This window comes from Rhodopseudomonas infernalis (genome assembly GCF_022271405.1).
Lineage (GTDB): Bacteria > Pseudomonadota > Alphaproteobacteria > Rhizobiales > Xanthobacteraceae > Rhodopseudomonas > Rhodopseudomonas infernalis.
On the sequence record NZ_JAJNAL010000012.1, the window covers coordinates 1 to 57155 of the forward strand.

The 57155-nt window shown below is 64.6% G+C and carries 52 protein-coding genes (1 of these 52 running past the window's edge); 22 read left to right on the plus strand and 30 right to left on the minus strand.

Annotation, left to right across the window (positions count from 1 at the left end; genetic code table 11):
• Positions 1-93: 93 nt before the first annotated feature.
• The 3 genes from cysT to LPW26_RS10455 all read left to right on the plus strand — a co-directional run bounded on the left by cysT (position 94) and on the right by LPW26_RS10455 (position 4123).
• A complete protein-coding gene (gene cysT, locus LPW26_RS10445) occupies positions 94-921 on the plus strand; it encodes a sulfate ABC transporter permease subunit CysT (protein ID WP_238734951.1) in 828 nt (275 codons plus the stop codon).
• On the plus strand, positions 921-1802 hold the full coding sequence (gene cysW / locus LPW26_RS10450) for a sulfate ABC transporter permease subunit CysW (protein ID WP_238734953.1): 882 nt from the start codon (positions 921-923) through the stop codon (positions 1800-1802). Before cysT ends, cysW begins: the two co-directional genes overlap by 1 nt.
• A 146-nt stretch (positions 1803-1948) precedes the next feature.
• Positions 1949-4123 (plus strand): malate synthase G, encoded by a 2175-nt coding sequence (locus tag LPW26_RS10455; RefSeq protein ID WP_238734955.1) that lies wholly within the window; start codon positions 1949-1951, stop codon positions 4121-4123.
• A gap of 158 nt (positions 4124-4281) precedes the next feature.
• On the opposite strand, the gene LPW26_RS10460 is transcribed toward LPW26_RS10455, so the two are convergent.
• From LPW26_RS10460 to LPW26_RS10470, 3 genes are all read right to left on the minus strand, one after another.
• Positions 4282-4437 carry a Thivi_2564 family membrane protein gene (locus LPW26_RS10460; protein WP_238734957.1) on the minus strand — a complete coding sequence of 52 codons (156 nt, stop codon included), beginning with the start codon at positions 4435-4437 and terminating at the stop codon, positions 4282-4284.
• A gap of 182 nt (positions 4438-4619) precedes the next feature.
• Positions 4620-5273, minus strand: coding sequence for a DUF2865 domain-containing protein (locus tag LPW26_RS10465; protein ID WP_238734959.1), 654 nt, complete (start codon positions 5271-5273; stop codon positions 4620-4622).
• Between the two features lie 21 nt (positions 5274-5294).
• Positions 5295-6047: a L,D-transpeptidase gene (locus LPW26_RS10470; RefSeq protein ID WP_238735163.1), complete on the minus strand. Its 753-nt coding sequence runs from the start codon at positions 6045-6047 to the stop codon at positions 5295-5297.
• A 246-nt stretch (positions 6048-6293) separates the two neighbouring features.
• Between LPW26_RS10470 and LPW26_RS10475 the strand changes: the two genes are divergently transcribed.
• A complete protein-coding gene (locus LPW26_RS10475; RefSeq protein WP_238734962.1) occupies positions 6294-7406 on the plus strand; it encodes an AI-2E family transporter in 1113 nt (370 codons plus the stop codon).
• A 195-nt stretch (positions 7407-7601) separates the two neighbouring features.
• On the opposite strand, the gene LPW26_RS10480 is transcribed toward LPW26_RS10475, so the two are convergent.
• Together LPW26_RS10480 and LPW26_RS10485 are read right to left on the minus strand one after the other, a co-directional pair.
• Positions 7602-7985, minus strand: coding sequence for a hypothetical protein (locus LPW26_RS10480; protein WP_238734963.1), 384 nt, complete (start codon positions 7983-7985; stop codon positions 7602-7604).
• Between the two features lie 354 nt (positions 7986-8339).
• The gene (locus LPW26_RS10485; protein WP_238734964.1) at positions 8340-9146 is read right to left on the minus strand and encodes a response regulator; all 807 of its coding nucleotides are present in this window, start codon (positions 9144-9146) and stop codon (positions 8340-8342) included.
• Positions 9147-9369: 223 nt separating this feature from the next.
• Between LPW26_RS10485 and LPW26_RS10490 the strand changes: the two genes are divergently transcribed.
• Positions 9370-9588 carry a NepR family anti-sigma factor gene (locus LPW26_RS10490; protein ID WP_238734965.1) on the plus strand — a complete coding sequence of 73 codons (219 nt, stop codon included), beginning with the start codon at positions 9370-9372 and terminating at the stop codon, positions 9586-9588.
• A complete protein-coding gene (locus LPW26_RS10495; RefSeq protein WP_054164151.1) occupies positions 9588-10133 on the plus strand; it encodes a sigma-70 family RNA polymerase sigma factor in 546 nt (181 codons plus the stop codon). Before LPW26_RS10490 ends, LPW26_RS10495 begins: the two co-directional genes overlap by 1 nt.
• A gap of 215 nt (positions 10134-10348) precedes the next feature.
• On the opposite strand, the gene LPW26_RS10500 is transcribed toward LPW26_RS10495, so the two are convergent.
• Both LPW26_RS10500 and ureG read right to left on the minus strand, forming a co-directional pair.
• Positions 10349-12004 (minus strand): HWE histidine kinase domain-containing protein, encoded by a 1656-nt coding sequence (locus LPW26_RS10500; protein ID WP_238735164.1) that lies wholly within the window; start codon positions 12002-12004, stop codon positions 10349-10351.
• 215 nt (positions 12005-12219) lie between these two features.
• Positions 12220-12858, minus strand: a complete 639-nt coding sequence (ureG, locus tag LPW26_RS10505) for an urease accessory protein UreG (protein WP_238735165.1) — start codon at positions 12856-12858, stop codon at positions 12220-12222.
• 474 nt (positions 12859-13332) lie between these two features.
• On the opposite strand from ureG, the gene LPW26_RS10510 reads away from it, so the two are divergent.
• Together LPW26_RS10510 and LPW26_RS10515 are read left to right on the plus strand one after the other, a co-directional pair.
• On the plus strand, positions 13333-13719 hold the full coding sequence (locus tag LPW26_RS10510; protein ID WP_238734966.1) for a hypothetical protein: 387 nt from the start codon (positions 13333-13335) through the stop codon (positions 13717-13719).
• 352 nt (positions 13720-14071) lie between these two features.
• Positions 14072-14353 carry a hypothetical protein gene (locus tag LPW26_RS10515; RefSeq protein WP_238734967.1) on the plus strand — a complete coding sequence of 94 codons (282 nt, stop codon included), beginning with the start codon at positions 14072-14074 and terminating at the stop codon, positions 14351-14353.
• A gap of 69 nt (positions 14354-14422) precedes the next feature.
• Here the strand turns inward: LPW26_RS10515 and LPW26_RS10520 are convergent, their stop codons facing one another.
• Positions 14423-16534 carry a molybdopterin oxidoreductase family protein gene (locus tag LPW26_RS10520; protein WP_238734968.1) on the minus strand — a complete coding sequence of 704 codons (2112 nt, stop codon included), beginning with the start codon at positions 16532-16534 and terminating at the stop codon, positions 14423-14425.
• A 147-nt stretch (positions 16535-16681) separates the two neighbouring features.
• Between LPW26_RS10520 and LPW26_RS10525 the strand changes: the two genes are divergently transcribed.
• Entirely contained in the window at positions 16682-17017 is a 336-nt protein-coding gene (locus tag LPW26_RS10525; RefSeq protein WP_238734969.1) for a hypothetical protein, read from the plus strand.
• A gap of 42 nt (positions 17018-17059) precedes the next feature.
• On the opposite strand, the gene LPW26_RS10530 is transcribed toward LPW26_RS10525, so the two are convergent.
• Positions 17060-18295, minus strand: coding sequence for a cyclic nucleotide-gated ion channel (locus tag LPW26_RS10530; RefSeq protein ID WP_238734971.1), 1236 nt, complete (start codon positions 18293-18295; stop codon positions 17060-17062).
• A gap of 50 nt (positions 18296-18345) precedes the next feature.
• Positions 18346-19065, minus strand: coding sequence for a transcriptional activatory protein AadR (gene aadR, locus LPW26_RS10535; RefSeq protein ID WP_238734973.1), 720 nt, complete (start codon positions 19063-19065; stop codon positions 18346-18348).
• A 183-nt stretch (positions 19066-19248) separates the two neighbouring features.
• Between aadR and LPW26_RS10540 the strand changes: the two genes are divergently transcribed.
• On the plus strand, positions 19249-19563 hold the full coding sequence (locus tag LPW26_RS10540) for a c-type cytochrome (RefSeq protein ID WP_238734974.1): 315 nt from the start codon (positions 19249-19251) through the stop codon (positions 19561-19563).
• Here LPW26_RS10540 and LPW26_RS10545 read toward each other — a convergent pair.
• Genes LPW26_RS10545 through LPW26_RS10555 form a run of 3 tightly spaced genes read right to left on the minus strand, consistent with a single transcriptional unit; the run spans position 19526 to position 22624 of the window.
• On the minus strand, positions 19526-20695 hold the full coding sequence (locus tag LPW26_RS10545; protein ID WP_238734975.1) for an ABC-type transport auxiliary lipoprotein family protein: 1170 nt from the start codon (positions 20693-20695) through the stop codon (positions 19526-19528). The genes LPW26_RS10540 and LPW26_RS10545 overlap by 38 nt on opposite strands.
• A gap of 7 nt (positions 20696-20702) precedes the next feature.
• Positions 20703-21479, minus strand: a complete 777-nt coding sequence (locus LPW26_RS10550; RefSeq protein ID WP_238734976.1) for an ABC transporter ATP-binding protein — start codon at positions 21477-21479, stop codon at positions 20703-20705.
• Between the two features lie 2 nt (positions 21480-21481).
• Positions 21482-22624 (minus strand): ABC transporter permease, encoded by a 1143-nt coding sequence (locus LPW26_RS10555; RefSeq protein WP_238734977.1) that lies wholly within the window; start codon positions 22622-22624, stop codon positions 21482-21484.
• Between the two features lie 169 nt (positions 22625-22793).
• Between LPW26_RS10555 and LPW26_RS10560 the strand changes: the two genes are divergently transcribed.
• Positions 22794-23204 (plus strand): hypothetical protein, encoded by a 411-nt coding sequence (locus LPW26_RS10560; RefSeq protein WP_238734978.1) that lies wholly within the window; start codon positions 22794-22796, stop codon positions 23202-23204.
• Between the two features lie 44 nt (positions 23205-23248).
• Here the strand turns inward: LPW26_RS10560 and LPW26_RS10565 are convergent, their stop codons facing one another.
• Together LPW26_RS10565 and LPW26_RS10570 are read right to left on the minus strand one after the other, a co-directional pair.
• On the minus strand, positions 23249-25972 hold the full coding sequence (locus LPW26_RS10565; protein WP_238734979.1) for a bifunctional acetate--CoA ligase family protein/GNAT family N-acetyltransferase: 2724 nt from the start codon (positions 25970-25972) through the stop codon (positions 23249-23251).
• 123 nt (positions 25973-26095) lie between these two features.
• A complete protein-coding gene (locus LPW26_RS10570) occupies positions 26096-26527 on the minus strand; it encodes a CBS domain-containing protein (protein ID WP_238734980.1) in 432 nt (143 codons plus the stop codon).
• A 228-nt stretch (positions 26528-26755) separates the two neighbouring features.
• On the opposite strand from LPW26_RS10570, the gene LPW26_RS10575 reads away from it, so the two are divergent.
• On the plus strand, positions 26756-28312 hold the full coding sequence (locus LPW26_RS10575; RefSeq protein WP_238734982.1) for a bifunctional aminoglycoside phosphotransferase/ATP-binding protein: 1557 nt from the start codon (positions 26756-26758) through the stop codon (positions 28310-28312).
• Here the strand turns inward: LPW26_RS10575 and LPW26_RS10580 are convergent.
• Both LPW26_RS10580 and LPW26_RS10585 read right to left on the minus strand, forming a co-directional pair.
• Complete coding sequence (locus tag LPW26_RS10580) at positions 28303-30384, minus strand: PHA/PHB synthase family protein (RefSeq protein WP_238734984.1); 2082 nt, start codon at positions 30382-30384, stop codon at positions 28303-28305. The genes LPW26_RS10575 and LPW26_RS10580 overlap by 10 nt on opposite strands.
• Complete coding sequence (locus LPW26_RS10585; RefSeq protein WP_238734985.1) at positions 30315-31145, minus strand: universal stress protein; 831 nt, start codon at positions 31143-31145, stop codon at positions 30315-30317. The genes LPW26_RS10580 and LPW26_RS10585 overlap by 70 nt, the downstream gene beginning before the upstream one ends.
• Before the next feature lie 177 nt (positions 31146-31322).
• On the opposite strand from LPW26_RS10585, the gene LPW26_RS10590 reads away from it, so the two are divergent.
• The 8 genes from LPW26_RS10590 to LPW26_RS10625 all read left to right on the plus strand — a co-directional run bounded on the left by LPW26_RS10590 (position 31323) and on the right by LPW26_RS10625 (position 38647).
• The gene (locus LPW26_RS10590) at positions 31323-32156 is read left to right on the plus strand and encodes a universal stress protein (RefSeq protein ID WP_238734986.1); all 834 of its coding nucleotides are present in this window, start codon (positions 31323-31325) and stop codon (positions 32154-32156) included.
• Between the two features lie 66 nt (positions 32157-32222).
• Positions 32223-32954 (plus strand): CBS domain-containing protein, encoded by a 732-nt coding sequence (locus tag LPW26_RS10595; protein ID WP_238734988.1) that lies wholly within the window; start codon positions 32223-32225, stop codon positions 32952-32954.
• A 154-nt stretch (positions 32955-33108) separates the two neighbouring features.
• Positions 33109-34635 carry a sensor protein FixL gene (fixL, locus tag LPW26_RS10600; protein WP_238734990.1) on the plus strand — a complete coding sequence of 509 codons (1527 nt, stop codon included), beginning with the start codon at positions 33109-33111 and terminating at the stop codon, positions 34633-34635.
• Positions 34625-35242, plus strand: coding sequence for a response regulator FixJ (fixJ, locus tag LPW26_RS10605; RefSeq protein WP_238734992.1), 618 nt, complete (start codon positions 34625-34627; stop codon positions 35240-35242). The genes fixL and fixJ overlap by 11 nt, the downstream gene beginning before the upstream one ends.
• 84 nt (positions 35243-35326) lie before the next feature.
• Entirely contained in the window at positions 35327-35734 is a 408-nt protein-coding gene (locus LPW26_RS10610) for a response regulator (protein ID WP_238734994.1), read from the plus strand.
• Positions 35735-35910: 176 nt separating this feature from the next.
• Positions 35911-36600 carry a helix-turn-helix domain-containing protein gene (locus LPW26_RS10615; RefSeq protein WP_238734996.1) on the plus strand — a complete coding sequence of 230 codons (690 nt, stop codon included), beginning with the start codon at positions 35911-35913 and terminating at the stop codon, positions 36598-36600.
• Positions 36601-36981: 381 nt separating this feature from the next.
• The gene (locus tag LPW26_RS10620; protein ID WP_238734998.1) at positions 36982-38289 is read left to right on the plus strand and encodes an O-acetylhomoserine aminocarboxypropyltransferase/cysteine synthase family protein; all 1308 of its coding nucleotides are present in this window, start codon (positions 36982-36984) and stop codon (positions 38287-38289) included.
• Positions 38290-38353: 64 nt separating this feature from the next.
• Positions 38354-38647, plus strand: a complete 294-nt coding sequence (locus LPW26_RS10625; RefSeq protein WP_238734999.1) for a hypothetical protein — start codon at positions 38354-38356, stop codon at positions 38645-38647.
• A gap of 517 nt (positions 38648-39164) precedes the next feature.
• Here LPW26_RS10625 and LPW26_RS10630 read toward each other — a convergent pair.
• The 13 genes from LPW26_RS10630 to LPW26_RS10690 are packed head-to-tail and all read right to left on the minus strand — an operon-like array spanning position 39165 to position 53449.
• Positions 39165-40526 carry an NADH-quinone oxidoreductase subunit N gene (locus LPW26_RS10630; RefSeq protein WP_238735001.1) on the minus strand — a complete coding sequence of 454 codons (1362 nt, stop codon included), beginning with the start codon at positions 40524-40526 and terminating at the stop codon, positions 39165-39167.
• A gap of 10 nt (positions 40527-40536) precedes the next feature.
• On the minus strand, positions 40537-41979 hold the full coding sequence (locus LPW26_RS10635) for a complex I subunit 4 family protein (RefSeq protein WP_238735003.1): 1443 nt from the start codon (positions 41977-41979) through the stop codon (positions 40537-40539).
• Positions 41970-44033, minus strand: coding sequence for an NADH-quinone oxidoreductase subunit 5 family protein (locus tag LPW26_RS10640; protein ID WP_238735005.1), 2064 nt, complete (start codon positions 44031-44033; stop codon positions 41970-41972). The genes LPW26_RS10635 and LPW26_RS10640 overlap by 10 nt, the downstream gene beginning before the upstream one ends.
• 2 nt (positions 44034-44035) lie before the next feature.
• Positions 44036-44344 carry an NADH-quinone oxidoreductase subunit NuoK gene (gene nuoK, locus LPW26_RS10645; protein WP_238735006.1) on the minus strand — a complete coding sequence of 103 codons (309 nt, stop codon included), beginning with the start codon at positions 44342-44344 and terminating at the stop codon, positions 44036-44038.
• Positions 44341-44847: an NADH-quinone oxidoreductase subunit J family protein gene (locus tag LPW26_RS10650; RefSeq protein ID WP_238735007.1), complete on the minus strand. Its 507-nt coding sequence runs from the start codon at positions 44845-44847 to the stop codon at positions 44341-44343. Before LPW26_RS10650 ends, nuoK begins: the two co-directional genes overlap by 4 nt.
• A complete protein-coding gene (gene nuoI, locus LPW26_RS10655; protein ID WP_238735008.1) occupies positions 44844-45359 on the minus strand; it encodes an NADH-quinone oxidoreductase subunit NuoI in 516 nt (171 codons plus the stop codon). The genes LPW26_RS10650 and nuoI overlap by 4 nt, the downstream gene beginning before the upstream one ends.
• Entirely contained in the window at positions 45356-46315 is a 960-nt protein-coding gene (gene nuoH / locus LPW26_RS10660; protein WP_238735009.1) for an NADH-quinone oxidoreductase subunit NuoH, read from the minus strand. The genes nuoI and nuoH overlap by 4 nt, the downstream gene beginning before the upstream one ends.
• Positions 46312-48930 (minus strand): NADH-quinone oxidoreductase subunit NuoG, encoded by a 2619-nt coding sequence (nuoG, locus tag LPW26_RS10665; protein WP_238735010.1) that lies wholly within the window; start codon positions 48928-48930, stop codon positions 46312-46314. The genes nuoH and nuoG overlap by 4 nt, the downstream gene beginning before the upstream one ends.
• The gene (locus LPW26_RS10670) at positions 48927-50213 is read right to left on the minus strand and encodes a complex I 51 kDa subunit family protein (RefSeq protein WP_238735011.1); all 1287 of its coding nucleotides are present in this window, start codon (positions 50211-50213) and stop codon (positions 48927-48929) included. The genes nuoG and LPW26_RS10670 overlap by 4 nt, the downstream gene beginning before the upstream one ends.
• Positions 50210-50698, minus strand: a complete 489-nt coding sequence (nuoE, locus tag LPW26_RS10675; protein WP_238735012.1) for an NADH-quinone oxidoreductase subunit NuoE — start codon at positions 50696-50698, stop codon at positions 50210-50212. Before nuoE ends, LPW26_RS10670 begins: the two co-directional genes overlap by 4 nt.
• Positions 50695-52440, minus strand: coding sequence for an NADH-quinone oxidoreductase subunit C/D (nuoC, locus tag LPW26_RS10680; protein WP_238735013.1), 1746 nt, complete (start codon positions 52438-52440; stop codon positions 50695-50697). Before nuoC ends, nuoE begins: the two co-directional genes overlap by 4 nt.
• A complete protein-coding gene (locus LPW26_RS10685; RefSeq protein ID WP_238735014.1) occupies positions 52437-53063 on the minus strand; it encodes a NuoB/complex I 20 kDa subunit family protein in 627 nt (208 codons plus the stop codon). The genes nuoC and LPW26_RS10685 overlap by 4 nt, the downstream gene beginning before the upstream one ends.
• On the minus strand, positions 53060-53449 hold the full coding sequence (locus LPW26_RS10690; protein WP_238735016.1) for an NADH-quinone oxidoreductase subunit A: 390 nt from the start codon (positions 53447-53449) through the stop codon (positions 53060-53062). The genes LPW26_RS10685 and LPW26_RS10690 overlap by 4 nt, the downstream gene beginning before the upstream one ends.
• A gap of 416 nt (positions 53450-53865) precedes the next feature.
• Between LPW26_RS10690 and LPW26_RS10695 the strand changes: the two genes are divergently transcribed.
• The gene (locus LPW26_RS10695; protein WP_238735018.1) at positions 53866-55674 is read left to right on the plus strand and encodes a glucan ABC transporter ATP-binding protein/ permease; all 1809 of its coding nucleotides are present in this window, start codon (positions 53866-53868) and stop codon (positions 55672-55674) included.
• Positions 55675-55843: 169 nt separating this feature from the next.
• Positions 55844-57155: the 5' portion of a D-alanyl-D-alanine carboxypeptidase family protein gene (locus LPW26_RS10700; RefSeq protein ID WP_238735019.1), read on the plus strand. The gene runs 131 nt beyond the window's last position; only the first 1312 of its 1443 coding nucleotides appear in the window; its start codon is at positions 55844-55846; its stop codon lies beyond the right edge, outside the window.

Sequence of the window (57155 nt, forward strand, 5' to 3'; positions counted from 1 at the left end):
CGGAGGCGCCCCCTCACCCCACCCCTCTCCCCGCACGCGGGGAGAGGGAGCCTGCCGCGCTCGCGGTGACCTCATCAATCCATAAGGCATCCCTTGCGACGCAGCGTCATTCCCGGTTTTGGCCTCAGCCTCGGCATCACGTTGCTGTATCTCGGCACGATCGTGTTGCTGCCGCTGGCTGCGCTGATCCTGAAGGCGTCGGATATCGGCGCGGCGCAGCTCTGGGCGATCCTGTCGTCGCCGCGGACGCTGGCGGCGATAAGGCTCACGGTGACGATGGCGCTGGCGGCCACGATCTTCAACGCGATCTACGGCACGCTGCTCGCCTGGGTGCTGGCGCGCTATCAGTTTCCGGGAAAGCGGGTGCTCGACGCACTGGTCGACGTGCCGTTCGCGCTGCCGACCGCCGTCGCCGGCCTCGCCCTCACGGCGCTGTTCTCCAAGACCGGCTGGTTCGGCTCCGTACTCGAGCCGCTCGGGCTCAGCGTGGTCTACACGCCGCTCGGTATCGGCATCGCGATGGCGTTCACCAGCATTCCGTTCGTGGTCCGCACCGTTCAGCCGGTGATCGAGGATCTCGGCACCGACGTCGAGGAAGCGAGCCGCTCGCTCGGCGCCAGTGATCTGCAGATCCTGGCAAAGATCATCTTCCCGTCGATCTTCCCGGCGCTGCTCGCCGGCTGCTCGCTGTCCTTCGCGCGCAGTCTCGGCGAGTTCGGCGCGGTGATCTTCATCGCCGGTAATCAGCCGATGAAGACCGAGATCGTCGCCCTGCTCGCCTTCATCCGGCTCGAGGAATACGACTATCCGGCCGCCGCCACGATCGCGGTGGTGATGCTGGCGATGGCGTTCACGATGCTGCTGGTCACCAACGCGGTGCAGGCCTGGCAGCTGCGCTATCTCGGACGCGGAGGCGTGTGATGAGCAAACCGCACGCAGCCCAGAAAGCCGCCCCGAAGAAGAAGGATTGGATGGTGACGCCGGTCGGTGCCGGCCCGGTGACCCGCTTGGTCGTGCTCGGCATCGTCGGCGTGGTGACGCTGTTCATCCTGGTCGCACCGCTGGCGGTGATCCTCAGCTCGGCCTTCGCACAGGGCATCGGCGTCTTCCTGCGCAACCTCAGCGATCCGGGCACGCTGCACGCGATGTGGCTGACCACCGTGACCGCGCTGATCGTCGTGCCGGTCAACATCCTGTTCGGCCTCGCCGCGGCCTGGACCGTGACAAAGTTTGATTTTCCAGGCCGCACCCTGCTGATCGCGCTGATCGAACTGCCTTACTCGATCTCGCCGATCGTGGCCGGCGTCGCCTATCTGTTCGTCTACGGCACGCAGGGGTTGTTCGGCCCCCTGCTCGATGCGCTCGGGCTAAAGGTGATGTTCGCGCTGCCGGGCATCGTGCTCGCCAGCATGTTCGTCACCGCGCCCTATGTGGCGCGCGAGCTGATCCCGCTGATGCAGGTGCAGGGCACTGACGAGGAGGAAGCCGCGGTGACGCTCGGGGCGGGCGGCTTCGCCACCTTCCTGCGGGTCACGCTGCCGAACATCCGCTGGGCGGTGCTGTACGGCGCGATCTTGTGCAACGCCCGCGTGCTGGGCGAATTCGGTGCAGTCTCAGTGGTATCCGGCAACGTCCGCGGCCAGACCACCACGCTGCCGCTGCAGATCGAGCTGCTGTACCAGGACTATAATGTCGCAGGTGCGTTCGCAGCCGCGACGACCCTGACGGCCGTCGCCCTGCTGACGATCCTGCTCAAGATCCTGGTGGAGCGGCTGGCAACGGATGAGCATCCGGCGCCGTAGCTCCGCACCGCCTCGGGGCCCCTTCCAATACCCGCGCCTTTGGCGCTAAAAGAGGCGCCCCCGGGGCCGTCTCTGGCGGCATCGGCTCATTTCGAACCCTGAAACGGGCTGCCGCTTCGGCGCCCTTTCTCGCGAGACATCCTCATATGAATCGTATTGACGCCCACGGCTTGAAAATCGCGCCCGTCCTGTTCGACTTCATCGCCAAGGAGGCCGCGCCGAAGACCGGGGTAGACCCCGACGCATTCTGGGCCGGGCTCGCCGCGATCCTGCGCGACCTGACGCCGAAGACCCGCGCGCTGCTGAAGACGCGCGACGACCTGCAGGCCAAGATCGACGCCTGGCACCTCGCCAACAAGGGCAAGAAGCAGGACATGGCGGCCTACACCGCCTTCCTGAAGGAGATCGGCTATCTGCAGCCGGAGCCCAAAACCGCGCCGGTCGAGACCGCCAATGTCGACGAGGAAATCGGCAAGCTGTGCGGCCCGCAGCTGGTGGTGCCGCTGTCGAACGCGCGCTACGCGCTGAACGCCGCCAACGCGCGCTGGGGCTCGCTGTACGACGCGTTCTACGGCACCGACGCGATCCCGCAGGAAGCCACCCAGGCCAAGGGCTACGACAAGGTCCGCGGCGACAAGGTGATCGCCAAGGCCAAGGCGTTCCTCGATCAGGCTGCCCCGCTGGTGGCCGGCAGCCACAGCGACGTCACCGGCTACAGCGTGATCGCCGGCCAGTTCTCGGCCAAGCTGAAGAGCGGCAATGCCACCGGCCTGAAAAAGCCCGAGCAGTTCGCCGGCTATAATGGCGACGCCGCGTCGCCGAACGCCGTGCTGCTGGTCAACAACGGCCTGCATATCGAGATCAAGATCGACCGCACCAACAATATCGGCAAGGACGATGCGGCCGGCGTCGCCGACCTGGTGATTGAATCCGCGGTGTCGACCATCCTGGACATGGAAGACTCGGTCGCCGCCGTCGACGCCGAAGACAAGGTGCTGATCTATCGCAACACCCTCGGCCTGATGGACGGCACGCTGTCGGAGAGCTTCGACAAGGGCAGCAAGACCGTCACCCGCGCGCTCAACGGCGATCGCACCTACACCGGCCCCGACGGCAAGCAGCTCACGCTGCACGGGCGTAGTCTTCTTCTGATGCGCAACGTCGGCCATCACATGTGGACCGATGCGGTGCTCGACAGCGAAGGTCAGGAGATTCCGGAAGGCTTCCTCGACGCCGCGGTGTCGGGCCTGCTGGCGATCAACGACCTCAAGGCGCTCGGCAAGACCCGCAACAGCCGCACCGGCTCGGTCTACATCGTCAAGCCGAAGATGCACGGCCCGGACGAAGTGGCGCTGACGGTCGAACTGTTCGCCCGCGTCGAGAAAATGCTCGGCCTGCCGGAGAACACCCTGAAGGTCGGCATCATGGATGAGGAGCGCCGCACCACGGTGAACCTCAAGGCCTGCATCCAGAACGCGTCGAAGCGGATCTGCTTCATCAACACCGGCTTCCTCGACCGCACCGGCGACGAGATCCACACCTCGATGGAAGCGGGTCCGATGATCCGCAAGAACGAGATGAAGGCGCAGCCCTGGATCAAGGCCTATGAGGACTGGAACGTCGACACCGGTCTGGTCGACGGCCTGCCCGGCCACGCGCAGATCGGCAAGGGCATGTGGGCGGCTCCCGACAAGATGGCCGACATGCTGACGCAGAAGATCGGCCATCCTCAGGCCGGCGCCACCACCGCCTGGGTGCCGTCGCCGACCGCCGCGACGTTGCACGCCCTGCACTATCACCAGGTCGACGTGATCGCGCGGCAGCAGGAACTCGCCAAGGGCGGGCCCCGCGCCAAGCTCGAGGACATTCTCACCATCCCGGTGTCGAACTCGAACTGGGCGCCGGACGACGTCCGCCAGGAGATCGACAACAACTGCCAGGGCATCCTCGGCTACGTGGTGCGCTGGATCGACCAGGGCGTCGGCTGCTCCAAGGTGCCGGACATCCACGATGTCGGCCTGATGGAAGACCGCGCCACGCTGCGCATCTCCAGCCAGCATCTCGCCAACTGGCTGCACCACGGCGTCGTCACCAAGGAGCAGGTGATGGAGTCGCTGAAGCGGATGGCCGTGGTGGTCGACAAGCAGAACGAAGGCGATGCGCTATATCGCCCGATGGCGCCGGACTTCGACGGCGTCGCGTTCGAGGCGGCCTGCGACCTGATCTTCAAGGGCCGCACTCAGCCGAACGGCTACACCGAATACATCCTGCACGAACGCCGCCGCGAGGCGAAGGCGGCGCATCTGGAAACGCTGCGCTAACCCGCGCGTCGTATATCTGGATTTGATTTCGATGAACCTCCCCGTGCGCGGGGAGGTTTTTCTTTGCCGTATCGGCTCCATGGGACGATCGCCCGACTCGTGAAAAAGGGCGCACGTCGCACGACGCGCGCCCTTTTGTCTGGTCCTCGCTGAAGCGCTTAGAACACCGCAAGATATTTCAGCAGCGAGATGATGCCGATGATGATCACCACCACTCGGGCGATCTGCTTTGCCCGCCCATCGAGCGGCAGCAGATTTATGAGGTAAAGCACCAGAATAACGACCAGGAAAGTAACCAGAATACCGATCAGCATCGCAAATCCCTTTCAGCCCGCGGCCCACCCGCCCCGCAACAACGATTAGAGCGCGACGGAGTTCCAGAACCGGAACTGAACTGATGCCGCGCCCGGCGTATCGCCTTCGCCTCACCAGCCGAAACGAAAAACCGATAGCGGTGTGAAGCCGGCCATCGGCTATGTCGTGTCAGGTTTGCCGTTCAGTTTGACGCGACGACCGGAACTTTACCGAAAGCGGCCCGCATCGATGCTGCCGAGACAGGCGAATAATTCACGGCGCCGTCGCGGCGGTCGATGCGGCTTGCGACCTTCAGGCCGTCTTCGTTCGCGACGATATCGCCGCGGCGCAAGGTCGGATCGTCTTCAAGTTTGATCTTCGCCAAACCGAAATGATCCTTTCCGTTGCAGGTGCACCCGTCAACAATCTCGGCCCGGAATTTAAAGGCATTCGGCAACTCGGAATACGGCTTCCCCCCCGACGTGCGGGCGGCATCGATCGTCGAGCCGTAGACGACCTTGGTTTCGCTGGCCGGGCAGAAGCTGTTGCAGGTCACTTCTTTGGTTGCATCGCCGGTCGCCGATATTGGAAAATAACGACCATCGCAGGTGCGCACGCAGAATGCCTGACCGCCCCCGCTGGCGTAGGAGCGCTGAATCGGGCGCGCACGCCGCGGCGCATAATCGCCTTCACTTGCGAATGGAAACGCACGTTCGGGTGCATAGGCGCGCGCCTGGGGCTGATAGCCGTGAAACAGCGCAGAGAAGAAATCCTGGGCGGAAGCCGCGGAGCTGATGCCAAGTGCAGCCACCAGAGTGACGGCGGCTGCGGTGAGATTGCCTGCAGGGCGGATCATTGAGACCTCCGTCGTCCGGGATTAGTCGACCGAGGAGACCGAGAGGTTCATCGCCTGCCGCTGCGTCCGGCTGCTGCGAGCCTCCAAATTTGGGGACGATTTCGGCAACACCACAACGCGGCTGCCAATTCGGGTTCGGCTGAACAGATCCTCGACATCTTCATTGGTCAATCGGATGCAGCCCGAAGATACGAACTTCCCGATCGTGGAGGGATCGTTGGTGCCGTGAATGCGATATTCGGTCGAACCGAGATACATCGCGCGTGCGCCAAGGGGATTACCGGGACCGCCTGCCATGAAGCGCGGCAGATAAGGCTGGCGCGCGATCATCTGCGCCGGCGGATGCCAATCCGGCCATTCGGCCTTGCGCGTGATCGTCTGGGTGCCGGCCCAAGTGAAACCTTCCCTGCCGACGCCGACGCCGTATCGGATCGCACGACCTCCACCGATTACGTAGTAGAGATAGGTATTCGCTGTATCGATCACGATGGTGCCGGCCGGCTCGTTGCTGTCATACCGGACAACTTGGCGGCGCAGCCGATCGGACAATTGTGAATCTTCATCAGAGCCAGATGCGTCGAGCTGGGCGGCGGGCGGCGTTGCCAGTACCTCGTCATCGGCCCCGAACGGACCCGTTTGCGGCGCCGCGGCGTAGCCCATCATCTGGGCCGACGCTGCGCCAGGCAGAGCGGTCGTCAGCAGGAGAGCCGCGGCGATGGCCAGCAGTGGCCGCGTCATCGATTTGCACCGCGATGAGATCCTAGTATTAATCATCTTGATGTCCCCGCCTGGTCGCCGCATCATCTGAGACGCTGCTGAGCAACGCGATCGCCTGCTAACTGTTCCTGCCTTTCAGCAGATCGCGGTTGCACCAAGCCCTTTTGACGCCGCCCCCCTCCGGAACTTTCGATCGAACTTACTGTTGAAGCCGCAAGCTGCCGTGTGTTTAGCCGCACGCGCAACCGGCGCGGAGCGCCGCTTTCAACGCGATCTCGAACGCAGAAGCTGGGTGGGTCTCTCGTGCGTATTATTCCCGTCGAGCCTGCCGGCACGCCGATTCCCGACAGCACAGAAGAAAGGCCGCCGCTGATCAGGCGGACCGAAGTCGTCGCCTTCGCATTGGTGGCCCTGCTGATCATCGTCACGACCGGTCTGCTCTACGTCGCCAAGCCCTTCTTTCTCCCGATCGTCACCGCGTTCGTGATCGGAACGATGCTGTCGCCCGCAGCCACCTTCCTGGAGCGCTGGCGGCTGCCGCGCCCGGTCTGCGCCGTCTTGATTGTCGGCCTCGCCTTGGTCACCGTCGGCTTTATGGTCGCACTGATCTCGGTACCTGTGATCGAATGGAGCAGCCGCCTGCCCGAACTGGGTGGGCTGCTACGGGACAAGCTGAGCTTCATGGAAAAGCCACTAGGTTTGTGGCGGCAATTGCAGGCGTCCGTTGGCGGCTCCGAGGCTACGCCGTCCGCTCCGATCCAGATGCCACAGATAGAGTGGATGCAGCCTACTCTGGAATTCGTGTCACCAACCCTGACGGAATTCCTGCTGTTTCTGGTGACGCTGGTGTTGTTCGTCGCCAGTTGGAAGGACTTACGCCGTGCGCTGGTGATGAACTTCGGCGACCGCGACGCGCGGCTTCGAACGCTGCGGATCCTCAACGAACTCGAGATGAGCCTCGGCGGCTACCTGCTCACGGTGACGACGATCAATTTGTGCTATGGCGCCGCCACAGGCGTAGTCTGTGCGCTGGCCGGGATGCCGAACCCTGCCGCCCTTGGGGCGCTGGCGGCGATCCTCAACTTCATCCCGATCATCGGTCCATCGGTGATGTTCATCATTCTGACGCTGGTCGGCATTGTCTCAATGCCAACGCTCGGCGCAGCCTTGATTGGACCGCTTGGCTTCGCGCTGCTGACCTTCGTCGAGGGCCATTTCATTACGCCGACCATCATCGGCCGCCGGTTGGAGCTCAACGCGCTCGCCGTCTTTATCGCGCTCGCGTTCTGGACCTGGTTGTGGGGACCGATGGGCGGCTTCCTGGCGTCGCCGCTGCTCATCGTCGGGCTGGTGCTGAAGGAGCACCTGATGCCGGCCGACGCGCCGCACCTTCCCGGCACAAAAGACCGGGGCTAGGCTGCTCCGCGTCGCGATCTACCCTGCTTTTACCGCGTCAATCAGAGGCGACAGTGCAGGATTCAGATGTCGTAGATTCGCCACAAGGCTGAACGGAAAGCCTCAAGCGCAAAAAATTGCCCAGCCTGTACGGCCGGGCGACGTGTTCGATAAGTATGAGATTGCTTGAGCGAGCTTGACGCGATCACTGTTGGATCAGGTCACACACCGGCCGGGTTCGAGATTCTTCGCGACCTCGGTGAGCACACTCACCACTGGCTCGCATGCCACGATCCGACGCGGGGCAACTGTTGGGCGCTGGGCAGAAGGGCGAGTGGCCTGGCCGAGCTGTGCGTCGGGGACGCGGACCAGCACCGACTGCCCAACCAGCGTCACGCCATAGGTCTGGCTCGCCACAGCCGATTGAAATGTTGCGCCGCGATCGGTCTTGCTGCCCCGATTGACGCTTTGGACCGTGGCGTGGCTATTATTCTGGAAGTTGGCCTGCTGACTGAGGTCGCCCCCCACTGCCAACTGGGCAACACCCAACGAACCCGCGACCGCAAGAACGCCGAAAATTCCCCGCACGATATGTGACATGGCAACCGCCGCTGATTTGCACGCCCGCGGCACGATCGCCGCATCCAATTTTCGACGGCTTGTCAAGAGCCGTCGTACAAATTAATCGCTCTGGCGCCCATTCGGTTCGAAATTGGTTGATCAACTAAGTGTGTGAGAAAATGTCCCTTAACCGTCGGAACGAAATTCTGCGCATGCACGTTGGATGAGCGCCGGTTAGTCCCCCCTGCCCCAATTAACCGGCGATGCAGGGCGCAGCTGTGGTGATGCCAGCTGCGCCCTGTTCTTTTTTGCGGGCCGTCCCACTACATGCAGCGCACGAAAAAGCCGCCTGCACCATGCTGGCGCAAGCGGCTTGATGATTGGGCGGTGGGCCTAGGAGACGGCCGCGTTCGGCGCCCGATTACGCGAATTCCGCTGGAAGAAGAGTGCCTGACTGGCGACGGCCGAAACCATCGCAGGCTGGAAGGGCTTCGAGATCAGGAACGCCGGCTCCGGACGCTCGCCGGTCAGGAAGCGCTCTGGATAAGCCGTAATGAACACCACCGGCACTTCGAAGGTCTTTAGCAGCTCGTTAACAGCATCGAGACCCGAGCTTCCGTCCGCAAGCTGGATGTCGGCCAGGATCAGACCCGGCTTCTGGGTCCGTGCCAGCGCAATCGCATCCGAGTGCGTCCGCGCGACACCGATCACGTTGTGCCCAAGGTTCTTCACCAGGCTCTCGAGGTCCATCGCTATGAAGGTCTCATCTTCAATGATGAGGACGTCGGTGGCGATCTCTTCCGCCATCTCTCGACCGGCCGAGTCGGCGAGCTGACGAACCTCGTTAACGTCGGTGTTGAGGACGAACGCCACCTCTTCCTCGGAAAAACCTTCGAGCGAAAGCAACAAGAAAGCCTGACGCGGCAGCGGCGTGATCGCAGACAGTCGACGCTCGGACGGCATCGGCAATGATCTGACCTCGGAGTCGTCGTTCAGCGCCACCGAATTCCAGATCTGGGCAAACAGTCGAAAAAGCGCGGCGCGCGGTCCATTTCGCTCGTCCAGCAGGCTTGGGTCCTGCAGAAGCGCTTCAAGCATTGCCGCCACATAGGCATCACCGGAAGCCTGACTTCCGGTCAGCGCGCGCGCATAACGGCGCAGCAACGGTAAATGCTCAGCAACCAATTGCGATCTCGACATCCCCACTCCAATCTCGAAGCTTGTCTCGGCCGACGATCACTCGGGGCGGCCGGCCTCCCCTGCAGGTTTGACTACGCCGAAGCGATCTTAAAGTTCCATCGTATCCGGGAACTTTGGCGGCGCTGCCGAATTAGGCTCCCAAGTGAGACGACACACCTTCAAAAATCAAGCAAAACCCTAGAGATTCAGGGGACTTGACCATGGGGAAAACATTGGATCAGTCATGGCAGAATTCAAGGCGAACACCATGAAGAAGTCGGCGCCTGGCAGTAAAGGCGGGTTGAACCAAGAGATCCAGGCCCGGATCGGCCACCAGCTGCGTGCCATGTACGACGATGTCGTTCGGCAGGGGGTGCCTGATCGTTTTGCGGACCTGATCAAGCGGCTAGATGAGGCAGAGCAACCGAGCGCCGCATCGGCTGACAGCGAGGGGAGGGACTAATGCCTCTCACCGACTCACTCCGGGACGACATTCTGGCAGCAGTGCCAAGTTTGCGCGCTTTCGCGATTTCACTGAGCGGAAATGGTGACCGAGCCGACGACCTCGTTCAGGAAACGCTTTTACGCGCGCTGGCCAACATCGACTCCTTCCAACCGGGATCGAACCTGCCGGCCTGGCTTTTTACCATCCTGCGGAATTTATTTCGGTCCGATTACCGGAAACGGCGGCGCGAGGTTGAGGATGCAGACGGCAGCTACGCCAAGACGCTGAAGTCACAGCCGGGTCAAAATGCGCATCTCGAATTCGAGGAGTTTCGCACGGCGCTCGACAAGCTTCCTCAGGATCAGCGGGAAGCCCTCATCCTTGTGGGCGCCTCCGGATTCTCGTACGAGGACGCCGCGGCGATTTGCGGTTGCGCGGTCGGTACGATCAAGAGCCGCGTGAACCGGGCTCGATCCAAGCTGAGCGCCCTGCTCTATGTCGACGGTGCCGAAGATTTCGGTCCGGACGACACCGTTCGGGCCGTGATCGGTAGCAACGGCTGATCTGGAAGCGATATCGGAAGCAAGACAAGAAGCGGCCCCCGGGCCGCTTCTTTATTATATGGGGCGCACCCATGGGCGATCTCGAATTTTTGCTGGCCCGATGTTTGTTATCCATCGGACCGCCTCGTCGAGTTGATACGCCGACAATGGCGGATCAAGGCGCCTAGCGCAGCCGCCCTGTTTTCAACCCGCTTGAGACAACCCGCCGGGTCCTATCAGCCGCCTCGCAGCGGCGCCGAAATTTGGCCGGTGCGGTCGCGCTCGTTCATATCGACGACTGTCACCATTGGTGCGGTGAGTTCGTAGACGTAGCTGACATCGGTGAAATAGCGCTTGGCCGTACCACCAAGGGCCTCCGGTGCCACACGGTCCAGCAGAATCACTCCGAAGTCGCTCTCCGCCCGCCGCGTCGCTTCGCTGGTGTTGAACTCCTCCCAGCGGAAATTGAAGATGGACTCCGCTCCCTCGCCCGTGACCTCCCACGTCGCGACGATGTGCGGATGCTTACCGACCAATGACAACCCCTCGTCGGAATGCGATGCCAGCTCAAAAAACAACAGCGACAGGCTTTGCGCAGCACGCGCGCTGACCGCGATATCCGGCCCGTTCACCGAGATCCGATCGGCATGCGGAATGGCCCGCGCCTCGAACAGCCCCTTCAGCATCACGCCCTGCCACTGACTCTCGCTCAACAGCGAGACCACGTTGGACATCGCGTGAATCCGCCCGATCAAAAGCTCGCGTGCAATGTCGACGTCCGAGCCATGCCGCAACGTGCGCGTCACGATGGACTGGATCACCGCCAGAATGTTCTTCACCCGGTGGTTCAGCTCGTCGATCACGGCCGTCAGCCGGCGTTCGAAACCGATCCGCATTTCGATCTCGCGGCGAAGCCGGACGTTGCTGTTGCTGACGTAGCCGAACAAGCCGCATATGATGAAGGTCAGCGCCAGCCCGGTCGCAGCCACGATCGCCGCCACCTGCTGAGCTCGAACATACGGGCTCACCTTGGCATAATAAGCCAGCGACCAATCTCGATCGCCGAACGTCACGGTTCTGACGATCGTCGGCGGCTCCCGGTCGCGACCGACGGTCCGTTCGCTGACCTTGCCACGATCGTCAGCAACAAGCTCGACATCCGGCTGTCGGGGGTCTTTCAGCACCACCGAGAACATCGACATGTCGTCGTTGGTCAGCATCAACGCGGAGAGATCATATGAAAAGGTGACAAAGCCGATGGCCTTCGAATTGTCCTCGTTCATCACCGGAGCTGCCAGAACGATACCGATCGGACTTCCCGGCACCTGCAGGCGAGCCGGATCGGATGCCTCTGGCTTGCCGTCTGCAAGCGAGCGAGCAAACATCTGGCCGAGCACCGGATGATCGTCCAGAGAGCGTCCGAGCAGCGCAGTGGTCTCGGAATTCCGCGGCTCGAGATCCAGCACCACATCGAGCGGCTCGGTCTGCGTCGCTGGATCGATCAGGCTGCCATCCGAATGCCGGATCTTGATATCGGCATAGCCGGCGCTTGCGAGTTCCGCTTCGGCGGCGGCAAACTCGCTGCCTTTCAACCGTACGACCCAGCTCGCCAGTAAGAAATCCGTCTTGAAGGCGTAAATCGACGAGCGCAGCGGCTTCAGCATGTTGGCCTTGATCACTTCGGGAGTCCGAAACAACCCCGACGCGACACGGCCCAGCAGTTCGCGCTCTGTCAGACGATCTTGAACCTGGCTTGCATGAACGTCGATGGCGCGGCCAAGAGCGATCCGCTCGACTGCCGCCTCCTGGTCGTAGATGCGAAAGGCCGCAAAGCCGGAAAGCAAAATTCCGACAATCGCCACCAGCGCGATGATGAAACCCAGCCGTATCAACGCTTTTACTCGATCAACGAAGGAGGCATCGTCGCCCCGTCCGACATTGTAAATAGCTGCGACCAACGTGAACAAACAGAGATCGCAAACCCCGGGACCGTTGCTGATGACATGCTAACTTTACAGTAGATTGTCTAGGTCCGAAGAGGTGCAACGGGATGATCTGCGTATAGTTCCGGCTCGGGCTGATTTCGGCGAAAAGCCAACAAGTTAGATCAGTTCTGGCCAACCGCCGAGCTCGGCGTCAAACCACCCTTGGTTTCGATGAAGCTGATGATGCGATCCAGGCCCTGCCGGGCCTTCAGATTGGTCATGACGAAGGGCCGCTCGCCACGCATTCGGCGCGCATCGGTGTCCATCTTCTCCAGCGAGGCACCAACGTATGGCGCCAGATCGATCTTATTGATCACGAGCAGGTCCGAACGGGTGATACCGGGACCACCTTTAGAGGGAATCTTGTCTCCGGCCGACACGTCGATGACGTAGATCGTCAGGTCGGCGAGTTCGGGTGAAAATGTCGCCGCCAGATTGTCGCCGCCAGATTCGATCAGCACCAGATCGAGCCCAGGAAATTTACTGCGCATATCCGCGACAGCAGCGAGGTTCATCGAAGCGTCTTCGCGGATTGCAGTGTGAGGACAGCCGCCGGTTTCGACGCCGGCAATGCGATCCGGCGTGAGAGACCCCGATCGCACCAGAAACTCGGCGTCCCATTTGGTGTAGATGTCGTTGGTGATCGCCGCGATGTCGTAGCGCTCGCGCATCGACTTGCAAAGCAGATCCATCAACGCCGTCTTGCCAGAGCCCACCGGGCCGCCAATGCCGACACGAAGAGGACCGTGATGAGCTGACATGGTGTTTCCCGATACACGAACTGGTCGACAGAAGAGCTGCGTCAAGGGAAGCTGACACTGCCAAGGCAGATGCGAATAAGAACGATGCAGCAGGAGATTGCAAGTCGCAGGTTGTTCGAAGAGGGGACCAACTGGCGTCGTTGATCCGCCATGGACAACTGCGTGACTGATCAGGCCGCCCTGGCCGGTCGCGCTTTGTTGGATCATCTTCCCAGGGAAAGCCGGCTTCCGCACATCCTGCGAAACGCTGTTGCGTTTGCCCGAACGCTCCTCCCTCCGTCCCTCATCCCGCCCCGTTCGCTTCCCCTTGTTCCCCATCCTACAAAGCCGCCGACAGGGCCGAGTGATCGGCTGCGGATACGGCTTTTAACTGCTCGCGATTGGTAGGACTTATCCACTGTTGCGAGAAATGCGCACTCAATTCGGGTTGACGCCCGGTCCACACCGGACTGAAAGAGGCCGTCGAGGATCTTGATGACGATAACAAAGCCGCAAAACAACCAACTCACACCGCATCTGGCGCAAACCGAAGCTCAACCGGTCGTTTCAAAGCCTCCAAATCAGCTTGAGCAGCCGCCAATCAAGCTAACAGGCGATCTTTCGCGCATTGCAGGGCTTGCCGCGGGTGCACCAGCATCATCGAGCCCATCACCGGCCGCTGCCGCTCAATTGGAGCCCGCGGGGCACACCACGACAGAGAATTCGTCGCGCGCCGAAGCCGAACGGCAGGAAATTGTCCAACGCATTGCTGCATTCCGGAAATTGCAGGTCAGACTGCGGCAAGAGCGCGAAAAGTACTACGATGCCGAACTCGACCGCGCACGGTCGCTGCTGTCGAAGTCGCTGACGCCGCGCCGCTGACGAATGCCCGCCCCTCGCCATTAGTCGCACTACGTCTTTGGTTGGACGAATATCCCGCATTGCGGGCGTTCAGCTGCGCTCGAAATGTTATCTGCACGCGATCGTGACGAATCAGCGCACCTGGAGCAGCGGACAGCCATCGAGCGCTCCAATCGTAGCTTTTGGGCTTCCTATCAACCCCTGCAGGCCAGTATTTACTACCTGAGCAGCGCTCATTTTCGCCAAAATCCCAACTAAGCAGACTTAAGCGATTGATAACCGCCGCCTCATGGTGAGTTAGATTTCGTGAAATTCAGAATTGTCGGCACGAAATGAGTGTAGTAGAAGGGCGCTTCACTAAAGGAGCCTACGCGTGGCAAAGAAAGCTAAAGCCAAGACGGCAAAGACTGCCAAGACTGCAAAGACTGCAGTAAAGGCGAAGAAGGCGAAGACCGTAGCGAAGACCGCTGCGAAGCCCGCCAAAAAGACGAAGATCACCCGGCGCGAATATACCAAGGAAGACATCAAGGAGTTGCGCGCGCACTCGAAGGCGCGGACCCCTGTCTCTGAGATCGCCAAGCTGACCAAGCGGACCGTCGGCTCGCTGCGTCAGAAGGCGCTGAAGCTCGGTATCGGCCTCGGCCACCAGCGCTGAGACTGCGACAACCGCCTCGCGAAGTGCATAATGACTGCCGATCAGCGGCTCGTGCCGCCGTTTCGGACCTCAGTCGCGCTTCGCGAGCGGCTGTAACGCCTTCTTGGCCCACACTTTATTGTCGTGAAACGCCGCGCCACCGTGCGGCGCGACGGAATCCGCGCTGGTCAGCACGTTGATTCCGCGCCCCCCGGCATGCGCGTGGTTTGGAAACACCGATTCTGCAATCAGCACACCGCGACGCAGCCCGGGATCAATCCTGGCCGTCAGCATGGTTTCGCCGCGCTCGTTACCGAGTGTGACCAGATCCCCCTCTGCGATCTCGATCGACGCCGCATCCGCCGGATGGATCAGCACCGTCGGCGCGCCTTCGCGCGCGCGTGACGATGGTGTCTCGTTGAAGGTGGTATTCAGAAAGCTTCGGGCTGGGCTGGTCGCCAGTCGAAACGGGTGCTCGTCGTCGACCTGTTCGGTGATAGCCCAGTGATCAGGCAGGCTCGGCATCTCCTGCCAGGGACCGAACTTCAACTGGCGCGGTACCTGTACGTTGCCCCAATCCGCCCGGAAGTGGAACTTGCCATCGGGATGGCCGAAGCCGTCGAGGAAATGCGCGGTCCTGAAATCAGGCTGTAGATCGCGCCACAGATCTGCTTCGAGCTGTTCGATCGGACCGCGGCCACTCTTCTTCAGCGTCGCATCGATCACTTCGCGCGGCGTCATCGCGAACGCCGGATGGGTAATTCCCAGCCGCGCCGCAAGCCCCTGAAGCACCTCGTGGTTGGAGCGGCATTCGCCCGGCGGATCGATCAGTTTGGCGCCCACCGAAATATGCTGATGTCCGCCGCCGTAATACACGTCGTCGTGCTCGAGAAACATCGTGGCCGGCAGCACCAGATCGGCCATCAGTGCAGTTTCGGTCATGAACTGCTCATGGACCGCGACGAACAGATCCTCGCGGGCAAAACCGGCTCGGACCCGCTCCTGCTCCGGCGCGACTGTCATCGGATTGGTGTTCTGGATCAGCATCGCCTTGACGGCCGGTCCGCCGCTGAGCGCCTCGACATCCCCCGTCAAGATACGTCCGATCTTGGACTGATCGAGTACCCTGGTCGCGGGATCGAGCGTATCGAGACCTTCGATCAGCGTCTTGTCGAAGCCGAAAATCGCCCCGTTATTGAAGAAAGCACCGCCGCCTTCGTGCTGCCAGGCTCCGGTCACCGCTGGAATACACAGCGCGGCATGCATCTGAGCGGCGCCGTTGCGGCTCCTGGTGAAGCCGTATCCGAGACGGAAGAAGCTGCGCTTGGTTTCACCGACCGCACGCGCAAAGGCCTCGATCTCCGGCACCGGCACACCGCAGATCTCTGACGCCCACTCCGGCGTGCGGGCCGCAAGGTGTGCCTCAAGCTCGGCCGGGCAGTCGGTGTAGCGATCGAGGTAAGCACGGTCGGCGTAGCCCTCGCGAAACAGCACATGCATGACGCCGCAGGCGAAGGCGCCGTCGGTGCCCGGCCGCACGATGATCCGGATATCCGCCTGCTTCATCGTTTCGTTGTCGTAGATGTCGACCGCCGCGATCCGCGCACCGCGCTCCTTGCGGGCGCGGGCGGCGTGAGTCATGACGTTGACCTGCGTCGAAACCGGATTGGTGCCCCAGATCACGATCAGGTCGGATTTCGTCATCTCACGCGGATCGACGCCAGCGACCTTACCGGTGCCTGCCGCATAGCCCGACCATGCGACGTTGGAGCAGATCGTCGAGTAGAAGCGCGAGTACTTCTTGACGTTGGCGAGCCGGTTGATGCCGTCGCGCATCACCAGCCCCATCGTGCCAGCGTAGTAATAAGGCCAGACAGACTCTGCGCCGAACTTCGCCTCGGCGGCGTTGAAGCGAGCGGCAATTTCGTCCAGCGCCTCATCCCAGCCGATCCGCACGAATTGAGCAGAGCCCTTGGGACCGGACCGGCGCATCGGATAGATCAATCGGTCCGGATGGTGGATACGCTCGGCGTAGCGCGCGACCTTGGCGCAGATAACGCCGGCCGTGTAAGTCTGCTGCTTCGAGCCCCGCAGTCGCCCGATGGTCGAGCCGTCGATCACTTCGACGTCGAGGGCGCAGGCCGACGGGCAATCGTGTGGGCACGTCGAGTGACGGACGGCGATGTCAACAGGCGAGTTCATTTGCGAACCATTATCACGTAAGATCTCCTTTGAGAACGACCCGTCCCGCCGCAACCATCATTCTCTGTGCCCAACCGATCTCGTCCATCACGTGCAACTTCTCAGCTGCTGCGAGGTTACGCCTGCAACGAGAGATCGGGGCATCGCGTGGATTCGGCAAAGCTGTTCGAGGTTGAACGCCTCGCGAAAGAATTTGGCGCTTGGCGGGCCGTTCCCGGGGACGACCGGGCGCCGGCTGCTGCCTGGTGGTGGAGCACTGCGCTGGCGTTGCGGACCGAGACCCAGCCTCTCCCCGGTGATCTACGGGAAGCATTCGGTCTGCCGGATGGCAGTTCCTACGCGGATGTCGCGGGCCAGTTGATGGATGCCATCGCCTGTCAAAAATTTCTGGCTACGCCGACCGGGTTCCCGCTGAAACCGAAGACCCGCGACCCCGCCCTCCAGCTTGGCGAAGTTGGGCCTCCATCATCAGACCGTTCGTGATGTTCCGCCGTACGAACGTCGCCTCGCCTCGGTGGTGTCTGCTCAGTCGATCTTTTCCAGCGTGACGTCCTGCCCGTCCAAATCGGCGATCTCAAGGTTGAGGTTCCGGCCGGTGCGGCCTTCGACGATCTCGCTGATTTTGCGTGCGATCTCCGGTTCGCGACTGATCAGCGACCGCAAGTCCGCGCCGTCCAGCACCAACAGCCGGGCGCGCGACACCGCCTTCACCGTAGCGGAACGCTCGGCCCGCTTCAGAACGGCGATCTCGCCGAAAAAATGACCCGCCCCGAGCCGGATCTGGCGCCCCCTGTCTTCAGGGCCAAGTTCGATCTCGACGTCGCCTTCGGCGATAAAGTACATCGCGGTCGCAGGCTCGCCGCGGCGGAAGATCACGTCGCCGCGCTCGATCTGCCGCGCCTGAAGCAACTGCATGATATGGGCGATGTCCCCCGCCGTCAGGTGCGAGAACAGCGGCACACGCGCCACCATGCTCCAATTGACGATGAAGTCGCGGCGGTGGATCACCTCGGAGAAGGCGTTGGCCACAATGCCGACCGGCAGCGCAATCATGATCAGTCCAACCACGATGGTGACCGAAGCGATCATCCGGCCGAAGCCGGTTGCCGGCACGACATCGCCATAACCGATGGTGGTCAAGGTGACGATCGCCCACCACATCGCGTCGGGGATCGTGCCGAATTTATCAGGCTGGACGTTGCCCTCGACGATATGCATCGCGGTGGCCGACACCAGCGTCGCGCAGCCAAGGATAACCAAACACGCCAGCAGCGCGCGCCGCTCCGCTTCCAACACTTCGAGGAGCGAGCGCATCCCGGACGAATAGCGCGCGAACTTCAGCACGCGCAGAATACGCAGGATGATCAGCACCCGCAGATCGTCGAAGCCGAGCATCGCGACCCACAGCGGCATCACCGCGAGGCAGTCGACGATGCCCTGGGCGCTGATCATGTAGGCCCAGCCGGCCCGCAGCGCACTTATCTCGCGGTAAGGTACATGCTCCGGGGCGATCCAGATCCGGATGTAATATTCGATCGAGAAGAACACGAGGCAGACGAATTCGAGCGTGCGGAACAGATCGCCGTAGTCGTCGCGGAAACGCGGCACCGACTCCAGCACCGTAATGCCGATGCTGAGGATGATGAACAACACGATGACGCGGTTGACGAACACGCCCAACCGCGTGCTCTGCGAATGGGATTCCAGGATTTCGTAGAAGTATTGCCGTGCTCGAAGATATGGCGGCCGGTCGTGGCGCATCGTTGGGCCTCGAATGGGTCCCGGGCGAACGCGCAGTCAGACGAACCGGATCAGGCGGCAGCGAGCGCGTCGAAACGCTTCGGATCCAGCACACGGACTCCGTCAGGGACGATCACGATCAGTTTCTCCCGCTCCAGCTTGGTGAAGGTGCGGCTGACGGTTTCGATGGTCAGGCCAAGGAAGTCGGCGATGTCTTGCCGGCCCATCGGTAGGCTGACAGTTTTGGTCACGCCTTCAAGCCGGGCCAGGCGATCGCGCCAGCCGACCAGAAAGGCCGCAACCTTCTCTTCAGCGGAGCGGCGGCCGAGCAGCAGCATCTGATCCTGCGCCAGACTGAGCTCGCGGGTCGCGAACCCATTCATCCGCATCAGCATCTGCGGCCGGTTTTCGATGAAGCGCAGGAACGGACCGCGGAAGAATTTGCAGACCGTGACGCCGCCGATCGAGTCGGCTGAAAACGAGTAGCGCGGCGACGGCGCCATGCCGAGGAAATCGCCCGGAAGCGCAAACCCGATGATCTGACGACGACCGTCGGGCAGCAGCTTGTAGAGCCGCGCAATGCCTTCGACGAGGCTGTAGACGGCGTCGGCGACTTCATCTTCCGAGAACAGCGCCTCTTTCGGCCCATAGCGGACGTGCTGAGCGAGCCGTTCGAACTCCTCGTGCTCGAGCTGCTCCAACTCGCCGCAAATCGCGAGGGGACGGACCGAACAATGCGTCGCGCAACGAAAACCGTCGCAGGTCGAGCTCGGAAAGGCGAGGTGCGGCATCCATCACTCCATGCGTCGTCGGGTCTACCCAATGGCCGCGCACTGCCGTCGATTGATCGCGTACGATGCCGAAAAGTGAATATGTCGCCAAATCGTCAAGGCAGCTTGACACAGATCAAGGCCGCGCGGCGCCGCACAGCGAAAGGTCAATGACTAGTCGCCCCCCTCCTGATCGAACCTCCGATGCGAATCATATCCGTTTGTGTATTGGCGACGCTTCTGTTGACCAGCTCAGCGTCCGCGCTGACACGCGCCGAGCACCGCGGGCTCGCCTTCGCTAAGGCGCACTGCGCACGGTGTCATGCTATCGGCCGCAGCGGTGGCAGCCGATTCAAGCAAGCCCCGCCGTTTCGGACGTTGCACACTCGCTATGCGATCGAGACTCTCGCCGAAGCCTTTGCAGAGGGAATCTACACCGGCCATCCGAAAATGCCGGCGTTCGAGCTCGACCCCGATCAGATCAACGACCTTTTGTCGTACCTGAAGAGCCTGAACTGATCGGCTTCGCCTCGCTGGCGCCGCCGGACAGGCTCCTCACGGTCCATGGAACAAGCTCCTTGGCCACTGCGTCGAACGATGCGTCGAATGCCGTCACGGCTGCCGCCGGCTCAGGCTTGCCGAGCTTCGACGCGTGTTGGAACAGCCGCGCCGCGACGATCTTGCCGCCCTTGTCGATGATCTTCGCACCGAAACTCACGTCGGCAGCCAGATCGGTCTCGCCCGTGATCTGGAAATTACGGATGTCGATGAGAAGCTGGTAGTCCGGCGTCACCGCATCGTTCGGCCGCAGCGGCGGGTGCGCGATGTCATAATTCTCGAAGCTCTGGATCAGCTTTTCCTGCACCAGCTTTGGGATGCTGTCGCTCCACTGCGCGCCGGCGAAAGCCGGCAGATCCAGGTTCGGTGCGACCAGCATCTTCTGGCTGTCGAACAGCACCACCGTGGTCGGCTCGGGAATGGTGAGTTGGCCCTTCGGCGCACCGGCAGGCGCCGGGAAGCCTGACGCGGGCTGCAGATCGTACACCACCTTCTTCACCACCGGCTCGTTGGCGCCGGTCATGCGTTCGACGCCGCCGAGAATACCGTCCAGCGCCCCGGTCTTGCTGGAGAGCCATTCCGAGAAGGTCTTCAGGTTGCCGATGGTTTCCTTGAGCGGCTGGGCGTTCTCGCCCAGCACGGTGTCGACCTTGCGCAGCGCCTCGCGCGCCGCCTGGGTCATGCTCAGGCCCGCTCCCGGCTCGGCGACCAGCGTGGTCGCAATGGCAGAGCCGGTCAGATCCTTGCCCCCCTCCAGCGCCACCACCGGCACACCGGTGAGGCCCTGGAAGTCGAGGCCGACCTTGGTGTCCGGCCGGACCGGCGTGTCGGTCGCGACGGCGATCGTCGCATTCACCCGGCGCGGATCGTCGGTGGCCAGGCTAAGCGCCGTGACTTCGCCAACCCGGATGCCGTTGAACAGCACGGCAGCGCCGACCAGCAGGCCCGGCACCGGATCGCGAAACGCGATATGATAGCTGGTGCGCGCCCCGACGCCGCTGGTGTTGTGCAGCCAGAACACAAAGCCGAACACCGCCAGGATGGCCGCGAGCACGAACGCACCGACGACGACGAAGGGAGCACGGGTTTCCATGGGCGTCCTAGTCCTGTTTGGGCTGCAGCATCGAAGAGCGCTTGCCGTGGAAATAAGCGTGCACCCAGGGATGTTCGGATTGCAGCAGATCGTGCATCGGGCCAATCGCGACGATCTTGCCGTCGGCCAGTGCCGCAACGCGGTCGCAGACCACGTTGAGACTGGCGAGATCGTGCGTCACCATGAATACGGTGAGTCCCAGCGTGGTCTGCAGCGTCTTGATCAGTTGATCGAAGTCGCCCGCCGCGATCGGGTCGAGGCCGGACGTCGGCTCGTCCAGAAACACGATCCCTGGATCGAGTGCCAGCGCCCGCGCCAGTGCCACACGCTTTGTCATGCCGCCGGATAGCTGGGCCGGATATTTGTCCCAGTCATCAGGGCCGATGCCGACCATCTCGAGCTTGGCGGTGGCGATCTCGTCCTGCAGCTTCTCCGACATGGTGAGCATCTCGCGCAGCGGAAACTGCACGTTCTGCCGCGCGGTGAGCGACGAGAACAACGCGCCCTGCTGGAACAGGATGCCCCAGGTGGCGGCGACCGTCGTGCCCGGGCCGAGGCCGCGCTCGCTGTCACGTCCCATCACTTCGATGTGGCCGCTCTGCTTTGGGATCAGGCCGATGATGGTGCGCATCAGCACCGACTTGCCGCCGCCGGACGCGCCCACCAGCCCGAGAATCTCGCCGCGACGGACGTCGAGCGACAGATGATCGAGCACGACCTGACGGCCGAAACCGACAACGAGGTCGGAAACGCGGATGGCGTGGAGTTCGGCGAGCGCGTCCATCGTCACATCCCGATCGAGGCAAAGAATACGGCGAACAAGCCGTCGAGCACGATCACCAGGAAGATGGACTTCACCACCGACGTGGTGGTCTGCAGGCCGAGCGACTCCGCACTGCCCTGCACGCGCAGGCCTTCGCTGCAGGCGACGATGCCGATCACCAGCGCCATGAACGGCGCCTTCCACATCCCGACCTCGAAGCTGTTAATCGACACCGCCTCCTGCAACCGCGCTATGTACACCTCCGGCATCATGCCGCCGTAGAACCACGCTGTCAGCAGACCGCCGTACAGCGCCGCCATCGATCCGATGAAGGTCAGGATCGGCAGCGCGATCACCAGCGCGATGATGCGCGGCAGGATCAGCACCTCGACCGGATCGAGTCCCATCGTGGACAGAGCGTCGATCTCCTCGCGCATCTTCATCGAGCCGAGCTCGGCCGTGTAGGCGCTGCCGGAGCGGCCTGCCACCATGATGGCGACGATCAAGACGCCAAGTTCGCGCAGCACCAGGATGCCGACCATGTCGACCACGTAAGACTCCGCACCGAATTTGCGGAAGTGGAAGATCCCCTGCTGTGCGATGATGGCGCCGATCAGAAAGGTGATCAGCACGACGATCGGGATCGCCTGCCAGCCGACGCGATAGACTTGGTAGGTCAGCGAGGTCAGCCGCAGCGAGCGCGGACGCCTCAGCACACGGAGCAGCGTGACACCGAGCGCGCCGAGCATATCGAGAAAGGCCGAGACGTCCTGTGTGGCGCTGTAGGCGGAGCGACCGAGCTGGTCGAGGCGCGCGATGATCGGATTGACCTTGGGGCGCGGCGTCGGGTCGCGGCGGTTGACCTGACGCACTTCCTCGATCAGCCCGGCATAGCGCTCGCTGACGCCGACAAACAACGCGGTGCGGCCCGCCTGCGCGGCCTCGCGCGACACCTTCTCCAGCAGCCAAGCGCCGATGGTGTCGATCTCGGCGACATCGCTCATATCGATCTTGAGCGACCTTGCGGCGGCAACCTGAGGCGCGATCCCCGCGAACAGATGCTCCAGCGCGGCCGAATGGGTCGCAATCCAGGCGCCGCCCGGATGCAGTTCGAGCACATCGCCATCGGCCACGGTATTCAACACGGGCGCAGAATTCACGGCCATTCCGCCCCGATCTCCAACGCCGTCATGTTGTGCTCCGATACGAATCGACCGTCGCCGTGCGGTCCTTCGGGCCGACAGCTTGCGTCGCGATCGGCGATTGATGCAAATCAATTATGGCATCTGAGCGCTGCGTAAGCTTTACGTTATCGAGGACGACAGGATCGATCCGATGACCAAGGGCTCTCCGTCCGCTATTCTCAACTCGTCGCTGCCGGCGCGCTTCCGTCAAATTCGACTCGAACTTGCACGCGAACCCGGTCACCCGGAAGGTGCGTCGCAGATCGCCTATGTGCTGGTCGCGCCGCTGGACGAGAACGACCACATCGATGCGGTGACTTGGCGCAGCCATCGCGACGCCTGCCGTGTCGCACGGCAGCGGCCGCAGCAGGCCGACAGCCTCGGCCATCTGGTCCATCGCCCCGGCGGCTCTTGGGCGTTTCAGTACGATGCGGAAGCAGCAATCCCTGCTGAAGCCGGATATCACTTCGGCGACGAGCGTTTCGTGCAGGGCGAGTACGTGTCGATCCGGGAAGAAGGCGACATGCATACGTTCCGCGTCGTGTCGGTCAGCCGGCTCTAGGCCCCTCCCGCGCGAACCATATCACATTCGAACGATCGCCCTGTTCACGCCTGCGCCGCGGCGCGGGCCGACTCCTCGGTCAGAGCCAGCGTCACGTTGAGAATGTCCGGCTCGGAGTGATCCGCTTTGGCCTCGAAGCCGAGGTGGCGGCACATCCGCAGCATCGCCACATTCTCGCGCAGCACTTGGCCGCAGACGTACTTCAACCCCTCGGCGCGCGCGTATTCGATGATCAGCTTCATCAGCGCCCACCCGAGGCCTTTGCCCTTCAGATCCGAACGCAGCAGGATCGCGTACTCGCCGCTCTCGTAGATCGAATCGGAATGGATGCGCACCACGCCGAGCGTTTCGCCGGTGGCTTCGTCGATCGCGATGAAGGCCATTGCGCGGGCGTAGTCGATTTGGGTCAACCGGGCGATGAAAGCGTGGCTGAACTCCTTCATTGCCGCGAAGAATCGCAACCTCAGATCCTCCGGCGTGACATGCTTGAGGAATGCGTGAATTGCCGGCTCGTCGTCGGGCCGGAGCGGCCGCGCCAAGACCCGCCAGCCGTCCTTGACCTGCAGATGCCGTTCCCATTGCGACGGATAGGGCTTCACCGCGAAGGTGGTGTTGCCAAGGCCGGCGAATTTGCGCTGCGCCGGCCGCACCATCACCCGGGCGTCGATGACGACGGCGCCGTTCTCGTCGGCAAGCAGCGGATTGATGTCGAGTTCGTGGATTTCCGGAAAGTCCGCGGCCATCTGCGACAGCTTCACCAGCGTCAGCGCTACTGCGCCGTCCTTGACGGCTGGCACGTCGCGATAGGCCTGGAGCAATTTCGAGACGCGGGTACGCGCGATCAACGAATTTGCAAGCGGCAGGTCGAGCGGCGGCAGCGCCAGCGAGCGGTCGTCGATGATCTCGACACCGGTGCCGCCATGACCGAACGCGATCACCGGCCCAAAGGTCGGATCGTCCACGATGCCGACGGTGAGTTCGCGCGCCTTCCGGCGCATGATCATCGGCTGCACGATGACACCATCGAGCTGAGCGGTCGGACGCAGTTTCGCCGCGCGGCTAAGGATCTCGACCACGGCGGAGCGTACTGCCTCCACGCTGGTGAGATTCAGCACCACGCCGCCCACGTCGGATTTGTGCGTGATGTCGCGCGACATGACCTTGACCACCACAGTCACGCCCTGCGCCAGGAACGGTTCGGCCCACGCCACCGCGGCGTCGGCGTTAGGCGCGGCCAGCGTCGGGACCATCGGGATCTGATACGCAGCCAGCAGTGCGCCGACCTCGATCGGGTCCAGCCATGACCGTCCTTCCCGCAGCGCTTTCTCGATCACCAGCCGCGCTGCCTCGGTGTCGGGGTCGAACTCCTTCGGGAGGCTGGGCGGCACTTCGGTGAGAAGTTGCGCCGCCTCACGGTAGCGCACCAAATTCATGATGCTACGGACGGCGTCGTCCTCGGTCGGATAGTTCGGGATCCCGGCCGCGTCGAACGCGTGGGCGATGGATTCTTCGGCGCCAACCCAAACGGCGAACACCGGCTTGAAGAAGGTGCGGCGCAGCCGCTCTTCCCCAGCCAACCGGATCACCGCCTCGGCGATCTCACTTGGGGACGCCATCGCGGTGTGGACGTTCATCACCAGCACAGCGTCATTGTCCGGATCGGCAAGCAGCGTCGACAGTGCCGTCGCATAGCGCTCGGGATCGGCGTCGCCCATGATATCGACCGGGTTGGAGCCCGACCAGCTCGGCGGCATCGTGGCGTTGAGCCGGTCGCACACTTCCTTCGACAGCGTCGCCGGGATGCCGCCAAGCTCGGCAAGCCGATCGACGGCCAACACGCCGATGCCGCCGCCGTTGGTCAGGATCGCGACGCGCTTGCCGCGCGGGGCGCTGACGCGTCCGAGCGTCTCGGCGCAGTCGAACAGTTCGCGCAGGTCGAACACCCGCAGCATGCCAGCGCGGCGAAACGCAGCGTCGTACACCGCATCCGCTCCGGCAAACGCGCCTGTATGGGTCGCAGCGGCCTGGGCGCCGTGCGCCAGGCGGCCGGACTTCACCACCACCACCGGTTTGACGCGAGCCGCGGCGCGTGCCGCCGACATGAACTTGCGGGCGTCGGTGATCGCCTCGATATAGAGCAGGATCGCACGGGTCTCGAAATCGGCCGCGTAGTAGTCGAGCATGTCGGCGATGTCGACGTCGAGCTGATCGCCAATCGACACGATACCGGAAAAGCCAATGTCCTTCACGGCTGCCCAGTCGACCATGCCGGCCGCAATCGCGCCGGACTGCGAGATCAGCGCCAGATGACCTCGCCGCGGCATATGAGCGGCGAAGCTGGCGTTGAGGTTGGAAGATGGAACCATCAGACCCAGGCAGTTCGGGCCGATCAGCCGGATGCCGGATTTACGCGCCGCAACATTAGCGGCCTCCGCATAGGAACCCTTGCCCCGACCCATCTCGGCACTGATGATGATTGCGCCGGCAACCCCACGCTCGCCGGCGTCCGCGATGATCCTGGATACGAAGCGCGACGGCGCGGTGACGACGATCAGGTCCGGCACGAATGGCAGATCCGCAAAGGTGCGGACGGTCTTGAACCCGCCGATCTCTGGGTAGCGCGGATTGACGACGCCGATCTCGCCCTTGAAGCCGGCTTTGCGTAGATTTTCGAGGACGGCGCGACCGACCGACGCAGGTCGCGGGCTGGCGCCGATCACCGCCACAGCAGAAGGCGCCAGCAGACTGCTCAATCGGTAAATCGACATTTCACCTCGGCACCGGGCGCCGGAGGCCTGTATCTGCGGATCGTTCGAATCCGACGCCCGCAGACTATGTAGTACAGATACGAGCAGGTTGCCATTTTTGCTCGCCGCGGCTGAGCGCCGCGACTACGGCGCCACCTTGGTGAAGCTGGCCAGCGCCTTGATGACGTCCTCGCGGGAGATAATGCCATCGAGCTTCCGGTCGTCTTCCAACACTGGAATGCTGCGCGTCTGGTGCTCAACCATCAACTGAAGCACCCTCGTCAGCTTGGTATCGGCACGAACATAGATGAAGTCCGGAGTCATGATGTCGCCGACGGTGCGGTTCATCAGGTCGTCGTAATGCGGCAGCATTTGCGTCGGATGAAACGCAAAGCAGCGTAAAAAATCGTATTTAGTCACCAAGCCGATCGCGCGAGCGTTTTCCACGACCGGATAGGCATTGTAGTCGTCGCGCTCGAACTGATCTTCAAGCTCGCGCATCGTCGTGTCCCTGGACACGGATTTTACCGAGCGCGTCATGTGGTCGGCAACGGTTGCCTCGAGAAATTTGTACAAGAGCAGATTCCAATCGCCTGCGCGTCACGTCCAAGGGAGGCAAGAGTGTATGAGGACACCTGCTACTCGCCCTTGCGGGCAAATTGACCGCAGCTTTGCCGAATTGAATTGATCAAGGTCAATCCACCGCTGTTTTCCCGAATGTCTTGTGGACCCTACGAGAACGCGCACACTATGGACACGCTAGACTGATCCAGTTTCGAACACTTCGATGGTCTTCGGTTCCAGATGGACGAGAAAATCCCCGCGTCCGAGCACGCACGACAGCAAGATGTATTCCGGTTCGTCGCTGCGCCGGCGAGCCACGGTGGCGCGAAGGTCAGGCAAATTGATACGCATGGTGCGGCCGTTTTTCTCGCAGGCGACAGGGCGCTGAAAATCAAGCGGGCGGTGCGGTTCCCGTTCCTCGACTATTCGACGTTGGAACGACGAAAGGCGGCCTGCGAGCGGGAACTCGAAGTCAATCGCCGCTTCGCGCCACAAATCTATCGCCGCGTCGTACCGATCACGCGCTCTGCCGCGGGCGAGCTTCAGATCGGCGGCGAAGGGGAACCGCTCGAGTGGGCGGTCGAGATGAAACGCTTCGACGAAAGCCTCACGATCGACCAGTTGGCAAGCGACCAACCGCTTTCGCCGGTGCTGATCGATGCCATCTCGGACGCCATCGCCGCGTCGCATGGTGCCGCACCCAGAGCCAAAACTGCGACGTGGATCGCGAGCCTCCTGCCGATCATCGCCGACAATACGGCATCTTTCGTCGCCGCAGGCTTTTCGGCGGGCGCGGTCGCGGCGCTCGATGGCAACACCCGAGCCGCGTTCGAACGCGTCCGTCCCCTCCTCGAACAACGCGGCGCGCTGGGCTACGTGCGCTGGTGCCATGGCGACCTGCACCTTGCCAATATCGTGCTGATCGATGGCAAGCCCGTGCTGTTCGACGCAATCGAATTCGATCCGGCCATCGCCTCGGTCGATCTACTCTACGACCTCGCATTTCCCATGATGGATCTGATCCAGCACGGCCGCACCCAGGCCGCAGCGGAATTGCTGAACCGCTACCTCGCCACGGGCGACGACGCGCATGTCGACGCTCTCGGCGCCCTTCCATTGCTGATGTCACTCAGGGCGGCCGTCCGTGCCAAGGTGACGTTGTCACGCGCGAGCGAGGATCCCGAAGCGGCACGCGTCAATCGACAAACCGCGGCGTCGTATTTCGCTCTCGCAGGCCGACTGATCGATCCGCCGCCGGCGCGGTTGATTGCCGTCGGCGGTGTGTCCGGCACCGGCAAGTCGGTGTTGGCGCGGGCGCTTGCAGGCTCGGTTCTGCCGCTGCCCGGCGCGGTCGTGCTGCGCTCGGATGTGATCCGCAAGAAACTGTTTGGTGCCGTCGAAACCGAACGACTGCCCGCCGCGGCCTATGAGCCCAAAGCCACCGCTGAGGTCTATCGCAACCTCGGTGAGCGCGCCGCTCACGTCGTGGCGCAGGGGCATTCGGCGATCGTAGACGCGGTGTTTGCGAAAGCGGACGAGCGCGCGGCAGTCGAAGCCGTGGCACGCGCAATCGGTGTCGATGTCAGCGGGCTCTATCTGGTCGCAGATTTGCACATTCGGATCGCCCGCGTCGCCCACCGCGTCGGCGACGCGTCCGACGCGACGCCGGAGATTGTCCGACAGCAACAAGCCTACGAAACCGGCACGATCGCGTGGACCACGATCGACGCCTCCGGATCACCAGAAGAGTCGCTGAACCGCGCCGTCACAGCGCTGAAGCTCGGCGATCAGGGTTGAAGCACGTAGCTCCCTGGCGCATCCGGCAGCGAGGCGACATCGGCATCGGGCAGTCCCATACGGGGCGGCGGCACCATGGCGCCAGATCTCGTCGTTAGCCAGTGCACCCATTCCGTCCACCACGAGCCCTCGGCATGCGGCGCTTCCTCGAGCCAAACATCCGGTCCGACGTAAGGACCATCGGCCTGCTTCACCATGACCTGATACCCGTGCGCCTTAGGCGACGGCGGCGCCACGATGCCGGCATTGTGGCCGCCGCCGGTGAGGCAGAAAGTGATCTCGGCGTCTGCGAGCAGGTGGATCTTATACGTTGAGCGCCACGGCGCGACATGGTCGCGCGTGGTTCCGACCACGAACATCGGCGTATGGATGTCCGACAGCGCGATCGCCTTGCCGTCGACGATATATCGGCCCTCGGCGAGGTCGTTGTCGAGGAACAGTTTGCGCAGATACTCGGAATGCATCAGGTACGGCATCCGGGTGGCATCCGCATTCCACGCCATCAGATCGTTGGGTGTGGAGCGTTCGCCCATCAGATATTCCCGCACCATCCGCGACCACACCAGGTCGTTTGACCGCAGGATCTGGAACGCACCGGCCATTTGGGTGGTATCGAGCACGCCGCGCTTCCACATCACGTCTTCCAGGAACGCCACCTGGCTCTCGTTGATGAACAAGGTGAGCTCGCCGGCTTCGGTGAAATCCGTCTGCGCCGCGAACAGGGTGATCGACTTCAGCCGCTCATCGCCATCGCGCGACATCGCGGCCGCTGCGATCGACAGCAGCGTCCCGCCGAGGCAATAGCCGGTCGCGTGAACCCGCTGGCCCGGCACGATCGCGCCGACTGCGTCCAGCGCCGCCATCACTCCCTGTCGCCGATAATCCTCCAAAGAGACGTCGCGCTGTTTTGGCGTCGGATTGCGCCACGACACCATGAACACGGTGAAGCCGTGCTCGGTGAGATATTTGACCAGCGAGTTATGCGGCGACAGATCGAGGATATAGTATTTCATGATCCAGGCCGGAACGATCAGGACCGGTTCCGGTCGGACCTCGCTGATCACCGGAGCGTACTGGATCAGCTCGATCAGATCGTTGCTGTAAACCACCTTGCCCGGCGTCACCGCGACATCATGACCGACCTGGAAGTCCGGGTTCGGCTCGACCTCGTTCGACACCGTATGCAGTAGATCTTCCCACCAATTATGCACTCCGGCCGCGACATTGCGGCCACCCGTGGTCAATGTCCGCTTGATCACTTCCGGATTGGTGCCGGCGAAGTTCGATGGGGCGAACACGTCGAGCATCTGACGAGTGGAGAATTCGACGATCTTCTCATTCTGCCTCGATACGCCACGATTGCCGGTCGTGGCGCCGTGCCACCACTCCTCGGCCAGCAGGAAGCTCTGCGCCATCAAGTTGAATGGCGGCTGCTGCCATTCGGGCGCGTTGAAGCGGTGATCTTGCGGCTGAGGGGCAATCAGGGACCACGGCGCCGCCGGAAACAGCGCTGCTTCCGTCACGCGCGACGCGCGTCCCAACGCATCATGCGCGAGCTCCAGCCGCCGTGCCGGCGACCAGAACAAGTGCGACAGCCAGTCGGCATAGGCCAGCGATAGCGCGGTCGGTGACAGCCCCCCTGTCAGCGGCGCCAGGGTCGCATGCAAAGCGCGATCGCTGTCACGCGCGTGGGATGGCCTAACCGACCGTAACGAAGGCCCTTCGATAGAGACCCCTTGGACCTGTTTCTGCAGCATCTTCGCCTCATGTCGTTGCACGTCGGGTCGACGTGGAAGCAGTACCGGCGCTGGCGGCGTTTCGCCGTCGATAGATAGGATGACGGCAATCGTCATCTCAGTGTCATGGATCAGTGAAAATGCCGCCGGCGTTGCTGGATGGTTAAGCTGGTGGGCTTGAGTGAAGTGCACCGTCCGTGGACTCGGGCTGATCGTGCATCGGCCGCAATCAATGCGGAATTCTACGAGGCAATCAGGCTCTCCGATCAACGGGCCAGGAACGCGCATTGCTCCGTCTGTTCGAGCAGGTGCTGAGTGACGCCGCCGAGAATCCATTCCCGGAACCGTGAATGACCGTAAGCACCCGCGACGACGGCGCCCGCGCCGACGTGGCCTGCGACCCGCTCGAGCTGCATTGCGACATGGCCGGTCTCTGCGGGTACTTCGGCAGAGGCGTGGATATGATGTCGCGACAGCCAGCCGACGACGTCATGCACACCGGCCAGGGCTTCGGCGCGGTTGCCGTCCTCCTCGACAATCTCGACGACGGTCACGCGGCTCGCCTGACGCAGCAGCGGCAGCGCATCGACCACGACACGGCGGGCTTCGGGATTATCTTTCCAGGCCACCATCACGCTCGACAGATCGACTCGCGAGATGCCCGTGGGCACCACCAGCAACGGCCGCCCGACACGCATCACAAGGTCGGCAGGGTCGGTTGCCGTAAAGGGATCAGTGAGCCCCCCGGCGTCGGCCCCACCGGTGACCACTACGTCGGCGGCGCGCGCCTGCTGCACGATGTATTTCGTCGGTTGGGCGATCGAGGAGCGCCAATGCAGCTCTCGGGATCGGCCACGCATCGCGTCCCGGAACTCCATCTCCAACTCCGCAAGTCGGTGCCGGACAGCCTCCCGGCCTTTGTCGAGCTGCCGCTCGGCGACGTCACCCGACGTATAGTAAAGAGGCGGACTGAGATCGGACGCAGCCACCCCGATCAGCCGCGATTCGAACCGCTCGGCAAGCTCCGCCGCGACTCCCAGGGGGCCCGCATTCGGCTGATCGCACGACAGGGTGACCATCACGGTCGAATACGTCATCGGGATCTCCCCTGTGTATGGCGCCCCGACGTCAGGCCAGTTCGGGGCCCCTTGTTGCTGCAAGGAGCCATGTTTGTGCGACACAACGGCGCAGCACGATGAGCTAGATCAAGGCATCTCGGCTGGAGCTGGATAAATTCTACGACACCGCACCAAGCGTGATCCGGAGCTTCTGCCATGCTGAACGATGTCGTCGTGCACATTCCAGCGGATCGGCCGGCAGACGGGCTGGTCGACTGCGCCGTTTCGGTCGCTCAGGCGTTCGATGCCCATCTGGACGGCTTCGTCTGCACCTATCAGCCGATCAACCCGGCGATCGTCGTCGGCGCCTCGACCGCGTACTACGCCGCCGTCAACCAGTACAACACCGACAACGACGAAGCCGCCGCGCGGCTCGACCAGTTCGAGATCGCGGCGCGCGCAGCGGCGATCACTCACGGCGCCCGCAGCGTCTGCGATACACCGGTGCTGGCCAACGAGTCGCTATCCGAAATTTCGCGGCTGTACGATCTCAGCATCGTGCCGCAGCCCGATCGCGCCAAGCCGGGGCACCAGGATCCGCTGCCGGAAAGCATCCTGTTCAATTCTGGCAAGCCGATGCTGATGGTGCCTCACATCCACAAGGGACCGCTCCATCTGAACCGCGTGCTGATCTGCTGGGACGGCGGCCGCCCCGCCGCGCGCGCCGTCCACGACGCGATGCCGTTCCTGCGCCGGGCCCAGACGATCGACGTATTGGCGGTGAATGAAGACGCCGAGGAGACCGGCCAGGCCACCACTGCCGCGCTGCTGGCTCATCTGCTGCGCCACGATCTGGCCGCCGCCGCCCACCACTTCACCGCGCCGCCCGGCAACATCCACAACACCATCCTGTCGATGGCCGCAGACAGCGGCGCTGACCTGCTGGTGATGGGCGGCTACGGCCATTCCCGATTGCGCGAATTCATTCTGGGCGGCGTCACTCGTGGCATCTTCAAGTCCCTGACGTTGCCGGCCCTGATCTCGCACTGAAGACAGCTTTCCGCCTCGCGGACGGATCAAACGAAGGCGGCACCGATGTGCCGGAGGGGTAGCGACATGCGTGCAAGCCAGATCATGACATCACCAGTGGTGACGATCAGCCCGGAAGCCTCGATCGTCGAGGCGGCCAATGCCATGCTCGATCATCATGTCAGCGGGCTGCCGGTCGTGGACGGCGACGATCGACTGGTCGGGATCATCTCGGAAGGCGACTTCATCCGCCGCGCCGAGCTCGGCACCCAGCACAAGCGCGGCCGCTGGCTGCGGATGCTGCTCGGCCCCAGCACCTGCGCGGACGATTTCGTGCACGAGCACGGCCGCAGGGTCGGTGAGGTCATGACCCATCACCCGCACACGATCACCGAGGACACATCGGTGGAGACGATCGTCCGGACAATGGAAAAGCACCACGTCAAACGGCTGCCCGTGATGCAGGGCGATCGGCTTGTCGGCATCGTGACCCGCAAGAACCTGCTGCGCGCGGTCGCTCAGCTCGCCCGGGAAATCCCGGACTCGACCGCGGCCGATGATAAGATCAGAGATAGGATCATTGCGGAGATCGAACGCAACGATTGGCGTCCGTTCGGGCTGAGTGTCGTGGTGCGCGACGGCGTGGTGCATCTCAACGGCGTGATCACCGAGGAAAGCTCGCGCCAGGCGGTCATCGTTGTCGCCGAGAATATCTGCGGCGTCAAAGAGGTGCACGATCACCTGTGCTGGGTCGACACCATGTCGGGGTTCTACCTCAACTCGCCCGAGGATGACCGTTCGGCCACGAAGACGACCTGAGCCCCGCGCGCCGCCGGCGCGCCGGACTTGACACCAAAAAACGATGCGGCAAACCGATGGCGTTGCGCATCGGTTTTTTGTTGCCCCACCGCGTCCGTTGCGGATTGGAACACCTATATGATAAGACCAATTCCATGACTTCTGAAGGTAACGCGTGACCGATCCAGCCCATCAATCGGAGGCCCTTGCGCGCGACCGGCGGCTGCAGCAGGGCATCGATCAATACGGCGTGGGGAGTTGGGAGCTCAATCTCGCCACCTGGGAACTGTCCTGGTCGGTTACGGCCCGGCGTTTGTTCGGTTTCGCACCGGATGCCCCGGTTAACTTCGAGACGTTTCTGTCGTTGATCGATCCGGAGGATCGTGATCGCGTCGCGCAGGCGATGCGGCGCGCAAGCGATCACGGTGACAACCTCGATATCATGTACCGGGTAGCTGACCGGCAGCCAAGCCACTGGCTGCGCTCGCGCGGCGGCTTGGTGAAGGAGCCCGGCAGCGCCGGCTATCTCTGCGGCATCGTGCTCGACATCGATCAGCAGAAGGTGCTCGAACAGGAACTGCGGCTGCAGCAGAATCAGTTGCGGTCGATCCTCGACACCGTACCGGACGCGATGATCCTGATCGACGGCCGCGGCATCATGCGGTTTTTCTCGAGCGCAGCAGAGCGGATGTTCGGGCTCACCGAGAAAGAAGCGATCGGCCAGAACATCAGCATCCTGATGCCCCGCCCGGATGCGACCCGCCACGACAACTACATCACCCGCTACAACTCCACCGGCGAGCGCCACATCATCGGCATCGGCCGCATCGTGACCGGCCAGCGCAAGGACGGTACGACGTTTCCGATCCATCTTTCGATCGGCGAAATGGAATCCGGCGGCGAGCGTTACTTCACCGGCTTCATCCGGGATCTCACCGAGTATCAGCAGACCCAGGCGCGGCTGCACGAGTTGCAGGCCGAGCTGGTCCACGTCTCGCGGCTGACCGCGATGGGCGAAATGGCCTCGGCGCTCGCGCACGAGCTCAATCAGCCGCTGTCGGCGATCAGCAACTACATGAAAGGGTCGCGCCGCCTGCTCGCCGGCAGCCGCGATCCCAATACGCCGAAGATCGAAAACGCGATGGAGCGAGCCGCCGAGCAAGCCCTTCGTGCGGGCCAGATCATCCGCCGGCTGCGCGACTTCGTCGCCCGCGGCGAGTCGGAAAAACGCGTCGAGAGCCTCGCCAAACTGGTCGAGGAAGCCGGTGCGCTCGGACTCACCGGCGCCCGCGAGCAGGGCGTCGTGTTGCGATTTCAGATGGACCCATCGAACGACTCAGTACTTGTCGATCGCGTGCAGATCCAACAGGTGATGGTCAATCTGTTCCGCAATGCGCTCGAGGCCATGTCGAACGCGCCGCGTAAGGAACTGTCGGTCTCTAACGCACGGGTCGCCGACGACATGATCGAAGTGACGGTCTCGGACACCGGCAGCGGCATCCCGGCCGATATCAGCGCAAAGCTGTTTCAAACCTTTTTCACCACCAAGGACACCGGAATGGGCGTTGGACTGTCGATCAGTCGCTCGATCATCGAAGCCCATGGCGGGCGGATGTGGGCGGAGACCAACAGCGCGGGCGGCGCGACTTTTCGATTCACGCTGCCGATCGCGCCCGGCGAGGACCTTAACTATGGCGCCTAAAGGCATTGTCTATGTGATCGACGATGATCAGGCGATGCGGGAGTCGATCGATTTCCTGCTTTCGGCCGCCGATTACGATGTCCGCTTGTACGAGTCCGCAGCGTCCTTTCTCGACGCGCTGAACGAGATCACGTTCGGCTGCGTGCTGTCCGACGTGCGGATGCCGGGCATCGACGGGCTCGATCTGCTGAAACGGCTGAAGGCTGGGCGCAGCCGGCTGCCGGTGGTGATCATGACCGGCCATGGCGATGTGCCGCTGGCGGTCGAAGCGATGAAGCTCGGAGCGATCGACTTCATCGAAAAGCCGTTCGACGACGACAGGTTGATCGGCCTGATCGAAACCGCGTTGAAGCAGGCCGTCGACGAGGCCCGCACCGAGGCGGTGTCGCAGGACATCGTCGCGCGCATCCAGTCGCTCAGCCCGCGCGAACGCCAGGTGATGGACGGGCTGATTGCCGGCATGTCGAACAAAGTGATCGCGCGCGAGTTCGATATCAGCCCGCGCACCATCGAGGTCTATCGCGCCAACGTGATGACCAAGATGCAGGCCTCGAGCCTGTCGGAACTGGTTCGCATGGCGATGCGCGGCGGCGTCATCAAGGATTGAGGCAAATCAATCTGCCCTTGGTGATCGCAGCTATCATGCACACATGAAGGAACTGCAGCCGGGCCGGGTGCGTAGGAGCAAATGATGAGCTGCGCGCCCGCAAAAATTGTTGTTTGCGTCGTTGACGACGATCAGGGCGTGCTCGGATCGCTGCGGTTCCTGCTGGAAACCGACGGCTTCGAGGTTCGTACTTTTCGCAGTGGCCCCGCCCTGCTCGATTCTTTGGACGACGGGCGCGCTGATTGCATCGTGATCGACTACAAGATGCCGGGCATGAACGGCGTCGATCTCGCGCAACGGTTGCAGGACCTGAAGATCAAAAGCCCGGTGCTGATGATAACCGGCTACCCGGATGAGAGCATCTCCATCCGCGCTGCCGCCGTCGGTGTCCAGTGCGTGGTGCTGAAGCCGCATCTGGAAGAAAGCCTCGCGCTTCACATCCGTGGCGCGCTCCAGAATGCCGAACCGTCGATTTGCACTCAAATCGCCTGATTCCCCAAACCTCTGAATTCATTGAATTATGCCTGGACGCACCGGAGGCCGAGCGACGGCGAGCTCCGTAAAACCCCTTAGGGAACCCACCCTAAGATAAGGGGCGAAATATTCGGCCTCGGAGTTCTTCACTAAAACACCGCCATCCGATCCCGATACCCGCAGGAGATGGCAAGATGCTGAACCAGTCGCTCAGGGCCCCGACCGTCGCCAAGGCTCCGGTTGACCCTTCTCGCACCCCGGCTGATCAGTTCTTTGCAACCACCGGTCATGCCGGACTGATCGCCTCTGAATTCACCTACAAGAAGGAAGAGGAGATCTACGGCGAGGACGAGCCGTCCGAGTACGTCTACCAGGTCGTGTCCGGCGCCGTCCGCAGCTACAAGCTGCTCTCCGATGGCCGCCGCCAGATCGGCGCCTTCTATCTCCCCGGTGACGTGTTCGGGCTGGAGTCGGGACCGACCCATCGCCTCACCGCCGAAGCCATCGTCGACACCACCGTTCGCCTGCTGAAGCGCCGCAGCCTGGAACAGGCCGCCGGGACCGACGTCCACGTCGCCCGCAGCCTGTGGTCGATGACCGCCGGCGAACTGCGCCACGCCGAAGATCACATGCTGCTGCTCGGCCGCAAGAACGCGATGGAGCGGGTCGCCAACTTCCTGCTCGAAATGGATCGCCGCCTCGCGGTCGCCGGCATGATGGCGCTGCCGATGTGCCGCCGCGACATCGGCGACTATCTCGGCCTGACCCTCGAGACCGTGTCGCGCGCGCTGTCGCAGCTGCAGAGCCAGGGCATCCTCGGCTTCTCCGGCGCCCGTCAGATCGAGCTGCGCAACCGCCAGCAGCTCCGCAATCTCGACGCATAACGCCCCTCCTCGATCGGATTGGATCAAGAGTGCCGGCCCTCACGGGTCGGCACTCTTCGTTTTGGGTAGTTGGACGCGTGAGATGAGCTTGTAGCTCGTAGGGTGGGCGGAGCGGAGCGAAGCCCACGCGCCGCGCGGACGAGCCCGCGTGGGCACGGCGCTACGCGCCTTTGCCCACCCTAAGAAGTCGAAAAATTTTTCTCTCAATAATCCATTTCGTCGGAGAAAGAACGCATCGCAGCGTGCATTTGTTCAGTTCGGAGATTTTTATTTCTTCGGCTTGATTGACTTGGCCACCCCTGCCCGACCTGATGGGCGTCCCGGCGAACCTCTGTGCAGAGACGCTGCAGCGCTTCGCCATCACCGTCGCAGGATTTTGTCATGACCGATAAGCTTCATCCCGAGACTCTGGCACTGCACGCCGGCTGGCGCGCCGATCCGACGACCGGCTCGGTCGCGGTGCCGATTTTCCAGACCACCTCGTATCAATTCAACAACACCGAGCACGCCGCGAACCTGTTCGCGCTGAAGGAGCTCGGCAACATCTACACCCGCATCGGCAACCCGACGACCGACGTGCTGGAGAAGCGCGTCGCCGCGCTCGAAGGCGGCGTCGCGGCGCTCGCTGTCGCATCCGGCCAGGCCGCCTCCGCGCTGTCGCTGCAAAATCTCGCCCGCGCCGGCGACAACGTGGTCAGTTCGACGGACCTCTATGGCGGCACATGGAATCTGTTCGCCAACACGCTGAAGGACCAGGGCATCGAGGTGCGCTTCGTCGATCCGTCCGATCCGGAAGCGTTCGAGCGCGCCACCGACGATCGCACCCGCGCCTACTACGCCGAGACATTGCCGAATCCGAAGCTGGCGGTGTTTCCGATCGCCGAGGTCGCTGAGATCGGCCGCAAGCACGGCATTCCGCTGATCGTCGACAACACCGCAGCGCCGCTGCTGGTGAAGCCGCTCGAGCACGGCGCGGCGGTCGTGGTCTACTCGGCGACCAAATATCTCGGCGGCCACGGCACCTCGATCGGCGGCCTGATCGTCGACGGCGGCAATTTCGACTGGGAGAAATTCCCGCAGCGCCAGCCCGCGTTGAACACACCCGACGCCAGCTATCACGGCGCCGTCTGGGTCGAGGCGGTGAAGCCGCTCGGGCCGATCGCCTACATCATCAAGGCCCGCACCACGCTGCTGCGTGATCTCGGCGCAGCGCTGTCGCCGTTCAACGCCTTCCAGATTCTGCAGGGACTGGAGACGCTGCCGCTGCGGATCGAGCGCCACGTGCAGAACGCCCAGGAGGTCGCCGACTATCTGGAAAAGCGGCCGGAGGTCACCAAGGTGATCCACCCGTCGAAGCAGACCGGCGTTGCCCGCGAACGCGCCGACAAATATCTCAAGGGCAAGTTCGGCGGCCTGGTCGGCTTCGAACTCGCCGGCGGTCTCGACGCCGGCCGCAAGTTCATCGACGCGCTGCAGCTTTTGTATCACGTCGCCAACATCGGCGACGCCCGCAGCCTGGCGATTCATCCGGCCACGACCACACACTCGCAATTGTCGGCCGAAGACCAACTCGCGACCGGCGTGTCGGACGGCTATGTGCGCCTGTCGATCGGCCTCGAACATATCGACGATATCCTCGTCGATCTGGAACGCGGCCTTGCGGCCGGACGCCTCGCCAGAGCCGCGTAACGGAACCTCGCTGCCCGCCTCCGGTTGTCGCTCGACAACATGCAAACGGCAATCCGGAGGCGACATGCAGCAGAAAATCACCGGCGAGTTTTCCACCCGACGTGCCGCCGAACTGGCGGTCGAACGCCTGGTGCAGGAACACGGCGTCGATCGTAAGCAGGTCGCCGTGCAGGCGCGCGGCCGCGACAACAGCGCCGGCACCAAAGCCGCTGGCGCCGACACGCAGAGCGGCCATCCGGGCGAGGAGAAGCACGGCGATCCGGAATTGAACGACGTGATCGAAGTCTCGGTGGCCGGCGGCGATTCCAGCGTCATCAAGGCCGCGATGATGGATGCCGGCGCCAGATCCGTTAACTGATGATCCCTCGTAGGGTGGGCAAAGGCGCGCAGCGCTGTGCCCACGCGTTCAGTTCGGGCCACGCGTGAGTTCGACGCGTGGGCTGCGCTGCGCTCCGCCCACCCTACGGGCTTGGTGCGGGTAGCAGCGCCATAAAACAATCAGTCTGTAGGGTGGGCAAAGGCGCGTAGCGCCGTGCCCACGCGTTCAGTTCGGGCCACGCGTGAGTTCGACGCGTGGGCTGCGCTGCGCTTCGCCCACCCTACGGGGTTGTCGTGGGTAGTAGCGCCATAAAAAAATCAGTCTGTAGGGTGGGCAAAGGCGCGTAGCGCTGTGCCCACGCGTTGGTACGGACCCACGCGTGAGTTCGACGCGTGGGCTGCGCTTCGTTCCGCCCACCCTACGGGGTTGTCGTGGGTAGTAGCGCCATAAAACAATCAGTCTTTAGGGTGGGCAAAGGCGCGTAGCGCCGTGCCCACGCGTTCAGTTCGGGCCACGCGTGAGTTCGACGCGCGGGCTGCGCTGCGCTTCGCCCACCCTACGGGGTTGTCGTGGGTAGTAGCGCCATCAGCGTCATGGGGGCGACACCGAACAAAACGATCAGCACACAGCACACGATAAGCAGACCGCGATCGAGCGCGGGGATCGGCTCGGCTTGCAGGTGGCTTTGTCCGATCATCGGCGCGGTGAAGAACTTCGCGTAGTAAAAGAAGCCCAGCGACGAGCCGGCGACGACGATCGCCAGCAGCGTCCACAGCCCACCGTCGATCAGCACCCGCAGCAGATACAGCTTGGCGATGAAGCCGCCCGCCGCCGGCAGGCCGGCGAGCGACAGCATCGACAGCGACAGCGCGATCGCTTCCAGCGGCCGCCGCTTCACCAGCCCGTGCAGGTCCGGCAGCGTCGGGGCGCGGCCGAGCAGGCCGGCGACGCACAGCGCAGCGAGCATCGCCGGCGCATAGACGCCGAGATAGAACAGCACCGCCTCGCCGGCCAGCGGCGAGCCCGACGCCAGGATCAGCGCGACGTAGCCGGAATGCGCGATGGTCGAGTAGCCGATCATCCGCGGCAATTGCGGCTGGCGCAGCGCGAGCAGATTGCCGACCAGCACCGAGGCGGCGCCGAGCGCCGCGAGACCGCTGCTCCACACCGGCTCGGGCAGATGCGCGGTCTGCACCAGTCGCAGGATCACGATCGCGATCGCGGCTTTCGACACGACGCCGGCCAATGCCGCCGCGCTCGCGGGCGACGCTTCGAAGGCGTCGGGCGTCCACATGTGAAACGGCGCCAGCGAGAACTTGAAGCCGAGGCCGGCGAGCAGCAGCGCGGTGCCGAGCGCCGCCAGCGTGCCGTGGCCGGTCCAGCCGGCGAAATCCAGCGCGCCGGTCTCGGCATAGATGAGCGCGACGCCGAGCAGCAGCGCCGACGAGGCGAGCCCGCTCATCACCAGAAACTTGTAGGCCGCTTCGAGCCCCTGCCGCGACAGCCGAAACGCGAACAGCGCGATCAGCGACAGGCTGACGATCTCGATGCCGAGAAACAGCGTCGCCGCATGGCCCGCGCCCGCGAGCGTCACCGCACCGATCGCCACCAGCACCAGCAGCGACGGCGCCTCCTTGGCCGGATGACCTGTGCGCAGAAAGACCAGCGCGCCGAGCGAGGCGAGACAGATGTAGACGATGCCGAACCGCGCGATCGCATCGTCGGTGAATAGCGCGCCGAGCGGCGCGGCCGGAGCGCCCATGCGCAGCATAGCCAGCGCGGCAGCCGCACCAAGGCCGGCGGCCGCCGCAGCCTGCGCGGCTTCGATGCGCGCGAACGGCACCAGCATCATCGCCGCGATGGCGGCAACGGCCAGCACGACGAGTGGCGAGAGCGCGGCGAATTGGGCGAGGGTCATGGCGCGGCGATCACGGCGTCTGGATCAGCGCGGCCTTGACCGCCGGCTCCAGCAACGCCAGCAGGCTCTGCGGATACAGGCCGATCAGCAGCGTGGCGAGGCCCATCACCACCACCGGCACGTATTCCCGCCAACTCAGATCGGCGAGCGGGCCGGCCGGCTTGGGCAGGCCGAACACCAGCCCCTTCAGCAGCCGCGTCGCATAGATCACCGAGACGATCAGCGTCGACAGCGCCAGCAGTGCAAACACCCAATTGACCTGGAAGATGCCGACCACCACCAGCGCCTCGCCGACGAAATTTGCCGTGCCGGGCAGTGCCAGCAGCGCCGAACAGAACAGCGCGAACGCCGCGGCAAAGCGCGGCGCGACCTGCTGCAGGCCGCCGAGTTGCCGCAGATCGCGGGTGTGGGTGCGCTCATACAGCGCGCCGATCAGCAGGAACAGCGCCGAGGCCGAGAACGAATGCGCGATCATCTCGACCGCGGCGCCGGCCACCGCATAGTGCACGCCGGCCGAAATGCCCATCAGCACGATCGCCATGTGGGCAATCGAGGTGTAGGCGACCAGCCGCTTGGCGTCGTTCTGGCCGCAGGCCACGAGGCCACCATACAGCGCGCCGGCGGCGCCGAGCGCGATGCCGTAAGGCGCCACGGCGGCCAGCCCTTCCGGAAACAGCATCGGGGCGAAGCGGAACAGGCCGTAGGCACCGGTCTTCAGCAGGATGCCGGCGAGCAGGATCGAGCCTGCGGTCGGCGCCAGCGTGTGCGCCTCCGGCAGCCAGGCATGGAACGGCGGCACCGACAGCTTGACCATGAAGGCGAGCGAGAAGCCGAGCAGCATCCAGACCTGCGTGCTGGTGCTGAGTTTCATGTCGGCGAGTTCGAACGCGCTGAACGTCATGTGATCGGACATTGCCGCCAGCGCGAACGACGCCGCGAGCAGACCGAAGCCGGCGACCGCGTTGAAGATCAGGAATTTCAGCGCCGCGCCTTCCTTGTCACCATGCCCCCACACGGCGATCAGCATGAAGGCCGGCACCAGCATCGCTTCCCAGAAGAACGCGAAGATCAAGAGGTCGAACGAGATGAAGACCCCGACGGTGGCCGACACCGTCCAGCACAGGCTGGCGTGAAACAGCCCCGACTGGGTGCGGATCTCCGTCCACGACGCCATCACCGAAATGATGCCGAGGCCGGCGGCGATCGCGATCAGCGCGGCGGACAGGCCGTCGAGCGCGAAGTCGAGCGCGATGCCGAACGACGGCACCCATGGATAGCTGACCTTGGCGTACCAGCGCCCCTCCGGCGCGCCTGCCACGATGGCAACCAGCAGCACCAGCATCAGCGCAAAGGTCGCGATCGTGACCCAGCGCTCGCGTTCGCCTTTGCCGGCGACGAGAAATGCGATGAGGCCGCCGATGGCCGGCAGCAGAATGAGCGCGATCAGCGCCATGATGTCCCCCAGGCAAATAACAGAAGCGCGGCACAGCCGAGCGCTATCCAGAGTGAATGGTCGCGGACCCGGCCGGTCTGCGCCCGGCGCGCCTGAGCCCAGGCGACGCCGAAGCTGCCGGCAAAGCCCATCCAGGCGCGATCGATCCGATCGGGGTTGAAGCGCGCGACGAAGCTGCCGACGAACAGCCGTGCCGCGAGGACCACGATCCGCCCGACGGGATCGCCGGAGACCAGGCGCACCACCGGCGTCTGGCCTTCGGTGGCGCGGGTGATGAAATCCGGCTGCACGGCGTCGGCGCCGACTCGGGCCAGCGGATCGTCGGTCGGCAGCCCCGGCACCTCGATGCCTTGCCGGCGCAGCTCCGCCGCGCGCGAGAAGGCTTCGGTGCCCTCGGCATTGCCGAGCGACGCGGCGACGCGGCGGAAGCGGCGGACGAAGTAGTAATAATAGAGGATCTCGATCCGGAAGGCGCGGACATGGCGCAGCCGCTGCGCCACGCGCTCCAGTTCGCGCGGATGCCGCACGATCTGCCGCGCCAGCAGCACACCGAGGATCGGTGCCGCGGCGCCGAGCAGCGTCGGCACCAACGGGATGTGATCCGGCGTGCCGCCGGCGAAGCCGATCAGCGCACCGACCGACAGGCCGCCGGCGACCGCGACCGTGGTGAGCACGACGAGCGGGATCATCACCGCCGCTCCGCCCCAGGGCGGCGCGGCGAGGTCGGCGGACTGGCTGCCGGCGACGAACACGACACGGAACGCATAGGCGCCGGTCAGCATCGCGGCGGTCGCGGCGAGCAGCCACAGCGGCACGCCCCACGGTCCGCTGCTCCACACCGCGGCGAGCACCGCCTCTTTCGAGTACCAGCCCGCCGTGATGACCGGCAGACCGGCGAGCGACGCGGCACCGATCGAGAACGCCCAGAACGCCCAAGGCTGGCGATAGCGCGCGCCGCGGAGCGCCTCGATCGCGGTGGAGCCGCCCGAGGCGTGGCTCATCACGCCCGCGCTGAGGAACAGCAGCGACTTGAACGCCGCGTGGATGGCAAAATGCGCCAGCGCCACCGCAGGCGCGCCGAGCCCGAGCGCCAGCACCATGAAGCCGATCTGGCTCATGGTCGAGAACGCCAGCAGCTTCTTGACGTCGGTCTGGATCACCGCGATCAGCGCGCCGAACGCAGCGGTCAGGATGCCGAGCATCGCCACCATGGCGGAGATCTCTGGCGCGGCGGCGAACAGCGGAGCGAGCCGCGCCAGCAGGATCACGCCGGCGGCGACCATCGTGGCGGAATGCAGCAGCGCTGACACCGGCGTCGGACCCGCCATCGCGCTCGGCAGCCAGGTGTGAAACGGGATCTGCGCCGACTTGCCGAGCGCGCCCAGCGCGATCAGGCCGGCGATCGGCGCCAGCCGCCATGGATCGATCGATGGCACTGCGGCCAGCATGCCGTCGAGCCGTGTGGTGCCGGCGGACAGGAACAGCATCATCAGGCCGGCGAGCAGCAGGCTGTCGGCGATACGCGTGGTGATCAGCGCCTTGCGACCGGCCGACACCGCCTTCGGCAGCCGATCGTAGAACGCGATCAGCATGAAGCTGCACAGGCCGATGGTTTCCCAGCCGAGGAACAGCAGGATGACGTCGGCGGCGAACACCACCGCGAGCATGCCGGCGAGAAACAGGTTCATCACCGCGAAGAAGCGGCGCAGATCCGGCACCGGCTCGGACGCCATGTAGGCGCCGGAATAGATCAGCACCAGCGCCGCCACGACGGTGACGGTGCCGCCGGTGACCATGCTGAGCGGATCGAGCGACATCGCGATCTGCGCGACAAATACGCCGGTGTCGATCGACAGGATCGGCACCACCGCGCCCGCCACGCAGGCGCCATCGAGGCACGACAGCGCCACCGGCGCGAACAGGATCGCCGGCAGCACCGCGGCGCCGACGCCGATGGCGATCACCGCGGCACGCGGCAGCGCGATCGGCAGCAAGGCCAACACCAGGAAGCCGAGCAGCGCCGGCACCGGAACGAAGGGAAGCAGCTGCGCCATGCTCATCCCTTCATGCCGCTGATGGCGTCGCTGTCGTCGCTTCCGGCGGTGCGGCGGATGCGTAGCAGCAACGCCAGCCCGACTGCGACTTCGGCGGCCGCGAGCGTCAGCACCAGGATGAACATGCCCTGCCCTTGCGGATCGGCGTGATAGGCGCCGGCCGCCACGAAGGCGAGCGCCGGCCCGCTGAGCGCGACTTCCAGCGCGACGAGCTGAAACATGATGCCGCGGCGCGCCAGCACGCCGAACAGGCCGGTCGCGAACAGGCCGGCGGCGAGGATCATCAGGCCGATGAGCTCAGAGCCGGTCATGGCCGCTTCCCCGATGCGCGGTCGCTGCGGCCGATATGGCGGACGCCGATCAGGCCGGCGAGCAGCAGCAGCGAGGCCAGCTCGATCGCCACCGCCCATGGCCCGAACAGCAGCCGCCCGACCTCCTGGGCCGACACCGGCGCCGCGACGGTGTTGGCCGAGATGCCGAACTGCCCGAACACGAACGGCGCGACCACCAGGGCGGACATCAGCAGCGGCAACGGCCACGCCCCGCGCAGCGTCAGCCGCTCGCGCGCCGAGGCTTCCGGCGAGGTCGGCAGCGTCATCACCACGAACACGAACAGCACGACGATTGCGCCGGCATAGATCATGATCAGCAGCACCGCCGCGAACGCCGCGCCGAGCGCGAAGAAGCACACCGAGAGCGCCAGCAGCATCACCACGAGATACAGCAGCGCGTGCACCGCGTTGGGGCGGGTCACGGCGAGCGCGGCTGAGACGAGCGCGAAGGCACCGGCATAGAGCGCGAGCGAGAGGCTCATGGCAGCAGCCCCTTCAGATCGACCGGCGGGGATTCATGCTCGGCCTCGCCCTTGTCCTTGCCGTTGATCGCCTTGCCGGCCACCGACCAGTAGCGATAGCCGCGCACCTTGCCCTCCCCGGCAATCAGCAGATCGTGCTTCTCGTAGACCAGCGCGTCGCGGCGCCATTCGCCGAGTTCGAAATCCGGCGTCAGCTGGATCGCCGCGGTCGGGCACGCCTCCTCGCAGAAGCCGCAGAAGATGCAGCGCGCGAAATTGATGCGGAAATGTTCCGGGTACCAACGGCCGTCCTCGGCCACGGCCTTGGACAGATCGATGCAGCCGACCGGACACACCGCCGCGCATAGATTGCAGGCGACGCAGCGCTCTTGGCCGTCGGGATCGCGCGTCAGCACGATGCGGCCGCGGCTGCGCGGATACAGATGCGGCTTCTCTTCCGGATAGAGTTGCGTCTCCGGCTTGACGAACAGCTTGCGGCCGACCCGCAGCAGGGCTTCGAGCCATCCGATCATGACGCGCTCCTCGCCACCACGACGATGCCGGTCAGCAGCAGATTGAGCAGCGACAGTGGCAGCGCGATCTTCCAGGCGAAGCCGAGCAACTGATCGTAGCGCGGCCGCGGCAGCGTCGCGCGCAGCCAGACGAATACGACGGCGATCACCGCGGTCTTGAGGCCGAACCACACCGGGCCCGGCAGCCACGGTCCGAGCCAGCCGCCGAAGAACAGCGTCACCGCCAGCGCCGACACCAGTAGCACCGCGAGATACTCACCGAGGAAGAACAGGCCGAACGACATGCCGGTGTATTCGGTGATGAAGCCGGCGACGAGATCGTTTTCGGATTCCGGCAGGTCGAACGGCAGCCGGTGCGCGGCGGCGACGCCCGCGATGGTGAACAACGCCGCGCCGAACGGCTGCAGCACCACGAACCAGACGCCGCGCTGCGCCTCGACGATCTCGGTCATCGACAGCGAGCCGGCGAGCATCACCACGCCCATCAGGGAGAGCCCGAGGAACACCTCGTAGGCCAGCATCTGCGCGGCGCCGCGCATGCCGCCCATCAGCGAGAAACGGTTGTGCGAGGCCCAGGCGCCGAGCAGCACGGCGTAGGCCGTCAGCCCCATCATGCCGAGCAGGAACAGCACGCCGACATCGACCGGCGCCAGCGCCACGCCATCGCCGATCGCCACCACGCCGAAGCCGATCAGCACCGGCGTCGCCGCGACCGCAGGCGCCAGGATGTAGGTGAACTTGTCGGCGCCGGGCGGCGGCACGTCTTCCTTGGTGAGGATCTTCACCGTGTCGGCGACCCATTGCAGCGAGCCGAACGGCCCGACGCGGTTGGGCCCGTAGCGCTCCTGCACGAAGCCGAGCAGCCGCCGCTCCACCCAGGTGAAGGTGCCGGCGATCACCAGCAGCGCCATGATCAGCGCGACCGAGATCGTCGCCGTGATCAGCATCCCGATCATGACGCGCCCTCCACGCGCACGCGGCGCAGCGGCCCGCGCGGCACGACAAGTCCGACGCTGATGGCGACGCAGCCGCGCACCAGCGACGCATCGAGCGACAGCGTCGCGGAGCAAGGCTGCCCGTCGATCAGAACGGCGGCGCCGGCGACGAGGCCATGCAGCGCAGCGTCGTCGGGATGAAGCAGCACGCGCGGCGCTGGCCGGCGTGCGGTCAGCAGCGCACTGGCGCGGCTGAGATCGAAGCCGGTGAAGGCGTCATGCAGCGGGATCAGCAGAAGCCCGTCGCCGTCGACCGGCACCGGCGCGGCCGCATCGTGCAGCGACGCCTCGCCGGCCTTCAGCAGCATCGCCCCCGGATCGCCGCCGCGCAGCGGGCCGCCGATTTCCTCGACGAAACGCGTGACGTTGTTGGCCGAATGCTGGCCCGAGGTCTTGTAGCTGGTGATCAGCGCCGGTGGCACGGCGGTGCCGCGCGCGCCCTTGATGCCGAAGGTGAGCGGCGAATCCGGATCGATCGGCGGTGCGGCGTCGGCGAACTGGCCGGCGCGGTCGTCCGCGGTGCGGCCCGAATAAGGCCGCGGCGCGCGCGTGACCTGCCCGTCAGCCATCATATAGTCGGCATCCGGCGCCGCATCAGCAACACCGACGAGATCGGCGCGCTCGACGATCAGGTCGCCGATCAGCGCATCGAGGCTGTGCCAATCGCCGGCGCCGAACGCGTCGAGCCGGCGCCACGACGCCGGCGCCGTGTCCGATGGCGGCAGCGCCGCGATGAAGCGTTGGGCGCGGCCTTCGTAGTTGACGAAGGTGCCGGTGCATTCGGTGAAGGCCGCGACCGGCAGCGCGACGCTCGACCGCGCGGTGGTTTCGCTCGCCATCGCGTCCAGTGCGACCACGGCTTTGGCCGCAGCAAACAGCCGCTCGACACTGGCGCGCGGGGCGCCCTCGAACAGATCGCTCTCGAGCACGATCGCGGTTTTGGCGGCGCCGCGCTCCAGCAGTGCGGCGGCGCTGTCGATGCCGTCGCCGCCGAGCAGCGCCAGGCCGATACTGTTGGCTTCCGGCGGCAGCAACGCGATCCGCGCCTTGGCGCCGAGCGCAGTGGCCAACGCCGCAGCCGCCTCGACGATCTCGGTAGCGCCGAGCGAACAGCCGGCGATGATCAGCGGACGCTGTGCGACCGCAAGGATCTCGGCCACCCGGTTCGCCTCGACATCCGCGCTCGTTGTGCCGCCAACGGCAGCCGCAACGTTCGCACCAAACGCCGCAACGCCCTGCGGATCGCGGCGCAGCGACAGGGTGGCGATGTCGTCGAGCGGATCGGCCAGCGGCGTCGCCAGCACGATGGGCGAGCGGCGGCCTCCACCCGCGGTGCGCACGGCGGGATCGAGCCATTGCGGCACGCCCTTCTGCGCGGCGAGCTCGCGCTCCGCGCCGCGCACGGTCTGGCGCAGAGCGAGCGCCAGCCGCGGCGACGAATTGGTCAGATCCTCACCGAGCACCAGCACCGCATCGGCCTGTTCGACGTCGGCCAGCGAAGCGATTTTCGCCGGGCCGGCCCGCAGGATCGCAACGATGCGGCGAACCATCGCGGCTTCGGCATCCGACACGCCAGCGAAGAACCGCTCCGGCCCGACCAGCCGCTGCAACGCGTAGTTCGCCTCCAGCGACGCGCGCGGCGAGCCGATGCCGATCGCGCCTTCAGCCACCGCGGCATGCGCGGCCGCGCAGGCGTCGTGCAGGCTCGCCGGTTCGCCGCTCAGCAACGGTTCGCGCAGCCGCTGATCCGAGACGACGTGCAGCGGGCCGTAGCGGCCGCGATCGCAGATGAAATAGCCGTTGAGCGCGCCGTGGTAGCGGTTCTGCACCCGCCGAACCCGGCCGCCGCGCTGGTCGACCAGGATGTTGCAGCCGACCGAACAATGCGGGCAGACCGACGGGGTCGCCCGCATGTCCCATTTGCGGGCGTAGTCCTGCGACCAGCCCTTGTCGTTGAACACGCCGGTCGGACACACTTCGGCGAGATTGCCGGCGAACGGGCTGTCCAGCGGCCCGTCTTCGGCGCGGCCGAAATACACGTTGTTGTGCGCCCCGAACGCGTCGAGATCGCGCCCGCCGGCGTAGTCGCGATAGAACCGCGTGCAGCGATAGCAGGCGATGCAGCGGTTCATCTCGTGGGTGAGCAGCGGGCCGAGATTCTGGTTGCGATGGGTGCGCTTGTCGAAGCGATAACGGCGGTCGTGATGACCGGTGGCGATGGTCATGTCCTGCAGATGGCAGGAGCCGGCCTCCTCGCACACCGGGCAATCGTGCGGATGGTTGACCATCAGCCATTCGATCACCTGGGCGCGGAATGCCGTGGCTTCCGGATCGCTGACCGAGACCCGCTCGACATCTGCGACCGGCGTCATGCAGCTCATCACGATGCGGCCTTCGGTATCGTCGGGGCCGTCATACACTTTCACCGCGCATTGCCGGCACGCGCCGACCGAGCCGAGCGCGCCGTGCCAGCAAAAATACGGCACGTCGATGCCATGGGTGAGGCACGCCGACAGCAGATCCTCGCCGTCCTTCGCTTCGATGATGCGGCCGTCGATGTCGAGCTTCTTGGTCATGCGCGGCCCACCGGACAATGGCCCGCGAGGTGGGCAGTGAAGATATCGCCGAAGCGTTCGAGCCCGCTACGCAGCGGCGTCAGCGCCCCGGTGTTGAGATCGCAATAGGAGCGGCCCGAGGGGCCGGACAGCGCGACGTGCTGATGCAGCAGATCGATGTCCTGGCGCGTGCCCTTGCCGGCTTCGAGCGTGTCGAGCAGCTTCGCCACCCACGGCAAACCGTCACGGCAGGGCGTGCACAGCCCGCAGCTCTCGCGGGCGTAGAAACGCATGTGCCGCCCGATCGCCGCGACCGGACAGGCATGATCGTCGAGCACGATCATCGCGCCGGTGCCGAGCGAACTGCCGGCCTTCTTGGTGTGGGCGAAGTCGAGCGGAACGTCGAGATCGGCGCTTTCGAGAAACGCAGTCGCGCCGCCGCCGGGCTGGAACGCCAGCAGTGCGCGTCCATTGCGGATGCCGCCGCACAGTTCGATCAGTTCGCGCGCGGTCGTGCCCATCGGCGCTTCGATCAGTTGCGGCCGCGTCACGCAGCCGGAAACGCCGTACAGCTTGGTGCCGCCTTCGTCCGTGCGCGACAACGACTGATACCAATCCGTACCGTTCTCGATAATGGAAGGCACCGCCGACAGCGTCTCCACGTTGTTGACGGTGGTCGGCCGGCCCCACAGCCCGCTGACCGCCGGATAAGGCGGCCGATGCCGCGGCACCGGGCGCTCGCCTTCGAGCGCAGCGATCAGCGCCGTCTCCTCGCCGACGATGTAGCGACCGGCAGAGGCGTGCACCCGCATCGCAAGATCGAAGCCCGAGCCGAGGATGTCGCGGCCGAGCAGGCCTGCGCCTTCGGCCTCGGCGATCGCGCGGGTCAGCGCCGCCGCGGCGGATCTGTATTCGTCGCGCACCAGGATGATCACCTCGGTCGCGCCGATCGCATAGGCCGCGATGATCGCGCCCTCGACCAGCTGATGCGACAGCGCCTCCATCAGCAGCCGATCCTTGAACGAACCCGGTTCGGTCTCGTCGCCGTTGACGCAGAGATAGCGCGGACCCGGCCCGGCCTTTTCGGCGCCGCTGCGCATGAAGCGCCATTTGTTGGCGGTCGGGAATCCCGCGCCGCCGCGGCCGCGCAGGCCCGCAGCCTCGACCATCGCGATGATCGCCTCGGGGCTGTGGCGCTTCAGCGCCTGCGTGAGCGCCGCGTAGCCGCCGAGCCCGCGCCAGACGGCGAGGCTGTGCGGCTTGCGGTCGGCACGCGCGCGGCCGGTGAGCGGCTTGTCGCTCATCGCGCAACTCCGATTGTCTTGCCGCCGATCAGGGCATCGAGATCGTCCGGCGTCAGCGGCCCGACCAGCGTGCGCTCGGGACCAACCAGCGCCACCGGCGCGCGGTCGCAGCCGCCGACGCAGCAGATGTTGATCAGCGTGAATTTGCCGTCCGGCGTGGTCTCGCCGAAACCGATGCCGAGCCTGCTCATCACCGCGTCGCGCACGGTATCGCCGCCGCACAGATAGCAGCTGAGGCCGTCGCAGAGCAGGATCACGGTGTCGCCGACCGGACGGCGGAAGATCTGGCTGTAGAACGTCGCGAGGCTCTCGATCTCGGCGGTGGTGACGCCGAGCGTGCGCGCCGCCTCGGCGAGGTTCTCGTCCGACACCCAGCCTTCGGCTTCCTGCACCAGCTTCAGCGCTTCGAGCATCGCGGCCTTCGGCCCGCCGTGATGGGCAGCGGCCTGCGCGATCGCGGTCTTGATGGCGGGGCTGAGGCTCATCGGTCGACGTCCGACATTACGTAGTCGATGCTGCCGAGATAGGCGACGAGGTCGGCCACCATCATGCCGGGCGCCACCGCCGAGATCATCTGCAGATGCGGGAACGACGGCGTGCGGATGCGGGTGCGATAGCTCGACGGCTCGCCGTCGGAAATCAGCGCGAACTGAGTCAGCCCGCGCACCGTCTCGACCTGCCCGGTGGTTTCGCCGGCGGGCAGCGCCGGCCCCCAGCTCGCGCCGACGAAATGATGGATCATGGTCTCGATGTCATGCAGCATCCGCTCGCGCGGCGGCGGCGTGGTCGACGGATGGTCGGCCTTGATCGGGCCGGACGGCATGTTGTCGACGCACTGCCGGATGATCTTCAGCGACTGCCGGATCTCCTCGACGCGGACAATTGTGCGATCGAAGCAGTCGCCGTTGTGGCCGACCGGAATCTCGAAATCGAAATTCTGAAAGCCCGAATACGGCCGCGCCTTGCGCACGTCCCAGGCATAGCCGGTGGCGCGCAGGCCTGGGCCGGTGACGCCCCACTCCATCGCCATCGCGGTGTCGTACGCCGCGACGCCCTTGGTACGCGCGCGAAAGATCTCGTTGCGCAACACCATGCCTTCGTAGTCGGCGAGTCGTGGCGGCATCCAGTCGAGGAATTCGCGGACGAGCTTGTCCCACCCCTCCGGCAGGTCCATCGACAGACCGCCGATGCGGAAGTAACCGGGGTGCATCCGCGCGCCGGTGATCGACTCGATCACTCGGTAGCCGCGCTCGCGATCGACGAACATGTAGAACACCGGCGACATCGCCCCGGTGTCCTGCGCCATGGTGCCGTAGAACAACAGATGGTTCATGATGCGGAACATCTCCGACAGCATGATCCGCACCGTCTGCGCGCGGTCCGGCACGGTGATGCCGCAGGCCTTCTCGACCGCCTGCAAGTAGGGCATCTCGCCCATCACGCCGCCGAGATAATCGACGCGATCGGTATAGGGCAGGAAGTTGTGCCAGGTCTGACGTTCGGCCATCTTCTCGGCGCCGCGGTGATGGAAGCCGATATCCGGCCGCGCCGCGACGATCTCCTCGCCGTCGAGCGCCAGCACGATGCGGAACACGCCGTGGGTCGCCATCGAGTGCGGCCCGTAATTCAGGATCATCAGCTCGACGCCGTCGCGATGCGTCGGCAGCCCGAATTTTTCCGGATCCGCGGCGAGCGCGTGCTCCTTGGCGTCGAACAGCGCCGCCGTCATGTTGAACAGCGGCCGCTCGGTGGCGCGACCCGGCTGGGTCTTGCGCATCGGATGGCCTTCCCATCCGGGCGGCAGCAGGATGCGGTTCGAGTGCGGCTGCAGCTCGAACTCGACGCCGAACATGTCGTAGGCTTCGCGCTCGTACCACAGCGCGTTGGCAAACACGCTGCCGATCGATTTGGCGCGTGGATACTCCGCGTCGAGCGGCGTCTTGATCCGGATGTCGGCGTTGCGGTCGTGCGACAGCAGATGGCTGGCGATGGTGATGCCGCTCGGCGGCTGCCCCTCGCGATGCTTGCGCGCCGTCTCATCGATCGCCCACAGGTCGACCAGCATCCTGAACGGACGCTCGATCTCGTGCTTGAGAAATCGATGCACCTCGATCGTCGCTTCCGGCCGGATCCACACCGTCGGAAAGCTATCGCGCGTGATCTGCTCGCCCAGCACCGCGTCTCCAAACCGCGCGCTGAGCTCGCCGACGAGTTCGGACGTGCTCACAATTTCTCCGGAGGATCGAGAAGGGTCTGCGCCATACGTTCGTCGCGGCGCTGATCGCGCCGGCGCGGTGCATCGAAGCCGAGCCCGGCGGTGTTGCCGACGGTGACGCCGAGCGGGCGCCGCTCGCTGCCGATCTGCTGCTGCAGCATGATCAGCGCATCGAGCATCGCTTCCGGACGCGGCGGGCAGCCGGGGATGTAGACGTCCACCGGGATGAAGCGGTCAACGCCCTGCACCACCGAATAAATGTCGTACATGCCGCCCGAACAGGCGCAGGCGCCCATCGCGATCACCCAGCGCGGCGCGCGCATCTGCTCGTAGAGCCGCAGCAGTGGCGCGGCCATCTTGTGAAACACGGTGCCGGAGACCACCAGCAGGTCCGCCTGCCGCGGCGAGGCGCGGATCACTTCGGCGCCGAACCGGGCCTGGTCATAGACCGGCGTCAGCGCCGTCACCTGCTCGACGTAGCAACACGACAGGCCGAAGTTGAACGGCCACAGGCTGTGCTTGCGCGACCAGGCGGTGAGATCCTCGAGCGTGGTGAACAGGCTCGACAGCGCCATGTGTTCTTCGACCGAGACGGGCTCGACCGGCTGAAGCGGATTCGGCGGCTGCAATGTCATGGCTTGCGCTCCTTATGCCAGTCGAGCGCGCCGTCGGCCCACAGATAGACCAGCGCCAGCAGCAACACGCCGATGAACACAGCCGCCTCGATCAGCCCGAGCCAGCCGGTGTCGCGCGCCGCCACCGCCCAGGCGAACAGGATCGCGGCTTCCATGTCGAAAATCACGAACAGCGCGGCGATCAGGAAGTAAGGCGCATTGACAGGGCCCTGCTGCGGCGCCGCCGGCAGCACGCCGCCCTCGTAAGGCACGTCGGCGCGCGCCCCGGAGCGCTTCTCGCGCAGCCAGGCGGCGACCAGCATGATCGCAGCGACCATGCCAGCCGACAGCGCAACGTGGATGGCGAGTGCGGCACCCGGATTGATCGGGAAGATCAGGTCGCTCACCGGCGGAGCTCCTTGGGACGACAGAAAGCACGCGCGCTCCGGAGCCCGTCAGGCTGCTGGAACGTTCAATGCATCGTCACCATGTCATTTGGGGCGTCAAGGACCGTTGACGCCGATCAAGGTCCGGCCTCGCATTGGGGGGAAATCCCAATTCGATTTCCGCGAGTTGGCCGGCGGTAAAAATCGATGAAATGCTCGCCGTGACGGCGTTTCCCAAAGCCTCGGGCAGCCTACCGGCCTCCGCGATTCGAAACGATGGGCCTCAACTGCGGCACCATGCCGCCCTTCGATCGCCTCGGGCGTCTCGCGGCGCGGACTCGATCCGTCAGCGCCGCCCCACGGCTTCGTTCGCAACGTACATTTCGCTCTGCCGGCAAATCATCTAATCCTACGACTCCATCGTTCGGGGGCGGTCGATGTCATTGCCACGTCTCTACACCCGCGTGCTCGGGCTGCTCGGCAAGGAGGCGCGGCTCGGCTGGATGCTCGCCGTCGCCAACCTGCTGCTGGCGATCGCGCAATTCGCCGAGCCGGTGCTGTTCGGCCGCATCGTCGACGTGATGAGCGGCAATCTCGCCACCGGCGCGCTGGTTCCCAAGACGCGCTCGCCCTGGCCCCTGCTCGCCGCCTGGGCCTCTTTCGGCCTGTTCACCATCATCTGCTCCGCCGCCGTCGCGCTCAATGCCGACCGCCTGGCGCATCGCCAGCGACAGGTGATCCTCACCAGCTATTTCGAACACATCCTGCAACTGCCGCTGACGTTTCATACCGGGACGCATTCGGGCCGGCTGATGAAGGTGATGCTGCAGGGCACCGACGCGCTGTGGCGGGTCTGGCTCGGCTTCTTCCGCGAGCACTTCGCCGCGGTGCTGTCGCTGCTCGTGCTGCTGCCGCTGTCGCTGTACGTCAACTGGCGGCTGGCGCTGCTGCTGTTCGTGCTGTGCGGCGTGTTCACGGTGCTGACCGCGCTCGTGGTCCGCAAGACCTACGGCATGCAGAACGAGGTCGAGGAGCAATACAGCGACCTCTCCGCCCGCGCCTCCGACGCGCTCGGCAACGTCGCGCTGGTGCAGAGCTTCGTGCGGATCGACGCCGAGGTCCAGGGGCTGCGCTTCGTCGCCGACAAGCTGCTCGCGGCGCAGATGCCGGTGCTGTCGTGGTGGGCGCTGGTGACGGTGATCACCAAGGCTTCGACCACCATCACGGTGCTGGCGATCTTCGCGCTCGGCATCTGGCTCAATCAGCAGGGCCTCACCAGCGTCGGCGAAATCGTGATGTTCGTGTCGTTTGCGACGCTGCTGATCCAGCGGCTCGAGCAGGTGGTGAGCTTCGTCAACACGCTGATGATGGAAGCGCCGCGGCTGCAGGAGTTCATCACGGTGTTCGATGCCGTGCCGGCGGTGCGCGACCGGCCCGACGCGATCGATCCCGGCCGCCTCACTGGCCTCGTCGAGTTCGACAACGTGTCGTTCTCCTACGACGGCAAGCGGCCGGCGGTCGAAGACCTGACGCTCACCGCGCTGCCGGGCCAGACCATCGCGCTGGTCGGCGCCACTGGGGCCGGCAAGTCCACCGCGATCGCGCTGCTGCATCGCGCGTTCGATCCGCAATCCGGCACGGTCAAGATCGACGGCATGGACGTGCGCGGCCTGACGCTCGCCGGGCTTCGCCGCAACATCGGCGTGGTGTTTCAGGAGGCGCTGCTGTTCAACCGGACCATCGCCGACAATTTGCGGGTCGGTAAGCCGGACGCCACCGACGCGGAGCTGCGCCAGGCCGCCGAGCGTGCCCAGGCGCTGCAGTTCATCGAGCGCAGCGAGCGCGGCTTCGACACCAATGCGGGCGAGCGCGGCCGGATGCTGTCCGGCGGCGAACGGCAGCGGCTGTCCATCGCCCGTGCGCTGCTGAAGGACCCGCCGATCCTGATCCTCGACGAGGCGACCTCGGCGCTCGACGCCGTGACCGAGGCGAAGGTCAATCTGGCACTCGACGAGCTGATGAAAGGCCGCACCACCTTCGTGATCGCGCATCGGCTGTCGACCATCCGGCACGCGACCCGCATCCTCGTATTCGACAACGGAAAGGTGATCGAAAGCGGAACTTTCGATGAACTCGTCGCGCAGCGCGGCCATTTCGCTGAGCTCGCGCGGGCACAGTTCATGGTGCAGGAGGATGCGCGCGCCGCGGTCGCGACAGCAGCCGGCGACACGGTCGCGCAGCCCTGAGCACCGCCGAATTTCGGCCCCTTTCATCCCCGAATAACCGCGGCCTAGCTCTGTTCGAGGAGCACAAGCCGGTATAGGGTCGGGTCTGCTGGGCCAACGCCTGAAACCCGAACGTCAACCCGTAAAGACCTCGTCCTTCGGACGGATCTCAAAGGACCGGAATCGGATAGTGCACTTGTTCACCGCGCAGCCTCGCAAATCGCCAATTATCTGGACGTTCGTCGCCGCTCTGATCGCCCTGACGGCGTTGCCGCGGCTGGCGTCCGCCGAGGCGCTGCTGCTGATCGAGGCCGACAGCGGCAAGGTGCTCCAGGCAGAGAACGCCACCTATCCGTGGCACCCGGCGTCGGTTACCAAGATCATGACCGCCTACGTCACGCTGAAGGCGGTGAAGGAAGGCAAGCTGACACTCGACAGCCTGCTGACGGTCTCGCCGACCGCCGCCGCGCAGTCGCCGTCGAAGATGGGCTTCCGCCCTGGCACCCAGATCACCGTCGACAATGCGCTGAAGATGATGATGGTGAAGTCGGCCAACGACATGGCGGTCGTGCTGGCCGAAGGCGTCGGCGGCTCGATCGACGGCTTCTCCGAGATGATGAACGCGAATGCGCAGCGGCTGGGCATGACCCAGACGCGCTACGTCAATCCGAACGGACTACCGGCCGACGAACAAGTGACATCGGCGCGCGACCTCGCGATCCTGGCGCGCGCGGTGATCCGCGACCTGCCGGAATACGAGTACTTCGTTCACATCCCGGCGATCCGCTTCGGCAAACGTGTAACTCACAATTTCAACAAGCTGATCGGCCGCTACCCGGGTGCCGACGGCTTCAAGACCGGCTTCATCTGCGCCTCGGGCTACAATTTGGTCGCCAGCGCCACCCGCAACGGCCGCCGGCTGATCGCGGTCGTGCTCGGCGCCAATTCCGGCCAGGATCGTGCCGTCAAGGCCGCGCAGCTGCTGGAGCGCGGCTTCTCGGCCAACACGCTGGCATGGCTGACGCCGTCGCTCGGCACTGTCGATAATCTCGCGCCGATCGATGCCACGCCGCCGAACCTGCGCGACGAGATGTGTGGCCCGAAGCGCAAGCGCCCGGCCAGCGACGAGGACGAGCAGGTCGCCAGCGTGATTGCAAACGGCGAAACCGCGCTGTCGATGTTTTCGCCGCCGGTGCTGCGCCCGGTCGACATGATCGCGGCGGCGCCAGCGCCGACCGAGCCGGTGATCGTCTACACCGGCCCGACCCGCACCGGCGCGGCGCTGATCGCAGCCGCCGCGCAGGAGGCCGAGCAGCAGGCAGCCGAAGGCAAGAAGAAAAAGACCGCGAAGAAAAAGGGCACCAAGTCCAAGGACGATACCAAGGAAGCCGTCGCGACCGATAAATCCAACGGCCGGACCTCGGTGACGATCGACACCACGGCCAAGCCCAAGGCCAAGTCCCAGACGGCCGCCAAGCCGGCCGCAGCCAAATCTGCAGCCC

What these genes read in the sequence shown, in the direction of transcription:
- LPW26_RS10695 (WP_238735018.1), top strand. Translation starts at nt 53,866, where the DNA reads ATGTCATTGCCACGTCTCTACACCCGCGTGCTCGGGCTGCTCGGCAAG.
- fixJ (WP_238734992.1), top strand. Translation starts at nt 34,625, where the DNA reads ATGGCGCCTAAAGGCATTGTCTATGTGATCGACGATGATCAGGCGATG.
- nuoH (WP_238735009.1), bottom strand. Translation starts at nt 46,315, where the DNA reads ATGATCGGGATGCTGATCACGGCGACGATCTCGGTCGCGCTGATCATG.
- cysW (WP_238734953.1), top strand. Translation starts at nt 921, where the DNA reads ATGAGCAAACCGCACGCAGCCCAGAAAGCCGCCCCGAAGAAGAAGGAT.
- LPW26_RS10585 (WP_238734985.1), bottom strand. Translation starts at nt 31,145, where the DNA reads ATGACGTATTCGACCGTGATGGTCACCCTGTCGTGCGATCAGCCGAAT.
- LPW26_RS10545 (WP_238734975.1), bottom strand. Translation starts at nt 20,695, where the DNA reads ATGGAAACCCGTGCTCCCTTCGTCGTCGTCGGTGCGTTCGTGCTCGCG.
- LPW26_RS10565 (WP_238734979.1), bottom strand. Translation starts at nt 25,972, where the DNA reads ATGTCGATTTACCGATTGAGCAGTCTGCTGGCGCCTTCTGCTGTGGCG.
- nuoG (WP_238735010.1), bottom strand. Translation starts at nt 48,930, where the DNA reads ATGACCAAGAAGCTCGACATCGACGGCCGCATCATCGAAGCGAAGGAC.
- LPW26_RS10575 (WP_238734982.1), top strand. Translation starts at nt 26,756, where the DNA reads ATGGACGAGAAAATCCCCGCGTCCGAGCACGCACGACAGCAAGATGTA.
- LPW26_RS10465 (WP_238734959.1), bottom strand. Translation starts at nt 5,273, where the DNA reads ATGATCCGCCCTGCAGGCAATCTCACCGCAGCCGCCGTCACTCTGGTG.
- LPW26_RS10455 (WP_238734955.1), top strand. Translation starts at nt 1,949, where the DNA reads ATGAATCGTATTGACGCCCACGGCTTGAAAATCGCGCCCGTCCTGTTC.
- LPW26_RS10580 (WP_238734984.1), bottom strand. Translation starts at nt 30,384, where the DNA reads ATGGATTCTCGGCGGCGTCACTCAGCACCTGCTCGAACAGACGGAGCA.
- nuoE (WP_238735012.1), bottom strand. Translation starts at nt 50,698, where the DNA reads ATGAGCCTCAGCCCCGCCATCAAGACCGCGATCGCGCAGGCCGCTGCC.
- LPW26_RS10560 (WP_238734978.1), top strand. Translation starts at nt 22,794, where the DNA reads ATGACCAAGGGCTCTCCGTCCGCTATTCTCAACTCGTCGCTGCCGGCG.
- LPW26_RS10640 (WP_238735005.1), bottom strand. Translation starts at nt 44,033, where the DNA reads ATGGCGCAGCTGCTTCCCTTCGTTCCGGTGCCGGCGCTGCTCGGCTTC.
- LPW26_RS10550 (WP_238734976.1), bottom strand. Translation starts at nt 21,479, where the DNA reads ATGGACGCGCTCGCCGAACTCCACGCCATCCGCGTTTCCGACCTCGTT.
- LPW26_RS10620 (WP_238734998.1), top strand. Translation starts at nt 36,982, where the DNA reads ATGACCGATAAGCTTCATCCCGAGACTCTGGCACTGCACGCCGGCTGG.
- LPW26_RS10530 (WP_238734971.1), bottom strand. Translation starts at nt 18,295, where the DNA reads ATGCGCCACGACCGGCCGCCATATCTTCGAGCACGGCAATACTTCTAC.
- LPW26_RS10470 (WP_238735163.1), bottom strand. Translation starts at nt 6,047, where the DNA reads ATGATTAATACTAGGATCTCATCGCGGTGCAAATCGATGACGCGGCCA.
- LPW26_RS10490 (WP_238734965.1), top strand. Translation starts at nt 9,370, where the DNA reads ATGGCAGAATTCAAGGCGAACACCATGAAGAAGTCGGCGCCTGGCAGT.
- LPW26_RS10555 (WP_238734977.1), bottom strand. Translation starts at nt 22,624, where the DNA reads ATGGCCGTGAATTCTGCGCCCGTGTTGAATACCGTGGCCGATGGCGAT.
- LPW26_RS10520 (WP_238734968.1), bottom strand. Translation starts at nt 16,534, where the DNA reads ATGAACTCGCCTGTTGACATCGCCGTCCGTCACTCGACGTGCCCACAC.
- LPW26_RS10510 (WP_238734966.1), top strand. Translation starts at nt 13,333, where the DNA reads ATGACGATAACAAAGCCGCAAAACAACCAACTCACACCGCATCTGGCG.
- LPW26_RS10595 (WP_238734988.1), top strand. Translation starts at nt 32,223, where the DNA reads ATGCGTGCAAGCCAGATCATGACATCACCAGTGGTGACGATCAGCCCG.
- LPW26_RS10485 (WP_238734964.1), bottom strand. Translation starts at nt 9,146, where the DNA reads ATGTCGAGATCGCAATTGGTTGCTGAGCATTTACCGTTGCTGCGCCGT.
- LPW26_RS10540 (WP_238734974.1), top strand. Translation starts at nt 19,249, where the DNA reads ATGCGAATCATATCCGTTTGTGTATTGGCGACGCTTCTGTTGACCAGC.
- LPW26_RS10630 (WP_238735001.1), bottom strand. Translation starts at nt 40,526, where the DNA reads ATGACCCTCGCCCAATTCGCCGCGCTCTCGCCACTCGTCGTGCTGGCC.
- LPW26_RS10590 (WP_238734986.1), top strand. Translation starts at nt 31,323, where the DNA reads ATGCTGAACGATGTCGTCGTGCACATTCCAGCGGATCGGCCGGCAGAC.
- LPW26_RS10615 (WP_238734996.1), top strand. Translation starts at nt 35,911, where the DNA reads ATGCTGAACCAGTCGCTCAGGGCCCCGACCGTCGCCAAGGCTCCGGTT.
- nuoK (WP_238735006.1), bottom strand. Translation starts at nt 44,344, where the DNA reads ATGACCGGCTCTGAGCTCATCGGCCTGATGATCCTCGCCGCCGGCCTG.
- aadR (WP_238734973.1), bottom strand. Translation starts at nt 19,065, where the DNA reads ATGCCGCACCTCGCCTTTCCGAGCTCGACCTGCGACGGTTTTCGTTGC.
- LPW26_RS10625 (WP_238734999.1), top strand. Translation starts at nt 38,354, where the DNA reads ATGCAGCAGAAAATCACCGGCGAGTTTTCCACCCGACGTGCCGCCGAA.
- LPW26_RS10635 (WP_238735003.1), bottom strand. Translation starts at nt 41,979, where the DNA reads ATGGCGCTGATCGCGCTCATTCTGCTGCCGGCCATCGGCGGCCTCATC.
- ureG (WP_238735165.1), bottom strand. Translation starts at nt 12,858, where the DNA reads ATGTCAGCTCATCACGGTCCTCTTCGTGTCGGCATTGGCGGCCCGGTG.
- LPW26_RS10610 (WP_238734994.1), top strand. Translation starts at nt 35,327, where the DNA reads ATGAGCTGCGCGCCCGCAAAAATTGTTGTTTGCGTCGTTGACGACGAT.
- LPW26_RS10480 (WP_238734963.1), bottom strand. Translation starts at nt 7,985, where the DNA reads ATGTCACATATCGTGCGGGGAATTTTCGGCGTTCTTGCGGTCGCGGGT.
- LPW26_RS10670 (WP_238735011.1), bottom strand. Translation starts at nt 50,213, where the DNA reads ATGAGCGACAAGCCGCTCACCGGCCGCGCGCGTGCCGACCGCAAGCCG.
- LPW26_RS10650 (WP_238735007.1), bottom strand. Translation starts at nt 44,847, where the DNA reads ATGAGCCTCTCGCTCGCGCTCTATGCCGGTGCCTTCGCGCTCGTCTCA.
- LPW26_RS10685 (WP_238735014.1), bottom strand. Translation starts at nt 53,063, where the DNA reads ATGACATTGCAGCCGCCGAATCCGCTTCAGCCGGTCGAGCCCGTCTCG.
- LPW26_RS10460 (WP_238734957.1), bottom strand. Translation starts at nt 4,437, where the DNA reads ATGCTGATCGGTATTCTGGTTACTTTCCTGGTCGTTATTCTGGTGCTT.
- nuoI (WP_238735008.1), bottom strand. Translation starts at nt 45,359, where the DNA reads ATGATCGGATGGCTCGAAGCCCTGCTGCGGGTCGGCCGCAAGCTGTTC.
- LPW26_RS10495 (WP_054164151.1), top strand. Translation starts at nt 9,588, where the DNA reads ATGCCTCTCACCGACTCACTCCGGGACGACATTCTGGCAGCAGTGCCA.